This window comes from Aeromonas sp. s4, from assembly GCF_040907855.1.
GTDB classification, from domain to species: domain Bacteria; phylum Pseudomonadota; class Gammaproteobacteria; order Enterobacterales; family Aeromonadaceae; genus Aeromonas; species Aeromonas caviae.
The window spans coordinates 1-57,671 of sequence record NZ_JBFOCP010000002.1 but is presented as its reverse complement, the minus strand read 5'-3'; the positions used below and the strand labels follow the sequence as shown (position 1 = coordinate 57,671).

Annotated in this window: 50 protein-coding genes (1 of these 50 running past the window's edge); 23 read left to right on the top strand and 27 right to left on the bottom strand. The window is 60.6% G+C overall.

The annotated features are described in order from the left end of the window. On the top strand, positions 1 to 83 hold the 3' end of the coding sequence (locus AB5Y89_RS00585; RefSeq protein ID WP_010674529.1) for an oligopeptide/dipeptide ABC transporter ATP-binding protein. 916 nt of this gene lie to the left of the window's left edge; only the last 83 of its 999 coding nucleotides appear in the window; the start codon falls outside the window, past its left edge; it ends in the stop codon at positions 81 to 83. An 82-nt stretch (positions 84 to 165) separates the two neighbouring features. Continuing rightward, positions 166 to 951, top strand: a complete 786-nt coding sequence (locus tag AB5Y89_RS00580) for an ABC transporter ATP-binding protein (RefSeq protein WP_039039015.1) — start codon at positions 166 to 168, stop codon at positions 949 to 951. 138 nt (positions 952 to 1,089) lie between these two features. Here the strand turns inward: AB5Y89_RS00580 and miaE are convergent, their stop codons facing one another. Both miaE and AB5Y89_RS00570 read right to left on the bottom strand, forming a co-directional pair. After that, positions 1,090 to 1,848: a tRNA-(ms[2]io[6]A)-hydroxylase gene (miaE, locus tag AB5Y89_RS00575; RefSeq protein ID WP_042016277.1), complete on the bottom strand. Its 759-nt coding sequence runs from the start codon at positions 1,846 to 1,848 to the stop codon at positions 1,090 to 1,092. A 93-nt stretch (positions 1,849 to 1,941) separates the two neighbouring features. Further along, the gene (locus AB5Y89_RS00570) at positions 1,942 to 2,952 is read right to left on the bottom strand and encodes a LacI family DNA-binding transcriptional regulator (protein ID WP_103243232.1); all 1,011 of its coding nucleotides are present in this window, start codon (positions 2,950 to 2,952) and stop codon (positions 1,942 to 1,944) included. Between the two features lie 253 nt (positions 2,953 to 3,205). Between AB5Y89_RS00570 and ascF the strand changes: the two genes are divergently transcribed. Both ascF and AB5Y89_RS00560 read left to right on the top strand, forming a co-directional pair. Continuing rightward, positions 3,206 to 4,660 carry a PTS cellobiose/arbutin/salicin transporter subunit IIBC gene (gene ascF, locus AB5Y89_RS00565; RefSeq protein ID WP_128296697.1) on the top strand — a complete coding sequence of 485 codons (1,455 nt, stop codon included), beginning with the start codon at positions 3,206 to 3,208 and terminating at the stop codon, positions 4,658 to 4,660. Between the two features lie 31 nt (positions 4,661 to 4,691). Next, a complete protein-coding gene (locus tag AB5Y89_RS00560; protein WP_368222640.1) occupies positions 4,692 to 6,122 on the top strand; it encodes a 6-phospho-beta-glucosidase in 1,431 nt (476 codons plus the stop codon). Between the two features lie 89 nt (positions 6,123 to 6,211). Here the strand turns inward: AB5Y89_RS00560 and purF are convergent, their stop codons facing one another. The 7 genes from purF to lrp form a co-directional block, all read right to left on the bottom strand. Further along, complete coding sequence (gene purF, locus AB5Y89_RS00555) at positions 6,212 to 7,732, bottom strand: amidophosphoribosyltransferase (RefSeq protein WP_010674523.1); 1,521 nt, start codon at positions 7,730 to 7,732, stop codon at positions 6,212 to 6,214. An 18-nt stretch (positions 7,733 to 7,750) separates the two neighbouring features. Continuing rightward, positions 7,751 to 8,242, bottom strand: a complete 492-nt coding sequence (locus AB5Y89_RS00550) for a CvpA family protein (RefSeq protein WP_010674522.1) — start codon at positions 8,240 to 8,242, stop codon at positions 7,751 to 7,753. A gap of 175 nt (positions 8,243 to 8,417) precedes the next feature. Then, entirely contained in the window at positions 8,418 to 9,713 is a 1,296-nt protein-coding gene (serS, locus tag AB5Y89_RS00545; RefSeq protein ID WP_039039009.1) for a serine--tRNA ligase, read from the bottom strand. Positions 9,714 to 9,993: 280 nt separating this feature from the next. Then, positions 9,994 to 11,331 (bottom strand): replication-associated recombination protein A, encoded by a 1,338-nt coding sequence (locus AB5Y89_RS00540; RefSeq protein ID WP_041211365.1) that lies wholly within the window; start codon positions 11,329 to 11,331, stop codon positions 9,994 to 9,996. 67 nt (positions 11,332 to 11,398) lie between these two features. Further along, complete coding sequence (lolA, locus tag AB5Y89_RS00535; RefSeq protein ID WP_041215917.1) at positions 11,399 to 12,007, bottom strand: outer membrane lipoprotein chaperone LolA; 609 nt, start codon at positions 12,005 to 12,007, stop codon at positions 11,399 to 11,401. 77 nt (positions 12,008 to 12,084) lie between these two features. Further along, positions 12,085 to 14,589 carry a DNA translocase FtsK gene (locus AB5Y89_RS00530; protein WP_041211364.1) on the bottom strand — a complete coding sequence of 835 codons (2,505 nt, stop codon included), beginning with the start codon at positions 14,587 to 14,589 and terminating at the stop codon, positions 12,085 to 12,087. Between the two features lie 189 nt (positions 14,590 to 14,778). Then, complete coding sequence (gene lrp, locus AB5Y89_RS00525; RefSeq protein WP_005300047.1) at positions 14,779 to 15,270, bottom strand: leucine-responsive transcriptional regulator Lrp; 492 nt, start codon at positions 15,268 to 15,270, stop codon at positions 14,779 to 14,781. A 150-nt stretch (positions 15,271 to 15,420) separates the two neighbouring features. Between lrp and ald the strand changes: the two genes are divergently transcribed. The 3 genes from ald to AB5Y89_RS00510 all read left to right on the top strand — a co-directional run bounded on the left by ald (position 15,421) and on the right by AB5Y89_RS00510 (position 18,970). After that, positions 15,421 to 16,536 carry an alanine dehydrogenase gene (gene ald / locus AB5Y89_RS00520; RefSeq protein WP_368222639.1) on the top strand — a complete coding sequence of 372 codons (1,116 nt, stop codon included), beginning with the start codon at positions 15,421 to 15,423 and terminating at the stop codon, positions 16,534 to 16,536. Positions 16,537 to 16,719: 183 nt separating this feature from the next. Continuing rightward, positions 16,720 to 17,670, top strand: a complete 951-nt coding sequence (gene trxB, locus AB5Y89_RS00515; protein WP_010674516.1) for a thioredoxin-disulfide reductase — start codon at positions 16,720 to 16,722, stop codon at positions 17,668 to 17,670. 58 nt (positions 17,671 to 17,728) lie between these two features. Then, a complete protein-coding gene (locus AB5Y89_RS00510; RefSeq protein WP_029314438.1) occupies positions 17,729 to 18,970 on the top strand; it encodes a diguanylate cyclase in 1,242 nt (413 codons plus the stop codon). A gap of 83 nt (positions 18,971 to 19,053) precedes the next feature. Here AB5Y89_RS00510 and AB5Y89_RS00505 read toward each other — a convergent pair whose 3' ends face one another. Then, entirely contained in the window at positions 19,054 to 19,524 is a 471-nt protein-coding gene (locus tag AB5Y89_RS00505; RefSeq protein WP_041211363.1) for a glycine zipper 2TM domain-containing protein, read from the bottom strand. Positions 19,525 to 19,541: 17 nt separating this feature from the next. On the opposite strand from AB5Y89_RS00505, the gene aat reads away from it, so the two are divergent. The 3 genes from aat (at position 19,542) to infA (ending at position 21,249) form a co-directional block, all read left to right on the top strand. Then, complete coding sequence (gene aat / locus AB5Y89_RS00500) at positions 19,542 to 20,249, top strand: leucyl/phenylalanyl-tRNA--protein transferase (RefSeq protein ID WP_368222638.1); 708 nt, start codon at positions 19,542 to 19,544, stop codon at positions 20,247 to 20,249. Next, positions 20,246 to 20,962: an arginyltransferase gene (locus tag AB5Y89_RS00495; RefSeq protein ID WP_010674512.1), complete on the top strand. Its 717-nt coding sequence runs from the start codon at positions 20,246 to 20,248 to the stop codon at positions 20,960 to 20,962. The genes aat and AB5Y89_RS00495 overlap by 4 nt, the downstream gene beginning before the upstream one ends. A gap of 68 nt (positions 20,963 to 21,030) precedes the next feature. After that, positions 21,031 to 21,249, top strand: a complete 219-nt coding sequence (gene infA, locus AB5Y89_RS00490; RefSeq protein WP_005300033.1) for a translation initiation factor IF-1 — start codon at positions 21,031 to 21,033, stop codon at positions 21,247 to 21,249. 69 nt (positions 21,250 to 21,318) lie between these two features. Here the strand turns inward: infA and clpA are convergent, their stop codons facing one another. Beyond that, positions 21,319 to 23,571: an ATP-dependent Clp protease ATP-binding subunit ClpA gene (gene clpA / locus AB5Y89_RS00485; protein ID WP_010674511.1), complete on the bottom strand. Its 2,253-nt coding sequence runs from the start codon at positions 23,569 to 23,571 to the stop codon at positions 21,319 to 21,321. 60 nt (positions 23,572 to 23,631) lie between these two features. Continuing rightward, positions 23,632 to 23,949, bottom strand: a complete 318-nt coding sequence (gene clpS, locus AB5Y89_RS00480; RefSeq protein WP_005325410.1) for an ATP-dependent Clp protease adapter ClpS — start codon at positions 23,947 to 23,949, stop codon at positions 23,632 to 23,634. 228 nt (positions 23,950 to 24,177) lie between these two features. Here clpS and cspD point away from each other — a divergent pair, with 228 nt between their 5' ends. After that, the gene (cspD, locus tag AB5Y89_RS00475) at positions 24,178 to 24,396 is read left to right on the top strand and encodes a cold shock-like protein CspD (RefSeq protein ID WP_010674510.1); all 219 of its coding nucleotides are present in this window, start codon (positions 24,178 to 24,180) and stop codon (positions 24,394 to 24,396) included. Between the two features lie 116 nt (positions 24,397 to 24,512). On the opposite strand, the gene asd is transcribed toward cspD, so the two are convergent. Next, positions 24,513 to 25,625 (bottom strand): aspartate-semialdehyde dehydrogenase, encoded by a 1,113-nt coding sequence (gene asd, locus AB5Y89_RS00470; protein ID WP_042016283.1) that lies wholly within the window; start codon positions 25,623 to 25,625, stop codon positions 24,513 to 24,515. Positions 25,626 to 25,964: 339 nt separating this feature from the next. Between asd and sugE the strand changes: the two genes are divergently transcribed. Beyond that, positions 25,965 to 26,279, top strand: a complete 315-nt coding sequence (gene sugE, locus AB5Y89_RS00465) for a quaternary ammonium compound efflux SMR transporter SugE (RefSeq protein WP_041211362.1) — start codon at positions 25,965 to 25,967, stop codon at positions 26,277 to 26,279. A gap of 216 nt (positions 26,280 to 26,495) precedes the next feature. Here sugE and AB5Y89_RS00460 read toward each other — a convergent pair whose 3' ends face one another. Beyond that, the gene (locus AB5Y89_RS00460; RefSeq protein ID WP_368222637.1) at positions 26,496 to 27,179 is read right to left on the bottom strand and encodes a B3/4 domain-containing protein; all 684 of its coding nucleotides are present in this window, start codon (positions 27,177 to 27,179) and stop codon (positions 26,496 to 26,498) included. Between the two features lie 335 nt (positions 27,180 to 27,514). Here AB5Y89_RS00460 and ycaO point away from each other — a divergent pair, with 335 nt between their 5' ends. The 3 genes from ycaO (at position 27,515) to pflB (ending at position 32,828) form a co-directional block, all read left to right on the top strand. Further along, on the top strand, positions 27,515 to 29,275 hold the full coding sequence (gene ycaO, locus AB5Y89_RS00455) for a 30S ribosomal protein S12 methylthiotransferase accessory factor YcaO (protein ID WP_368222636.1): 1,761 nt from the start codon (positions 27,515 to 27,517) through the stop codon (positions 29,273 to 29,275). 380 nt (positions 29,276 to 29,655) lie between these two features. Further along, positions 29,656 to 30,504 carry a formate transporter FocA gene (focA, locus tag AB5Y89_RS00450; protein ID WP_368222635.1) on the top strand — a complete coding sequence of 283 codons (849 nt, stop codon included), beginning with the start codon at positions 29,656 to 29,658 and terminating at the stop codon, positions 30,502 to 30,504. A gap of 41 nt (positions 30,505 to 30,545) precedes the next feature. Continuing rightward, complete coding sequence (gene pflB / locus AB5Y89_RS00445; protein WP_010674504.1) at positions 30,546 to 32,828, top strand: formate C-acetyltransferase; 2,283 nt, start codon at positions 30,546 to 30,548, stop codon at positions 32,826 to 32,828. A gap of 121 nt (positions 32,829 to 32,949) precedes the next feature. Here the strand turns inward: pflB and phnX are convergent, their stop codons facing one another. From phnX to phnW, 3 genes are read right to left on the bottom strand one after another with little or no spacing between them, the layout of a single operon-like run. Beyond that, complete coding sequence (phnX, locus tag AB5Y89_RS00440; RefSeq protein ID WP_368222634.1) at positions 32,950 to 33,789, bottom strand: phosphonoacetaldehyde hydrolase; 840 nt, start codon at positions 33,787 to 33,789, stop codon at positions 32,950 to 32,952. Further along, positions 33,782 to 35,206 carry an aspartate aminotransferase family protein gene (locus AB5Y89_RS00435; protein WP_368222665.1) on the bottom strand — a complete coding sequence of 475 codons (1,425 nt, stop codon included), beginning with the start codon at positions 35,204 to 35,206 and terminating at the stop codon, positions 33,782 to 33,784. Before AB5Y89_RS00435 ends, phnX begins: the two co-directional genes overlap by 8 nt. Continuing rightward, entirely contained in the window at positions 35,206 to 36,345 is a 1,140-nt protein-coding gene (gene phnW / locus AB5Y89_RS00430; protein ID WP_368222633.1) for a 2-aminoethylphosphonate--pyruvate transaminase, read from the bottom strand. Before phnW ends, AB5Y89_RS00435 begins: the two co-directional genes overlap by 1 nt. Before the next feature lie 253 nt (positions 36,346 to 36,598). On the opposite strand from phnW, the gene phnR reads away from it, so the two are divergent. The 5 genes from phnR to AB5Y89_RS00405 all read left to right on the top strand — a co-directional run bounded on the left by phnR (position 36,599) and on the right by AB5Y89_RS00405 (position 42,960). Further along, the gene (gene phnR, locus AB5Y89_RS00425; RefSeq protein WP_029303195.1) at positions 36,599 to 37,306 is read left to right on the top strand and encodes a phosphonate utilization transcriptional regulator PhnR; all 708 of its coding nucleotides are present in this window, start codon (positions 36,599 to 36,601) and stop codon (positions 37,304 to 37,306) included. Positions 37,307 to 37,426: 120 nt separating this feature from the next. Continuing rightward, positions 37,427 to 38,446: a putative 2-aminoethylphosphonate ABC transporter substrate-binding protein gene (locus tag AB5Y89_RS00420; RefSeq protein WP_139737218.1), complete on the top strand. Its 1,020-nt coding sequence runs from the start codon at positions 37,427 to 37,429 to the stop codon at positions 38,444 to 38,446. A gap of 261 nt (positions 38,447 to 38,707) precedes the next feature. After that, complete coding sequence (locus AB5Y89_RS00415) at positions 38,708 to 39,802, top strand: putative 2-aminoethylphosphonate ABC transporter ATP-binding protein (RefSeq protein WP_368222631.1); 1,095 nt, start codon at positions 38,708 to 38,710, stop codon at positions 39,800 to 39,802. Further along, positions 39,799 to 41,535: a putative 2-aminoethylphosphonate ABC transporter permease subunit gene (locus tag AB5Y89_RS00410; RefSeq protein WP_368222629.1), complete on the top strand. Its 1,737-nt coding sequence runs from the start codon at positions 39,799 to 39,801 to the stop codon at positions 41,533 to 41,535. Before AB5Y89_RS00415 ends, AB5Y89_RS00410 begins: the two co-directional genes overlap by 4 nt. 18 nt (positions 41,536 to 41,553) lie before the next feature. Further along, entirely contained in the window at positions 41,554 to 42,960 is a 1,407-nt protein-coding gene (locus tag AB5Y89_RS00405) for an FAD-dependent oxidoreductase (RefSeq protein ID WP_323949867.1), read from the top strand. A 116-nt stretch (positions 42,961 to 43,076) separates the two neighbouring features. Here the strand turns inward: AB5Y89_RS00405 and AB5Y89_RS00400 are convergent, their stop codons facing one another. The 10 genes from AB5Y89_RS00400 to sdhC form a co-directional block, all read right to left on the bottom strand. Then, positions 43,077 to 43,532 (bottom strand): YcgN family cysteine cluster protein, encoded by a 456-nt coding sequence (locus AB5Y89_RS00400; protein ID WP_005300228.1) that lies wholly within the window; start codon positions 43,530 to 43,532, stop codon positions 43,077 to 43,079. 465 nt (positions 43,533 to 43,997) lie between these two features. Further along, a complete protein-coding gene (locus AB5Y89_RS00395; RefSeq protein WP_143248371.1) occupies positions 43,998 to 45,026 on the bottom strand; it encodes a hypothetical protein in 1,029 nt (342 codons plus the stop codon). Between the two features lie 273 nt (positions 45,027 to 45,299). Continuing rightward, entirely contained in the window at positions 45,300 to 46,172 is an 873-nt protein-coding gene (gene sucD / locus AB5Y89_RS00390; protein WP_005300222.1) for a succinate--CoA ligase subunit alpha, read from the bottom strand. After that, complete coding sequence (gene sucC / locus AB5Y89_RS00385; protein WP_005300220.1) at positions 46,172 to 47,338, bottom strand: ADP-forming succinate--CoA ligase subunit beta; 1,167 nt, start codon at positions 47,336 to 47,338, stop codon at positions 46,172 to 46,174. Before sucC ends, sucD begins: the two co-directional genes overlap by 1 nt. Positions 47,339 to 47,444: 106 nt before the next feature. Then, positions 47,445 to 48,638 (bottom strand): 2-oxoglutarate dehydrogenase complex dihydrolipoyllysine-residue succinyltransferase, encoded by a 1,194-nt coding sequence (gene odhB, locus AB5Y89_RS00380; protein ID WP_042863770.1) that lies wholly within the window; start codon positions 48,636 to 48,638, stop codon positions 47,445 to 47,447. Between the two features lie 86 nt (positions 48,639 to 48,724). Further along, positions 48,725 to 51,535: a 2-oxoglutarate dehydrogenase E1 component gene (gene sucA / locus AB5Y89_RS00375; protein WP_052816295.1), complete on the bottom strand. Its 2,811-nt coding sequence runs from the start codon at positions 51,533 to 51,535 to the stop codon at positions 48,725 to 48,727. A gap of 114 nt (positions 51,536 to 51,649) precedes the next feature. After that, a complete protein-coding gene (locus AB5Y89_RS00370; protein ID WP_010674497.1) occupies positions 51,650 to 52,366 on the bottom strand; it encodes a succinate dehydrogenase iron-sulfur subunit in 717 nt (238 codons plus the stop codon). 17 nt (positions 52,367 to 52,383) lie between these two features. Beyond that, complete coding sequence (gene sdhA, locus AB5Y89_RS00365; protein WP_045524725.1) at positions 52,384 to 54,150, bottom strand: succinate dehydrogenase flavoprotein subunit; 1,767 nt, start codon at positions 54,148 to 54,150, stop codon at positions 52,384 to 52,386. Position 54,151: 1 nt separating this feature from the next. Next, entirely contained in the window at positions 54,152 to 54,496 is a 345-nt protein-coding gene (sdhD, locus tag AB5Y89_RS00360) for a succinate dehydrogenase, hydrophobic membrane anchor protein (protein WP_010674495.1), read from the bottom strand. Then, the gene (gene sdhC / locus AB5Y89_RS00355) at positions 54,490 to 54,879 is read right to left on the bottom strand and encodes a succinate dehydrogenase cytochrome b556 subunit (RefSeq protein ID WP_029314418.1); all 390 of its coding nucleotides are present in this window, start codon (positions 54,877 to 54,879) and stop codon (positions 54,490 to 54,492) included. The genes sdhD and sdhC overlap by 7 nt, the downstream gene beginning before the upstream one ends. Positions 54,880 to 55,302: 423 nt before the next feature. Here sdhC and AB5Y89_RS00350 point away from each other — a divergent pair, with 423 nt between their 5' ends. The 3 genes from AB5Y89_RS00350 (at position 55,303) to AB5Y89_RS00340 (ending at position 57,619) form a co-directional block, all read left to right on the top strand. Beyond that, positions 55,303 to 56,589, top strand: coding sequence for a citrate synthase (locus tag AB5Y89_RS00350; protein WP_010674492.1), 1,287 nt, complete (start codon positions 55,303 to 55,305; stop codon positions 56,587 to 56,589). Positions 56,590 to 56,682: 93 nt separating this feature from the next. After that, positions 56,683 to 56,997, top strand: coding sequence for a DUF4377 domain-containing protein (locus AB5Y89_RS00345; protein WP_045524724.1), 315 nt, complete (start codon positions 56,683 to 56,685; stop codon positions 56,995 to 56,997). Positions 56,998 to 57,094: 97 nt separating this feature from the next. Further along, the gene (locus AB5Y89_RS00340; protein WP_160837940.1) at positions 57,095 to 57,619 is read left to right on the top strand and encodes a GNAT family N-acetyltransferase; all 525 of its coding nucleotides are present in this window, start codon (positions 57,095 to 57,097) and stop codon (positions 57,617 to 57,619) included. The last annotated feature ends 52 nt before the right edge of the window (positions 57,620 to 57,671 follow it).

Here is a 57,671-nt window from a genome sequence, read left to right as displayed (position 1 = left end):
TGCAGACACCGCTGATGAGCAAGGTCAAGGGGCATCAGTTCAGTTGCCACTTCCCGCTCAACATGGAAGAACCGAAGAAATGAACCGGCACCAGACCCTGATCCGGGGCACCTGCCCGCCCCGTCAGCCCCTCTATCCGGCGAGCACACCCAAGGAGACCACGTCGTGACCGAACCTTCCCTGTTGCAGGTCAGGGGCCTGTGCAAGACCTACCAGAACCGCACCGGCCTGTTCAGGCGCCGCGCGGTGGAGGCAATAAAGCCCCTCTCGTTCGATCTCGAGGTGGGCCAGACCCTGGCCATCGTCGGGGAGGCGGGCTCGGGCAAGAGCACCCTGGCCCGCATTCTGGCGGGCATGATTGAACCGAGTGGCGGGGAGATCGCCATCGAGGGGCAACCCATGGTCCACGGCGATTACCAGACCCGCTGCAAGCTGCTGCGGATGATCTTCCAGGACCCCAACACCTCCCTTAACCGGAAAATCCGGGTCGGCCAGATCCTGGAGACCCCCCTTCGCCTCAACACGGCCCTGAGCGAGGAGGAGCGCCGGGAGAAGGTGATCCAGACCCTGCGCATGGTGGGCATGCTGCCCGACCACGCCCTCTTCTATCCCCAGATGCTCTCCGCCGGCCAGCAGCAGCGGGTGGGGCTGGCACGGGCGCTCATCCTCAATCCCAAGATAGTGGTGGCGGACGAGGCACTCTCGACCCTGGATATTTCGGTACGCTCCCAGATCATCAACCTGCTGCTGGAGATGCAGGAGACCATGGGGCTGAGCTATGTGCTGGTGGCCAACGATCTGGGGATCGTGAGCCACATCAGCGACGAGGTGCTGGTGATGCACGAAGGCCGTGTGGTGGAGCGCGGCAAGACCTTGCGGGTCTTCGCCGATCCCCAGCACGACGTCACCCGCCGCCTCATTCAGAACTACAACAACGAATACCGCCGCTGATCCCGCGGCGCGTTTCCCCTTGCGCCAGACATAAAAAAACCCGGCCTGATGTCTCATCAGTCGCCGGGGGATTGCGCTCAAAAAGTGATTGCGTCGCTCGTAGTAGGAACAGGGGAATGGTAGGCAGCCCCCATCACCTCAACAACTGTCAGATCTGACAGGCAGTCCGCTATGGAACCGGAATTGCGGATCCGGCGAACAGATGAGCTCGGCCTCCAGGCGACCGAAGAAGGCCACCCGCTCGCTGATGTCTTCGTCTGCGAACGTCTGTGCCAGGGCCAGGTAGTCCTGATAGTGACGCGCCTCCGAGCGCAGCAGGGAGACATAGAAGCGGCCAAGCTCCTCGTCCAGATGAGGGGCCAGCCTGGCAAAACGCTCGCAGGATCGCGCTTCGATATAGGCACCGATGATCATCTTGTCCACCACGGCCGCCGGCTCGTAGGTGCGCACATGGGTCAGCAGGCTGCGGGCATAGCGGGAGGCGGTGACGGGACCATAGGGGATGCCCCGTGCGGCCATGATCTCCAGCACCTGCTCGAAGTGGTGCAGCTCCTCCTGGATGAGGCGCACCATGGGGAACAGCAGGGGATTGCGCTCCAGCTCGGCAAACACGCTCCTGTCTGATTCGCCCATGGTGCGCTTGCCGAGGATCTCCGCCTTCTCCGGCAAGGCATCGAGCTCCCGGTAGAAAGTCAGCTTGGGCAGCAGGTGACGCTTCTCCTTGGGCAGGCAGTAGCGGCGCACCAGGCTGTGGGCGGTGAGTGCCGCCTTGTTCTCGCAGTTGGCGTGATCGATAAGCAGGGTCGGCAACTGGGCGGGATCCCGCGCCATTTCCACCCACTCATCCGGGGTCTCGCAATGCAGGAACTGGCGAACGGGGGCTAACAGGTCATCCATCTGAACTCTCATCTGTTGATACGACACGCGGCGCCTGGCGCCGGGGGGCCTATGCTAACGGATCCCGCCCGGCCTGCCCACCGCCATCATGGCTCAGCCCGTCAGACGCCTGAGGGAGTCGCGGCGGATCAGGGTGCCGCTGAAGGCGGGCAGTGCGTCCCGGCTCCCCTCCTCCACCATGGTGATCAGGCGGTTGATGGTCTCCTGGATCATCCCGTTCACCGGCATCTTGACGCTCGACAGCGCGGGAATGACGTAAGGGGCCAGGGGGATGTCGTCAAACCCCACCACCGAGACCTCGTCAGGCACCATCACACCGGCTTCGTGCAGCCGTTTGATGGCCCCGATCGCCATGTCATCGTTGCTGGCCACCAGGGCGCTGAAGCGAGCGCCTCGCGCCAGCAGGGCCGAGACGGCGGCCGCGCCACAGGCGGGGGTCCATTTGCCGGGGGCGATCAAGGTCTCCTGCACGGGGATGCCGTGCCGGATCAGCGCCTGCCGGTAGCCGGCCAGGCGCTCGGCGCCGGTGGGGGAATCCGCAGAGCCTGCAATGAAGGCGATCTCCCTGTGCCCCATGGCCACCAGCTTGTCCACCACCGCCTCCGCCGCCGCCTGCTGATCCGCATAGACGCAGTGGGCCGGATGGCGGCTCAGACGCCGGTTGAGCACCATGATGGGCTGCTCATGCTGCTCGATGATCTCGTCCATCTCCTCCACCCCAAGAAAACGTGGATAGATGATGACGCCATCGCAACGGGAATCGAGCAGATACTGGATGGCCTGGCGCTCCTCGTCGGCGCTGTGCTTGCCGTCCGCCAGTATGAGCTGGCGCCCGCGATCCTCGGTCATCCGCGCCACCTGGGAGAGCAGCTCGCCGAAGTAGACGCCGTGGTAGAGGGTGTTGGTGACCACCAGTCCCAGGGTCCGGGTATGCCTGGTCGCCAGCTGCCTCGCCACCAGGTTGGGGCGATAGCCGCACTCCTCGATGGCCTGCTGCACCCGGTCCCGGGTCTCCTGGCTGGTGTAACCATTGCCCGACAACACCCGGGAGACCGTCGCCTTCGACACCCCTGCCCGCCTTGCCACCTCCAGCATCGTCGTCATTGTGTTCTCCCTTGCTCGTAACGGGGCGCAGTGTACTGCACCGCCCCCGGCTTGTCGTCGCACGAATGGTGTGCTGGCCCGGGTTCAGTGATCCCATTCACGGATCCGGACGCTCGCTGCACAAGGTGCTTGTCTCCCGCGCTCAGGCCGCGCACTCTATGTGGAACCGGTTCCACATTCAGTTTCATGCGCGTTCCCGCCCTTCGCGGCGGCGGGGGCGAGCAGGCCCACTTGGTTAAAAGGATCTACCTCGATGTCAAAAAACTATGCGGCTCTGGCCGGTACCGTCATCACCGCACTCGGCGGCGCCGACAACGTCGTCGCCGTGACCCACTGCATGACGCGGCTGCGCTTTGTGCTCGGCGATCCCGCCCGGGTCAATGGCCCTGCCCTCAAGGCCATCACGGGCGTGCTCGGGGTGGTGCAGGCGGACAACCAGTGTCAGGTGATCATCGGCAACACCGTCTCCCACGCCTATCGCGAGGTGCTGGCCCTGCTGCCCCAGGGCGGCGGGCAGACTCCGCTTGCGGAGGCTTCCGCTGGCTGGAGCCTGCGCCGCATGGGCGCTGCCATCCTCGACGCCCTGATTGGCACCATGTCCCCCCTCATCCCGGCCATCATCGGCGGCTCCATGCTCAAGCTGCTGGCCATGGTGCTGGAGATGACCGGCGTGCTGGAGAAAGGCTCCTCGACCCTCACCATCCTCACGGTAGCCGGGGATGGGGCCTTCTTCTTCCTGCCCCTGATGGTGGCCGCCTCCGCCGCCGTCAAGTTCAAGACCAACATGTCCCTGGCCATCGCCATCGCCGGGGTGCTGGTACACCCCAGCTTCATCGAGCTGATGGCCAGAGCCGCCGAAGGGGAGCAGGTGACCTTCGCCCTGGTCCCGGTGACCGCGGTCAAATACACCTACACCGTCATTCCGGCGCTGGTGATGACCTGGTGCCTCTCCTACATCGAGGGCTGGGTCGACCGCATCACCCCGGCGGTCACCAAGAACTTCCTCAAACCCATGCTGATCGTGCTGATCGCGGCGCCGCTGGCCATCCTCTTCATCGGCCCCGTCGGCATCTGGATTGGCACCGCCATCTCCGGCCTGGTCTACACGGTCCACGACTACCTGGGCTGGCTGTCGGTGGCCATCATGGGGGCGCTCTGGCCCCTGCTGGTGATGACCGGCATGCACCGCGTTTTCACCCCGACCATCATCCAGACCATCGCCGAGACCGGCAAGGAAGGCATGGTGATGCCCTCCGAAATCGGCGCCAATCTCTCTCTTGGCGGCTCGTCCCTGGCAGTGGCCTGGCGCACCCGAAACCCGGAACTGCGCCAGACGGCGCTCGCGGCGGCCGCCTCCGCCATCATGGCGGGGATCTCCGAACCCGCGCTCTACGGTGTGGCCCTGCGCCTCAAGCGTCCGCTCATCGCGAGCCTCATCAGCGGCTTTGTCTGCGGCGCCGTCGCCGGCATGGCGGGGCTCGCCAGCCACTCCATGGCCGCCCCCGGGCTCTTTACCAGCGTGCAGTTCTTCGATCCGGCCAACCCCATGACCATCGCCTGGGTGTTCGGCGTGATGGCCCTCTCGGTGGTGCTCTCCTTCGTGCTGACCCTGGTGATGGGGTTCGAGGACATCCCGGTCGAGAGCCCGGCCCCCCGCGCCGAGCCCGTGCAACCCGTCGCCACCAGCCAGGCGCAGGCCGGGCTGTGACACCCCATTCAGACATGACAAGAGGTAACCAATGTCGTTAACAAGATTTCCCGAGGGCTTTCTCTGGGGCGGTGCCCTGGCCGCCAATCAGGCGGAGGGCGGCTATCTCGAGGGGGGCAAGGGGCTGACCACGGTGGACATGATCCCCCATGGCCCGCGCCGCATGGCGGTCAAACTCGGCCAGGAGAAGCGCATCACCCTGCAAGATGACGAGTTCTACCCAAGCCACGGGGCCATCGACTTCTATCACCGCTATCGGGAGGACATCGCCCTGATGGCCGAGATGGGCTTCACCGTGTTTCGCACCTCCATCGCCTGGGCCCGTCTCTACCCCAGGGGGGACGAGCGCGAGCCCAATGCCGAGGGCATCGCCTTCTACCGTGCGGTGTTCGAGGAGTGCAGAAAGTACAACATCGAGCCCCTGGTGACCCTGTGCCACTTCGATGTGCCCATGCACCTGGTGACCGAGTACGGCTCCTGGCGCAACCGCCAGATGGTGGAGTTTTTCACCCGCTACGCCCGCACCTGCTTCGAGCAGTTCGACGGCCTGGTGAAGTACTGGCTCACCTTCAACGAGATCAACATCCTGCTGCACAGCCCCTTCTCCGGGGCGGGGCTGGTGTTCGAGCAAGGGGAGCACCAGGATCAGGTGAAGTATCAGGCTGCCCACCACGAGCTGGTGGCCAGCGCCCTGGCGACCCGGATCGCCCACGAGGTGAACCCGGCCAACCAGGTGGGCTGCATGCTGGCGGGGGGCAACTTCTACCCCTACTCCTGCAAGCCCGCCGACGTCTGGACCGCCCTCCAGAAAGATCGGGAGAACCTCCTCTTCATCGACGTACAGGCCAGGGGCGCCTATCCGGCCTATGCGCAGAGGGTGTTTCGTGACAAGGGGGTCACCCTGGTGAAGGGGCCGGAAGATGACGAGATCCTCAGGCACACCGTGGATTTCGTCTCCTTCAGCTACTACGCCTCCCGCTGCGCCGCCGCCGACATGAATGCGGGCAACACCAGCGAGGCCAACGTGGTCAAGTCCCTGCGCAATCCCCATATCGAGGTGAGCGAGTGGGGTTGGGGCATCGACCCCCTGGGCCTTCGCATCACCCTCAACACCTTGCACGATCGCTACCAGAAGCCCCTCTTCCTGGTGGAAAACGGCTTGGGTGCAGTGGACGAAGTGAACGAGCAAGGGGAGATAGAGGACGACTACCGCATCGCCTACCTGCGCGCCCACATCGAGGCCATGGGGGACGCCATCGAGGACGGCGTGCCCCTGATGGGGTACACCAGCTGGGGCTGCATCGATCTCGTCTCCGCCTCCACCGGCGAGATGAGCAAGCGCTATGGCTTCGTCCACGTGGACCGGGACGACGCCGGCCATGGCACCCTGACCCGCCGGCGCAAGAAGTCGTTCTGGTGGTACAAGAAGGTGATCGCGAGCAACGGGGAGGATCTGGCCTGAGCCCCCCTCAGTTTCGCCGCAAGGCGCATCCATGCAACAGGGGGGCCGAGGCCCCCCTGTTGTTCATCACGCTGGCAATCTGAAAACGTTTAACTGCCTTCGTTGAAGATCTCGAGGTTGCTGGTCCCTTCCTGCCACTCGCGCACGGCCTTGTTGTCGTCGCTGCGCAGGGCATTGAGGTGGTCCAGATAACCCTGATCCACGTCGGAGGTCACATAGTGACCGTTGAAGACCGAGGTCTCGAAGTGGCGCAGCTCGGGGTTGATCTCCCGCACCGCCTCTTCCAGATCTTCCAGATCCTGGAAGATGAGGCCGTCGGCACCGATAAGCTTGCACACCTCTTCCACTTCACGGCCATGGGCAATGAGCTCGTTGGCGGTGGGCATATCGATGCCGTAGACGTTGGGGAAGCGAATTTCCGGCGCGGCCGAGGCGAAGTAGACCTTGGCGGCCCCCGCTTCACGGGCCATCTGGATGATCTGCTCGGAGGTGGTGCCCCGCACGATGGAGTCGTCCACCAGCAACACCTTCTTGCCCTTGAATTCGGAGCTGATGGCGTTGAGCTTGCGGCGCACCGACTTCTTGCGCTGGGTCTGGCCCGGCATGATGAAGGTACGGCCGATGTAGCGGTTCTTCACGAAGCCCTGACGGTACGGCAGGCCCAGGGTGTGGGCGATTTCCAGCGCCACGTCGCAGGAGGTCTCGGGGATGGGGATGACCACGTCCACGTCGAGATCGTCCCACTCCCGTGCGATCTTCTGGCCCAGCTTACGACCCATGTTGAGGCGGGCGGCATAGACGGAGACCTTGTCGATGAAGGAGTCGGGACGGGCGAAGTAGACGTATTCGAAGATGCAGGGGTTCATCTGCGGGTTCTCCGCACACTGCTCGGAGAAGAGCTGGCCCTGCTCGGTGATGTAAATGGCCTCGCCCGGGGCGACGTCACGCACCGTCTCGAAGCCGATGGCGTCGAGGGCCACGCTCTCGGAGGCGAGCATGTACTCCACCTGCCCCTGCTCGTCGACCCGGCGACCCAGGATCAGCGGGCGAATGCCGTTGGGGTCGCGGAACCCGATGAGGCCGTGGCCGATCACCAGAGAGACCACGGCATAGGCACCGCGGATCTGCTGGTGCACCTTGCGCACCGCCGAGAAGATATCTTCCGGGCGCAGCGCCATCTTGTCGCACAAGTCCAGCTCGTGGGCCAGCACGTTCAACAGCACTTCGGAGTCCGAGGTGGTGTTGATGTGGCGGCGGGCCACCTTGAACTGCTGCTCCTTGAGCTCCTTGGCGTTGGTGAGGTTGCCGTTGTGGGCCAGCACCATGCCGTAGGGGGAGTTCACGTAAAACGGCTGCGCCTCTGCCGCACTGGAGCTGCCTGCTGTGGGATAACGGACGTGTCCGATGCCGATATTCCCTTTCAGGCGCTGCATGTGGCGCACTTCAAACACATCCTTCACCAGACCGTTGGCCTTGCGTTGCCGGAAGTTTCCACTGTCAATGGTCACGATCCCGGCGGCATCCTGTCCCCTGTGCTGCAACACCGTCAAGGCGTCGTAGAGGGCCTGATTGACGGGGGTGGTGCCAACTATACCGACAATACCGCACATGTCTTTGCTACCTCGAAGTCACTGTACCTGTTGAAGAAAACTGGACGAGTTCATCATGAACCCGAAAAACCACTGGATCACCGGCTTGAACTCCGGCACCAGCCTGGACGCCACCCACCAGTCGCTCTGGGAGAGGCTGGTGAAGGTATCCATGAAAAACAGCAGGGCGCTGACGATCAGCACCCCGCGAATGGCGCCAAAACAGACCCCGAGCACCCTGTCGGTGCCGGAAAGCCCGGTCTTTTCCACCAGCAGGCCCACCACGTAGTTCACCACGCTCCCCAGGATCAGGGTCGCCACGAACAGGGCGGCGATGGCCAGACCGTTGCGAACCATGGCATCGGAGAAAGAGGTGAAATAGACGGCGAGATCGGGATAGAAATGGCTGGCAATGAAAAAGGCGACGAACCAGGTGACCAGAGACATGGCCTCCTTGAGAAAGCCGCGCACCAGGCTGATGAGGGCGGAGAAACCGACGATGCCGATGATGGCGTAATCAATCCAGACCATAGAAAAAGATGTCCTGCGAAATTGCGGCGCAGTCTAACAAAAACGATTGCGCAATGCTTGATAAAATTGTGTTACAGGCCCGAAGGGAGCTATCCCTTCCCCTTGCGGCGGGTTTCCCGGGCCCAGAATGCACAACGCCATGGCATGCCATGGCGTTGTCGTCTGCAACGAGCGCTTACCCGATGTGGGTCAGGCCGCCCATGTAGGATTGCAGCGCAGCCGGGATGGCGATGCGGCCATCTGCCTGCTGGTAGTTCTCGAGCACGGCCACCAGGGTACGACCCACCGCCAGACCGGAACCATTCAGGGTGTGAATGAGCTGCGGCTTGCCGTCGATGCGCACGCGAGCCTGCATGCGGCGCGCCTGGAAGTCGGTGCAGTTGGAGACGGAGGAGATCTCGCGATAGGTGTTCTGGGCCGGCAGCCACACTTCCAGATCGTAGGTCTTGGCGGCGCAGAAGCCCATGTCACCGGTGGAAAGTGCCATCACGCGATACGGCAGCTCCAGCAACTGCAGCACCTTCTCGGCGTGACCCACCATCTCTTCCAGGGCATCCCAGGATTTTTCCGGGTGCACCAGTTGCACCATCTCGACCTTGTCGAACTGGTGCATACGGATGAGGCCACGGGTATCACGACCGTAGGAGCCCGCTTCGGAGCGGAAGCAGGGGCTGTGGGCGGTCATCTTGATGGGCAGCTCCTGCTCGTCGAAGATCTCGTCACGGGCCATGTTGGTGAGCGGCACTTCGGAGGTCGGGATGAGGGAGAACTTGCGCACCTTGCCTTCGTCTTCCCCTTCCCCTTCGATACCGGTATTGAAGAGATCCTGGGAGAACTTGGGCAGCTGGCCGGTGCCGTACAGGCTGTCCGGGTTGACCAGATAGGGCACGTAGCACTCGGTGTAGCCGTGCTGCAGGGTGTGCAGGTCCAGCATGAACTGGGCCAGGGCGCGGTGCAGACGGGCAATCTGGCCCTTCATGACCACGAAACGGGCGCCGGAGAGCTTGACGCCGTTCTTGAAGTCGACCCCCTTGGCCGCCTCACCCAGATCGATGTGATCGCGTACCGGGAAATCGAACTCACGCGGGGTACCCCAGCGGCGGACCTCCACGTTGTCGTTCTCGTCACGGCCCACCGGGGTGGTCTCGCTCGGCAGGTTGGGGATGGCGTCGGCGATCCCCTTGAGCTGGGCCAGCAGGGCCTCCAGCTCGACCTTGCTGGTCTCGAGCTCGTCGTTGATCTTGGTCACCTCGGCCTTGAGGGGGGCAACATCTTCACCACGACGGGCAGCCTCACCGATGGACTTGGAGCGGGCGTTGCGCTCGGCCTGCAGCTCCTGGGTGCGGGACTGCAGATCCTTGCGTTTCTCTTCCAGAACATTGACCGCCGCTACGTCCAAAACGTAGCCACGTGTCGCCAGACGAGCGGCAGCTTCGGTGATGTCGCTGCGCAGATATTTGGGATCCAGCATGGTTTACCTACTTTTTTTAATGGGATCTGGGCCCGGGTCATCGTGACCGGGTTGGGAAACAGATCCGGAAGTTAACATCGGTTGGCGCACCCCTTTGCCTTCGGAATCGGGCCTTCGAAATCAAGAAGATGGTGCAAGGCCAAGACAACCGGGGTCAGACGGGCAGTGTAGCAGACCGCCCCCCCGCCCGAACAGGGACTATTGCGCCCGTTTTTGCCGGGCCCCCCTCCCCTGATAACCCTGCCGTGCGCTTTCCGGGCAAGGGGCTTGAAGGTCTTTCCTATCGCTTGCGCGGACTCTGCTTGTCCAGCTCATGCAGATAGTCGAGCTTCTGGGCTATCTGCTTCTCAAGCCCCCGCTCGGTGGGCTGATAGTACTGCTTGCCGGCAAGCTCCGGGGGGAAGTACTGCTCGCCGGCGGCATAGGCCCCCGGCTCGTCGTGGGCGTAGCGATACTCGGCGCCGTAGCCCAGCTCGCTCATGAGCTTGGTAGGGGCATTGCGAAGGTGCGGCGGCACCTCGAAGTCCGGCAGGTTCTTGGCGTCATGAAGCGCCGCCTTCCAGGCGGTGTAGACCGCATTGCTCTTGGGGGCGCAGGCGAGGTAGACGATGGCCTGGGCGATGGCCCGCTCCCCTTCCGCCGGGCCGATGCGATGGAAGCAGTCCCAGGCCGAGAGCGCCACCTGCATGGCACGGGGATCGGCGTTGCCCACGTCTTCCGAGGCAATGGCCAGCAAGCGGCGGGCGATGTAGAGGGGATCGCAGCCGGCGCTCACCATGCGGGCATACCAGTAGAGGGCCGCATCCGGCGCCGAGCCGCGAATGGACTTGTGCACCGCCGAGATGAGGTCGTAGAAGTGATCGCCGCCCTTGTCGAAACGGGCCACGTGCTCTCCCACCACGGCGGCGAGCAGGGTACTGTCGATCACCCGCGCCCCTGAGCTGTCGGCCTCGGCCATGTCGGCCAGGAGCTCCAGATAGTTCAGAGACTTGCGCCCGTCCCCGTCCACGGCTTTCGCCAGCGCCTCCTTGGCCCCGGGGGCAAAGCGCAGGCTAGGGTCATTGAGACCGCGCGGGTCCTGCATCGCCTGATCGATCATGGCGAGGATGTCCTGCTCCTCCAGCCTCTTGAGCAGATAGACCCGGGCCCGGGAGAGCAGCGCATTGTTGAGCTCGAACGAGGGGTTCTCGGTGGTGGCGCCGATGAAGGTGATGGTGCCGTCTTCGATGTGGGGCAGGAAGACATCCTGCTGGCTCTTGTTGAAGCGGTGGACTTCATCCACGAACAGGATGGTGCGCACCCCGCGCCAGCCGTTCTCCTTCGCCTTGTCGAGGGCCGCGCGGATCTCCTTGATGCCGGAGGTGACCGCCGAGAGCCGCTCCACCTCCGCCTGGCAGTAGTGGGCAACCAGTTCTGCCAGCGTGGTCTTGCCGGTGCCGGGGGGCCCCCAGAGGATCATGGAGTGGCAGTGCCCCGCCAGGATCGCTTTTCGCAGGGGCTTGTCCGGCCCCAGGATATGCTGCTGGCCGATGTACTGCTCGAGGGTTTGCGGCCGCATCCGGGCCGCAAGCGGACGAAAGTCCGAGGAGAAATCCAGGGATAAATTGCTCATCTGCATTGACCTTGCATCTGATCGGTCATAAACAACACCCGGTCAGACGATAACGCCGGTAACGGCTGGCTCATCAGCGCTGGTCGTCCAGCTCGACCCCCTTCGGGATCTTGAAGACAAATTCGTTGCCCTTGAGCACCGGCTTGCGATCAAAACCACTTAAGACGAACTCGCTCCACTGGCCCTGGGCCTCTTTCACGTCGAAGCGACTGATGTTGTTCTGACGGTCGAAGGTGATGCGAAAGGAGGCGATCAGCTCGTCCTTGTTGCGGCTGGTGACGGTATAGACATCCCCTTCCTGGGTCACGTCATAGTTCTTCCAGAGGCTGTTGTCGTTGCCCGCGATGAGCACGAAGGGGGTGTTGAGCACCGCATCCTTCATCTTGAGGGCGGTGACCTGCTCGACGAAGGGATCGTACACCCACACATCCTTGCCATCGGCCACGATCAGACTCTCGTCCGGGGAGGTAGTGTGCCAGTTGAAGCGGTTGGGTCGCTGCACCAGCAGGGAGCCGCTCGCCTTTTGCAGCTCCTTGCCCTTGCTGTCATAAACGGTCTGGGCAAACGTCGCGGAGAAGACATTGACGGAGGAGAGCTTCTCCTTGAGATCGCTGGCCGCATCGGCCCATACCTGGCTGCTGGCAACCAGCAGAATGGAACCCATCAACAGTTGTTTTTTCATCAGGCTCTTCATAGGGAGGTTCTCGATAAAAGGCCACGCCCGCAGAGGGCATGGCCAGAATGATACAGGAGTTAGGCTTAGTCACGAACCGGCGGCGGAGCCAGCACGTCGCGCTGGCCGTTGCCACCCGGGGCGCTGACGATGCCCTGGTTTTCCATCTGCTCGATGAGACGGGCCGCCCGGTTGTAACCGATCTTGAACTTGCGCTGGACGCTGGAGGTGGAGCCACGGCGGGATTCCACCACGAAGGCCACCGCCTCGTCGAACAGGGGATCGAGCTCTTCATCGCCGCCCCCGCCGAAGTCGCCACCGCCGCCCTCGCCGTCCGACTCGCCGGAGAGGATCTCGTCGATGTAATCCGGCTCGCCACGCAGTTTCCAGTCCGCCACCACCTTGTGTACCTCGTGGTCATCGACGAAGGCACCGTGGACACGGGTGGGGTTGGAGGTGCCGGCAGGCATGTAGAGCATGTCACCCATGCCGAGCAGGGATTCGGCGCCCCCCTGGTCCAGGATGGTGCGCGAATCGATCTTGCTCGACACCTGGAAGGAGATACGGGTCGGGATGTTGGCCTTGATGAGGCCGGTAATGACATCCACCGACGGACGCTGGGTCGCGAGGATAAGGTGAATACCAGCCGCCCGCGCCTTCTGGGCGATACGGGCGATAAGCTCCTCCACCTTCTTGCCGACGATCATCATCATGTCGGCGAACTCGTCCACCACCACCACGATGTGGGGCAGTTTTTCCAGCTCCGGCGGCATCTGATCCATGGAGTCGCCCGGACGCCACAGGGGGTCGACCAGGGGATCCCCCGCCTCGATGGCGGCCAGCACCTTGTCGTTGTACCCCTTGAGGTTGCGCACCCCGACCGCGGACATCAGCTTGTAACGACGCTCCATCTCGCCTACGCACCAGCGCAGGGCGTTGGCGGCATCCTTCATGTCGGTGACCACCTCGGTCAGCAGATGCGGAATGCCTTCATAGACCGAGAGCTCCAGCATCTTGGGGTCGATCATGATGAAGCGCAGATCCTCGGGGGAGGATTTGTAGAGCATGGAGATGATCATGGTGTTCACCCCCACCGACTTGCCCGAGCCCGTGGTACCGGCCACCAGCAGGTGAGGCATCTTGGCGAGGTTCACCACCACGGGTTCCCCCGCGATGTCCTGACCCAGCCCCATGGTGAGCGGATTGCGGCTGGCCGCGAACGCCTCGCAGTCGAGGGTTTCCCGCAGGTAGACGGTCTGGCGTACCCGGTTGGGCAGCTCGATCCCGACGAACGTCTTGCCCGGGATCACTTCCACCACCCGCACGCTGCTGGCAGAGAGAGAACGGGCGAGATCCCGGGAAAGATTGGTGATCTTGCTCGCCTTCATGCCCGGCGCCAGGTCCAGTTCGAAGCGGGTAATGACGGGACCGGGATAGACGCCCACCACCTTGGCCTGCACGTTGTAATCGGCGAGCTTCGCCTCCACCAGCCGGCCCATGCGCTCCAGCTCGTCCTTGCTCATCATCTGGGTCTTGGCGGGCGGTCTGTCCAGCAGATCGATGCTTGGCAAAGGGGCCAGACCGGGCTGGGGACGTCGCTTGGCTTTCACCGGCGCAGCGGCAACGGGAGCATCGGGTTCGTCATCCCCCTCCGCCCAGGGCAAGTCGAGGTCATCTTCTTCCTGGCGCACGGCGGGACGCGGACGGCCATTGGCCACACGCTTGCCCTTGGCGGCAGGCGCCGGAGCCTCGTCCTCTTCGTCGTCAAACTGCGGATCGAACTGGAAGGTGTCTTCGTCAAGCTCCGGCAGCCATTCGTCAGCTTTTGTCTTTTGAGCGCGATTCTTCGCCTTGGGGTTGCGTGTCCAGCTGCCGTGGGGGTCTTCGTCATCCTCTTCCTGATCGAAGCTGCCTACGCCCCCTTCCAGCAGGGGATCCGGCCCCTCATAGCGGGGCTGGCGCCAGCCACCGGTGAGCCAGCGGCCCAGGGTGGTGGGGAAATGGTAGATGGCGCTGACAGAGCCGGTGCAGGCGGCACCGATGCGCTCGACAATGGTGAGCCAGGACCAGCCGGTAAAGAGGGTGATGCCGGTCGCCACGAAGCAGAGCAGCATCAGGTTGGCCCCCACGCCGCCAAACAGCGGCACCACGGCGGAGGCGATCACATCCCCCACCAGGCCGCCGGCGGAAAAGTTCTGCAAGTCGTTGAAGTTCATGCTGGCGATGGCGGACATGCCGAGCACCGTCAGCACGAAGCCGATGATCCGTACCGACAGGGTGAGGTAATCCACTTCCAGCAGCTTGCTCGGGCGCCAGAACAGGCTCCAGCCAAGCAGCACCACCAGAGGGGGCACTAGATAGGAGAAGGCCCCGAAGGTAAACATGGTGATGTCGGCGAGCCAGGCACCGGCGCTGCCCGCGAGGTTCTTCACCTCCCCTTGCCAGGAGGTTTGCGACCAGCCGGGATCGGCGGGATGGTAGGTCAGCAGGGCAAGCAAAAGATAGGCAGCCATCAGGGTGATGGCGATCAAGACGGCCTCGAAGATCCGTTGTGTACCTGATAAAGGAGTAAACAGCTTTTTATCGGCCAAACTCCGGCTCCTTTGTGAAAACATGAATGCGGGGATAGGGGGCCTAGTATCCCTGAAAAGCCCACCGATTGTCAGCCAGTGCCTGAGGGCGGGCCTGAAACTCTCTATAAGAAGAAACGAGCGGACCGGCCGCTCGTTTCTGACTATCGTGACTCGTCATGGAACTTGCAAGTCACAGCACAACCCCGCTTATCGGGTGCTGATCACCAGACGACTGCTCTGTTTGACCTCTTCCATCACCACGTAGGTGCGGGTGTCGTTGACGCCCGGCAGACGCAGCAGGGTTTCACCCAGCAGGCGGCGGTAAGCGGACATGTCGCTGACGCGGGTCTTGAGCAGATAGTCGAAATCACCGGACACCAGATGGCACTCCTGGATCTCTTCGAGCACCTGAACAGCCTTGTTGAACTGCTCGAACACATCGGGGGCGCCACGATTGAGGGTAATTTCCACGAACACCAGCAGAGACGCGTCCAGATAATGAGGGTTCAGAATGGCGGCATATCCTTCGATATACCCTTGTCGCTCCAGGCGACGAACCCGTTCCAGACACGGTGTGGGACTCAGGCCAACTCGTTTGGACAACTCAACGTTCGAAATCCTGCCATCCTTTTGCAGTTCATTCAGAATGTTGCGGTCAATCCTGTCCAAATCCTTTAGCCGACTCTTAGCTTCCATCATTTAATTCCATCCTTTGGCTATTTTTTGGTAAGAATCACCAGTCATTTTATAATAATGGTCACAAATCCTGTCAATACCTGAATATACTAGGCGCAAATGTCGCTTAACATCTAGGCAACATAAACCACCAATCGATAGACGAGGGATAGCATGATTATCGGTGTACCTAAGGAAATAAAAAACCATGAATATCGCGTAGGCATGGTTCCGGCCAGTGTACGTGAACTGACAGCACGAAACCATACTGTTTTCGTCCAAAGCGGCGCAGGAAATGGCATTGGGTTCAGTGACGCAGATTATCTGGCTGCCGGAGCCGAGATCCTGGCCTCCGCTGCCGAAGTTTTCGCCAAGGCGGAGATGATCGTCAAGGTCAAGGAACCCCAGGCAGTGGAACGGGCCATGCTGCGTCCCGGCCAGACCCTCTTTACCTATCTGCATCTGGCGCCGGACCTGGCCCAAACCCAGGATCTCATCGACAGTGGTGCCGTCTGCATCGCCTATGAAACCGTCACAGACGGTCGTGGCGGTCTGCCCCTGCTGGCCCCCATGTCGGAAGTGGCCGGACGCATGTCTATTCAGGCCGGTGCCCAGGCACTGGAGAAATCCCGTGGCGGCAGCGGCGTGCTGCTCGGTGGTGTGCCCGGCGTGGAACCGGCCAAGGTGGTGATCATCGGTGGTGGTGTGGTGGGCTCCAACGCAGCCCGCATGGCCGTCGGCCTGCGTGCCGACGTCACCATCCTCGACAACAACGTCGATACCCTGCGCCGTCTCGACAGCGAGTTCCAGGGGGCTGCCAAGGTGGTCTACTCAAACCGCGAGACCCTGGAGCGCCATCTGCTGGCGGCGGACCTGGTCATCGGCGGCGTGCTGGTGCCTGGCGCCACTGCGCCAAAACTTGTCAGCCGTGACCACATTGCTCGCATGAAACCCGGTGCGGCCATCGTAGACGTGGCCATCGACCAGGGCGGCTGTGTCGAGACCTCCCATGCCACCACCCATGAAGATCCCACCTTCATCGTCGACGATGTGGTGCACTACTGCGTGGCAAACATGCCGGGGGCCGTGGCACGGACCTCCACCGTGGCCCTGAACAACGCCACCCTCCCCTTCATCATCAAGCTGGCCGAACAGGGCTATCGCAACGCTCTGCTCGCCGATCCCCACCTGTTGCACGGCCTGAACGTGATGGCGGGCAAAATCACCTGCAAGGAGGTTGCCGTGGCCCACAACCTGGCTTACACGGATCCCCTGACCCTGCTGAACTGATCGCGTCCCTGCAAAGGAAGGTAGATGAGTGAAAATCCGCCCGCGATGGGCGGTTTTTTTATGCCTGCCATCCCCGGCTCACCCCTCTTGTTGGCGATTGCCCCAATCGATGCGCTGGCCTTTGACCACGGATCACGAATTACCTACAATCGCGCAAACTCATCACGTCTCGGAAATCACATCATGAGCCAAGTCACTCACAGCAAACTGCTGATCCTGGGATCCGGTCCGGCAGGTTACACTGCGGCCGTCTATGCCGCTCGCGCCAACCTCAATCCCCTGCTCATCACCGGCATGCAGCAAGGTGGTCAGCTGACCACCACCACCGAAGTGGAAAACTGGCCAGGGGACGCGGAAGGGCTGACCGGCCCGGCCCTGATGGAGCGCATGAAAGAGCATGCAGAGAAGTTCGATACCCGCATCCTCTTTGATCACATCAATGAAGTGACGCTGACCGAGCGTCCCTTCCGCCTCAAGGGCGACAACGGGGAATACACCTGCGATGCGCTGATCCTCGCCACCGGCGCCTCCGCCAAATACCTGGGTCTGCCCTCCGAAGAGGCCTTCAAGGGCCGCGGCGTCTCCGCCTGCGCCACCTGTGACGGCTTCTTCTACCGCAACCAGGAAGTCGCCGTGGTCGGCGGCGGCAACACCGCCGTGGAAGAGGCACTCTATCTGGCCAACATCGCCAAGAAGGTGCACCTCATCCATCGCCGCGACGAGTTCCGCGCCGAGAAGATCCTGATCAAGCGCCTCAACGACAAGGTCGAGAGCGGCAATATCGTCCTGCACACCCATCAGACCCTGGACGAAGTACTGGGTGACGACATGGGCGTCACCGGCGTGCGCCTGCGCAGCACCCGGGATGACACCACCTCCGAGCTGCCGCTGATGGGGGTCTTCATCGCCATCGGTCACCAGCCCAACACCCAGATCTTTGAAGGGCAGCTGGCGATGGAAAACGGCTATCTGAAGGTACGTGGCGGGCTGGAAGGGTTCGCAACCCAGACCAGCATCCCGGGCGTGTTCGCCGCCGGCGACGTGGCCGATCACGTCTACCGCCAGGCGATCACCTCCGCAGGGACCGGCTGCATGGCCGCCCTCGATGCAGAGCGATATCTGGACGCACAATAATCGGAAGGATATAAAGGGCATGCCAGTTGGCATGCCCTTTTTTATTGCAAGGAGCAGGATGAAACGAAAAATAATGATAGTGGAAGACAGCCTGACGGTACGCCGCATGCTGACCCAGGCCATTGCGCAGCAGACCGGGCTGGAAATCGACGCCTTCGATACCCTTGAAGGGGCTCGCGATTGCCATGGGGAAGATTATGTGGTCGCCCTGGTGGATCTCACCCTGCCGGACGCCCCCGGCGGAGAGGCTGTCAATGTGCTGAGGGAGCGTGGGCTGCCGGTGGTGATCCTGACGGCCGACATCAGCGAAGAGAAGCGGGAAGCCTGGCTGGAGGCCGGGGTGCTGGACTATGTGATGAAGGATTCACGTCACTCCCTGCAATATGCCGTCGGTCTGGTGCACCGCCTCTACCTCAACCAGGCCATCGAAGTCTTGGTGGTCGACGATTCACGCACCTCCCGTCACCGCACCGCGGCCCAGTTGCGCAAGCAGTTGTTGCAGGTGCACGAGGCCAATTCAGCACGCGATGCGCTGGCGCAGCTCGAGCAGCACCCCGCCATTCGCCTGATGCTGGTGGACTACTACATGCCGGAGATCGATGGCATCAGCCTGGTGCGAATGCTGCGCGAGCGCTACAGCAAGCAGCAGCTCGCCATCATCGGCATCTCGGTATCGGACAAACACGGCCTCTCGGCACGCTACCTCAAGCAAGGGGCGAATGATTTTCTCAATCAGCCCTTTGAACCCGAGGAGCTGCAGTGCCGGGTCAGCCACAACCTGGAGGCCCTTGAGCAGTTCAACAACATCCAGGAATCGGCCAACCGAGACTACCTGACCGGACTTTACAACAGACGCTACTGGTTCAACGAGGGTCAAAAGTGGTTCGAGGAGCATCAGCGCCATCAGGCGCAGCTCTCCCTGTGCGTGCTCGATGTGGATCACTTCAAGCAGGTCAATGATCACTGGGGGCATGCCATCGGCGATCAGCTGCTCTGTCATCTGGCCAGGCTGCTCACCCAGTTCTTCCCGGATGCCATGATAGCCCGATTCGGTGGTGAAGAATTTGCCCTGATGGTGCCCCACTGCCCCGTTCCCGTGCTGCTCAAGCGACTGGAAGGGCTTCGTCTGCAAATGCGCCAGCAACCGCTGTCCCGGGAGATATCGCTCTTTGTACGCGCCAGTTTCGGCGTCATCAATGTCGGGCGGCTCTCCATGGACGAGGCGCTGAGCGAGGCAGATCGCCAGTTGTATCAGGCAAAGAATACCGGGCGAGACAAGATAGTCTGTCAGGACGTCTGAGCAAGCATCAGCAGAGGCACTCCGTGTAGTACCGCCCGGCGCCCCTTGTGTGGCGGCCGCCGGGTCAATCCCTTCTTCACCGTTCAATAGGTCTTGTCGACCCGCACCCCATCGCTGAAATAGAGGATGCGCACCTTGTCGCCCTGCGCAAAGACCATGGCCGGATCGTAATCTTGGATCACGTTGATGAGCCCGTTCTGCTCGTTGCGGATCAGCAGCTCCACCAGCTTGTTCTCCACCACGCTGCCCCCTGACTGAAACTGCTGCACCGCCGCCGCTCCCGCCAGTGCCCCGACCGCAGTGGCAATCTCCCGCCCGTGCCCACCGCCAAACTGGTTGCCGAGCAGCCCGCCAAGCACGGCCCCTCCCAGAGTTTTCCAGCCGGAATGCTCTGATTCCACCATCTGGCGCTGGGTGATGTTGCGCACCGCATCCACCTGGCCGAAGACCACCTGCTCCACCGGACGCGCCGTGTTGCGTTCATACACCGCACTCCAGGCCGGTGCCGTGACAAAGCCAAGCAAGCTGGATACTATCAGGATAATGGCCTTCATCTATGAACCTCTGCCTTATGTCTCGCTATCTTACCGAACTGGATGATGAGCTGTGCTGGTTTCCCTCCCCCAGCCATGCGCTGGAAGAGCCCAACGGGCTGCTCGCGATTGGGGGAGATCTCTCCCCCGCTCGATTGCTGGCAGCTTACCACAGCGGGATCTTTCCATGGAATGAACCCCATCAGCCACTGCTGTGGTGGTCACCGGATCCCAGGGGAGTCATCGTGCCCGAGGAACTCCACATCGGCCGCAGCCTGCAGAAGTGTTTGCGCCGCACCCCCTTCGAGATTTACATCAATCGCGCCTTTGATGACGTCATTGCAGCCTGCGCCGCCCCCCGTCGCACCGCCAGCGGCACCTGGATAAGTGCCCCCATGATCGACGCCTATCGGCGCCTTCATCGCCTCGGTCATGCCCACTCCATCGAGATCTGGCAGGATGATCAGTTGCAGGCAGGTCTCTATGGCCTCTCCCTGGGCCGACTCTTTTGTGGTGAATCCATGTTCAGCCGCATCGACAATGGCGCCAAACTGGCCATGGTGGCCCTCTGTCGCAACTTTGCAGGGCACGGCGGTGCCCTCATCGACTGCCAGATGCAAAACGACTTTCTGGCCACACTGGGCGTTCAGGAGTGGCCAAGGCAGCGCTTTCTGACCACCCTGGCCACCCTGACCCGGCAACCGTTGCAAGAGGGATGCTGGCAACCGAGGAGAATCAGCCTATGAGTGAAGAAGTGATCCTCAAGGTCGGGCTGACCCCCAGGCACCCGTGCAGCTACCTCGGTCACGAGCAGGAGCAGTTGCTGGTCCTGATGGACCATGAACTGCTCAACGCCGCCGGGTACGAACGGCTGCTGACGGCAGGATTCCGGCGCAGTGGCAACGACATCTATCGTCCTCACTGCCCCGCCTGCAGCGCCTGTCAATCCTTGCGCATACACAGTGAACGCTTCACCCCGAGCCGTGGGCAGAAACGCATCCGCCAGTTGAACCGGGATCTCGAGCTCGTACTGAGCTATGACGACAAGCCCGAGTATTACCAGCTCTATGAACGCTATATCCGTGAGCGTCATCGGGATGGCAGCATGTATCCACCGAGCCGGACCCAATACAAGGGGTTCCTGCACTGCGACTGGATGCCCCCCCTCTATCTGGAGATGCGCAAGGAGGGACGCCTCATCGGCGTGGCCACCACGGACCTGCTTCCCCACTCTCTGAGCGCCATGTACACCTTCTTCGACCCCGACTATGCCGACCGGTCGCTCGGCACCTTCGCCATCCTGAGCCAGTTGGAACTGGCCAGACGTACCGGTCGTCAGTGGCTCTATCTGGGGTATCTGGTGGAGGAGTGCCGCAAGATGAATTACAAGCGCCAATACCTGCCCCATGAGCTGCTGGTACAGGGCGAATGGAAAAAAATCGACACCAAGCCCGAGTAAACTTTACACATAGCCTTAAATCCGGCATGATCCAGCGGTTTTTTGTTGTGGCTTATCAAGAGGATTCAATGGCTAAAGAAGACAGTATTGAGATGCAGGGTACCATTCTCGAAACCTTGCCCAATACCATGTTCCGTGTGGAACTGGAAAATGGTCACGTGGTTATCGCTCATATTTCCGGCAAGATGCGCAAAAACTACATCCGTATCCTGACTGGGGACAAAGTAACGGTGGCTCTGACTCCGTACGATCTCTCCAAGGGACGTATTGTTTTCCGCTCTCGCTAAGCCAGGAATTCAGCAAAAAACCCCAGCCTCTCGGTTGGGGTTTTTTGTCATTTCCGGCCTTGCTCACAGTCAGTGAGAGACAGCTTCAACGTTGACCTGAAAATCAAAGCTGAGGCTGTTGTTCACCAGCTCGACCTTCACAATGCCGCCATCGACCAGGGAACCGAACAGGATCTCGTTGGCCAGGGGCTTCTTGAGGTGCTCCTGAATGACCCGGCCCATGGGTCTTGCTCCCATTGCCCTGTCATACCCTTTCTCTGCCAACCAGTGGCGCGCCTCTTCAGACACCTCCAGTGAAACGCCCTTGGCATCCAGCTGAACCTGCAGCTCGACGATGAACTTGTCGACCACCTGATGGATCACTCCCATGTCGAGATGGTTGAACCAGATGGTGTGATCGAGCCGGTTGCGGAACTCCGGACTGAACGTCTTGTTGATCACCGCCATGGCATCGTGGCTCATGTCCTGCTGCTGGAAGCCGATGGACTTGCGCTGGGTTTCCTGAACCCCTGCGTTGGTGGTCATCACCAGGATCACATTGCGAAAATCTGCCTTGCGCCCGTTGTTGTCCGTCAGGGTACCGTTGTCCATCACCTGCAGCAGCAGGTTGAAGACATCCGGGTGCGCCTTCTCGATCTCGTCAAGCAGCACGACGGAGTGCGGATGCTTGAGGACGGAGTCGGTCAACAGCCCTCCCTGCTCGAATCCCACGTAACCGGGAGGAGCCCCGATCAACCGGGACACGGTATGGCGTTCCATGTATTCCGACATGTCAAATCGCAATACCTCGACCCCGAGCGCCTTGCCAAGTTGCTGGGTCACTTCGGTCTTGCCCACCCCGGTCGGGCCAGCAAACAGGAAACAGCCCACAGGTCGGCGTTCGTTGCCAAGACCTGAACGTGACAACCGAATGGCATCGGTCAGCACCTCGATGGCCTTGTCCTGCCCGAACACCACCATCTTGAGATTGCGCTCCAGATTCTTCAGCACCTCCTTGTCGGAGGAGGAGACAGATTTCTCGGGAATACGAGCAATCTTGGCAACAATGGCCTCGATTTCCGGCACATTGATCACCTTCTTGCGCTTGCTGACGGGCAAGAGGCGTTGCCCTGCACCCGCTTCGTCGATGACGTCGATGGCCTTGTCAGGCAGATGGCGATCATTGATGTACTTGGCGGAAAGCTCCACCGCCGCCCGGATCGCCTTGACGGTGTAACGCACGCCATGGTGAGACTCATAACGGCTCTTGAGTCCCATCAGAATGCGAGTGGTGTCGTCTACTGTGGGTTCGACGATGTCGATCTTCTGGAAGCGACGAGCCAGAGCCCTGTCCTTCTCGAAGATCTGGGCATATTCTTGGTAGGTGGTGGAGCCCACGCAGCGCAGCAAACCATTGGAGAGCAGCGGCTTGATGAGGTTGGCCGCATCCAGCTGGCCACCGGAAGCCGCACCAGCGCCAATGATGGTGTGGATCTCGTCGATGAAGAGGATGGCCCCCTCCTGACGTTCGATCTGCTTGAGCAGCACCTTGAGGCGCTTCTCGAAGTCACCACGATACTTGGTGCCCGCCAGCAGAGAGCCCATGTCCAGGGAGTAGATGGTGCTACCCGCAATCACCTCGGGCACATCCCCCTTGACGATACGGTAGGCAAGCCCTTCGGCGATGGCGGTCTTGCCCACCCCGGCTTCCCCGACTAGCAAGGGGTTGTTCTTGCGACGGCGGCACAATACCTGAATGGTGCGATTGAGCTCCTGATCACGGCCGATGAGCGGGTCGATACGCCCCTCCAGCACCAGCTGGTTGAGGTTGGTGGCAAAGCTTTCTATCTGGGCAGAGGATACCTCGTCATCAGATTCCGCATTGTTACCACCACTCTCGGGCTTGTTGTCCTTGCGCACACCGTGGGACAGGAAGTTCACCACATCCAGGCGGCTTATTTCGGCTTTTTTCAGGAAATAGGCGGCCTGGGACTCTTGTTCGCTGAAGATGGCGACCAGGACATTGGCACCGCTCACCTCGGTATTGCCGGACGACTGGACATGGAAGACGGCACGTTGCAGCACGCGCTGGAAGCCCAGCGTCGGCTGGGTTTCCCTGTCTTCGTCGTCACGGGGGATGAGCGGGGTCGTTTGATTGATGAAGGCGCGGATCTCTTTGCGCATCTGTTCCACATCCGCACCACATGAACTCAGCGCCTCATGGGCTGAGCTGTTATCCAGCAGGGCCAACAACAGGTGCTCGACGGTCATGAATTCGTGGCGCTCGTCACGGGCCAGCTTGAAAGCCTCGTTCAGCGTCTTTTCTAGATCTTTGTTCAACATAGGCACCTCCCCTCAGTACAGCAACAATGCGGTGTCGTTATCGCCATCAAGTCATCAGATTCAAGCCTTTTCCATGGTACATAGCAGTGGATGTTCGTTGTTACGTGAATAGGTGTTGACCTGGACCACTTTGGTCTCGGCAATCTCGGCGGTAAATGTGCCGCAGACCCCCTTACCACTATAATGCACGCTCAGCATCACCTGAGTGGCCTTCTCCAGATCCATACCAAAGAACCTTTGCAGCACCTCCACCACGAACTCCATCGGTGTGTAGTCGTCGTTGTTCAGGACGACCTTGTACATGGGTGGCGGTTGCAGCTTCGTTTTCTCTGCCTCTGCAATCTCCTCATTAGCAAAGAGTTCTTTCTGCTTGCTCATAGTTGCGCTTTGGTACCTCTAGATTACTACCGTGTCGCTCAAGATTGTCAATAGACTTGTTAACCAGATCACATCGGTTGTTAACAACTTCTTGACTCGCTTAAAAGTTGGACTAGATTGGTTACTTGCTAATCGGCGCCCGTCTGCTACGGGGTCATGCCCTAGTTATATAAGGCTGGCGCAGGTTACTCAACGACTTCAGGGTAATCAATAAAAGGATGTAGATGTATGGCAACCGGAACAGTCAAGTGGTTCAACAACGCAAAAGGATTTGGGTTTATCTGTCCGGAAGGCGGTGGTGAAGACATCTTCGCTCACTACTCCACGATTCAAATGGAAGGTTACAAGACCTTGAAAGCAGGTCAGGCAGTCAACTTTGAACTGCAGCAGGGGCCGAAAGGAAATCATGCCTCTGTCATCGTGCCAAACGAAGCACAGAACATCTAAGAGTCAAACTGGATAAATTAAAAAGCGGCATCCCAAGGGATGCCGCTTTTTTACGGACAGACACGAAGAGGGGAACAAGAAAGGCAAGGCCTTCCCTGTTCCCTGCTGCCGCTACCTCAGCGGGCCAGCAGGATGTTGAGCATGCGGCGCAGCGGCTCGGCGGCGCCCCACAGCAGTTGGTCACCCACGGTAAAGGCGGCCAAGTACTCCGGGCCCATGTTGAGCTTGCGCAGACGACCCACCGGGATGCTGAGGGTGCCAGTAACGGCAGCCGGGGTCAGCTCGCGGGCGGTGATGTCGCGATCGTTGGGGATCACCTTGACCCAGTCGTTGTGGGCGGCCAGCAGGGCTTCGATCTCGGCCAAGGGCACATCTTTTTTCAGCTTGATGGTGAAGGCCTGGCTGTGGCAGCGCAGGGCGCCGATGCGCACGCACAGACCATCCACCGGAATGGCGGCGTTTTCGATACCCAGGATCTTGTTGGTCTCGGCCTGGCCCTTCCACTCTTCACGGCTCTGGCCGTTGTCGAGCTTGGTGTCGATCCAGGGGATGAGGCCACCGGCCAGCGGCACACCGAAGTTGTCCACCGGCAGGGTGCCGGAGCGGGTCTTCTCGGTGATCTTGCGCTCGATGTCGAGGATCGCGGAGGCGGGATCCGCCAGCTCCACCGCCACTTCATCCCGCAGCATGCCCATCTGGGTGACCAGCTCGCGCATGTGGCGGGCACCACCACCGGAGGCCGCCTGATAGGTGGCCACGCTCACCCACTCCACCAGATCGGCCTTGAACAGGCCACCCAGGGCCAGCAGCATCAGGCTGACGGTGCAGTTGCCGCCAACGAAGGTCTTGATGCCGTTGTTCAGGGCATCCTCGATGACGTCGCCGTTGACCGGATCCAGGATGATGACAGCGTCCTTCTCCATGCGCAGGGAGGAGGCGGCGTCAATCCAGTAGCCCTGCCAGCCGGCGGCTTTCAGACGCGGATAAACATCCTTGGTGTAGTCGCCGCCCTGGGCGGTGATGATGACGTCCTGTGCGGCCAGCGCCTCGAGATCGAAGGCGTCCTGCAAGGTGCCGGCATCGACACCAAAATTGGGGGCGGCCTCACCGGCCTGGGAGGTGGTGAAGAAGGTGGGTTGAATGCGGGCAAAATCCTTCTCTTCCTGCATCCGGCTCATCAAGACCGAACCCACCATGCCACGCCAACCGACCAAACCTACTTTTTTCATAATGTCCTACCCTGGATAGCTGCTTATAGAAATCGTGTGTGGTACCCGTGACCCTTGCCTTGGCGCCAGCCGTTTACAAGGGATTCACAATATATGAGTTGCAAAAAATGCGTCTGTCCACATTACGGATTGTGACGGCGGGCGCAAGTCGAATTGCGCAATATTCTGTGCCATTCGCTGCAATATCCGTCGGCCTGGCCGACCTGCGGGCAGCCGGTTGGCATCCTGCCTCCAGTTGGGGCATCATTGAGACCGACCGGCAGCCCCGCTGCCCCTCGGGGACGGCCCCGAGGCCTCCTGATACGCAGGGACGACCCTGCTTCCTGCGGAATCTGCTTTATGTCCTGGTTGCTATTGCTGTTGGCAGGCCTGTTCGAGGTCGCCTGGGCCATTGGCCTCAAATACACCGACGGTTTCAGCCGTCCCCTCCCCACCCTGCTGACCCTGATCGCCATGGCCGTGAGCGTGCTGCTGCTCGCCATGGCGGTCAAACAGCTGCCCCTTGGCACCGCCTATGCGGTCTGGACCGGCATAGGTGCGGTCGGCACAGTGCTGATGGGGATCTGGCTGTTCAACGAACCTGCCACCCTCGCCCGGGTGCTCTGCCTGCTGCTGATCATCGGCGGGATCCTGGGTCTGAAATTCATCGGTTAGGCGCGCTGAAAGGGCCGGGTACACCGGCCCCGACGTGGCAAGCTCCAGGGGGCGATGTCAGCCCGGCGTGTTGCTGTGTTCCTCTGCTTGCTGATGTGTTCGCAGGCGGTGGGGAAAGGCGGGCGGCACAGACGTGGCATGGCGAGCAAGATCTGTCCTATGACCGCCCGGGCGAGCATGGGGTGCCTCCTTTTATCTTTTCGTCTGCTCCTTCAATCACTCCACCAACGTCTGCTCGATGCGGGCCCCAGGCATCATCTGCGTGAGACCGGCAATCAGCCTGTCGCCGGCCTCCCACAAGGCCGTGCGCGGCATCGGCGGCAGACACTCCAGAATGAACCACATCCGGGGGGAAGAGAGGCTCAGGCGAGTGCGGATCCCCTGGCGCCAGTTCCAGCGGCGACAGGTGACGCCGAGATCGTCCCGCCACACCACCTCTCCGGGAGCTGGTGCCTCCTGGATTGGCAGCCCTTCTCTGAGGGTGTCAAAGCATTCGCAGCCATCGGCAATCACCAGGCGCGGCGTCCCCACATAGGCCGCCAGATCCTCCCCGCCCACGGGAATGGCATACTCGATGCTGATGGCGTTGTAGAGATCCACCACGGGATCGATGGCGGGCAAGACGCCATCGCGCAGCACCCGCTTGCGCAGTGCCTGGGCCGAGCAGGGCGTGCGGGCAGGCTTGGCGCCAAACCCCTTGAACACCTGATCCCAGGCGGCCAGATGTTCAAGGGCCCAGGGGGCCTCGTCGGTGCCAAGGGCCGCACATGCCCGGGCCAGGGCACGCTCCCCCACCAGGGTGTCAATCACGGGGGCGGCTTCCACCACGATGCTGAGGGCACAAAAGCCCGGCGCCAACCTGGCTATCTCGGGGTCGATACGGGGGATCATCGGGAACATTCAGCACTCCTGGTCAAGGCTCATCAAGACGGGGGGGCGGAACGGGCACGGGCTTTCCCCTCTTTTCCTTCCCCCGCCAACGGTTGACGTCATGATGAAGGGCACAGGGTCATAATAAAATTTACTTTATCTTAATTATGTTAAGTAAAACTGATGACCCAACCCTCTTTCCCATGAAAAATCACCGCCCCGCAGCGCACCGCCCGGCCCCACTACCACACCCCGCCCATCCAATGCAGACCTGGGCAAGCCCACACCATTGCCCTGGCCGCTTTCCCCGTCACTCATGCTATTATCTGCGTCCAAACATGAGCCCATAAAATCAGGACATTGTGATGACCGACCACACTTTTATTCCCGGCAAGGACGCAGCGCTGGAAGATTCCATCGAACGCTTCCAGACCAAGCTGCAAGCCCTGGGGTTTGATATCGAAGAGGCCTCCTGGCTCAACCCCGTGCCCAACGTCTGGTCCGTGCACATCCGGGACAAGGAGTGCGCTCTCTGCTTCACCAACGGCAAGGGTGCCAGCAAGAAGGCGGCGCTCGCCTCCGCCCTTGGCGAGTATTTCGAGCGTCTCTCCACCAACTACTTCTTCGCCGATTTCTACCTGGGCGAGCAGGTCGCCAATGGCGACTTCGTCCACTACCCGAACGAGAAGTGGTTCCCCATCGAGGGGGATCAGCTGCCCGCCGGTCTGCTCGACCCCTTCACCCGCAAGTTCTACAACCCGGACGGGGAAGTGACCGCCGACATGCTGGTGGACCTGCAATCCGGCAACGAGGAACGCGGCATCGTCGCCCTGCCCTTCGAGCGCCAGTCTGATCACCAGACCGTCTACATCCCGATGAACATCGTCGGCAACCTGTATGTTTCCAACGGCATGAGCGCCGGCAACACCCGCACCGAAGCCCGCACCCAGGGGCTGTCGGAGGTGTTCGAGCGCCACGTGAAGAACAAGATCATCGCCGAGGCCATCAGCCTGCCCCAGATCCCGGGCGAGGTCATCGCCCGTTACCCCGGCATCAAGGCGTCCATCGATGCGCTGGAGGCCGAAGGCTTCCCCATCTACAGCTTCGATGCCTCCCTCGGCGGCCGTTATCCGGTCATCTGCGTGGTGCTGCTCAACCCGAGCAACGGCACCTGCTTTGCCTCCTTCGGCGCCCACCCGCGCTTCGAGGTCGCCTTCGAGCGCACCGTCACCGAACTGCTGCAAGGGCGCAGCCTCAAGGATCTGGACGTCTTCGTGCCGCCGTCGTTCGACAACGAGCAGGTGGCGGATCACCACAACCTGGAGACCCACTTCATCGACTCCTCCGGCCTCATCAGCTGGGATCTGTTCAAGGAAGAGTCCGACTTCGAGTTTGCCGACTGGGACTTCCGTGGCACCTCGCAAGAGGAGTTCGACCACCTGATCGGCATCTTCCACGAGCTGGAGCAGCCGGTCTACATCGCCGACTACGAGCACCTGGGTGTCTACGCCTGCCGTATCCTGGTGCCCGGCATGTCCGACATCTATCCGGTGGAAGATCTGCTGCTGGCCAACAACACCATGGGGGCCCACCTGCGGGAGACCATCCTGGCGCTGCCGGCGCTCGAGTGGGACGCAGAGCAGTACATGGCCCTGTTCGACCAGTTGGATGAAGAGGGTCACGACGAGCGGACCCGGGTGCGCGAGCTGCTCGGCATCGCCGCCGCCAAGGGCACTGCCCTGCACACCCTGCGCGTCGGTGAGCTCAAAGCCATGCTGGCGCTGGCCGCTGGCGACCTGGAGAGCGCCCTCGACCTCATTGACTGGACCATGGAGTTCAACCAGTCGGTGTTCCCGGCGGATCGCGCAGCTTACTACCGCGCCCTGCGCGCCTGCGTCGAGCTCTTCCTGGACGAGGATCGCGACCCCGAGCAGTACCGTCCGGTGTTCGCCCGCATGTTCGGGGAAGAGACCCTGGCGCAGGCGTGGGCCAACGCCCGCGGCGAGGCGCGCTTCCACGGTCTGGAAGCCGCCGATCTCTCCCTCTCCCAGTTCCCGCTGCATCAGAAGCTGCTGGCAGCCTATGAGAAGCTGCAGAAGGCCAAACGAGCCCACTCATGGGGCTGATGTGGTAGTATGTGAAGGGGCCCTGATGGCCCCTTTTGCTTTATGGTCGCCAGAGAGGCGATTTGTTATTCAAAGATGAAATAAAAAACAAAAAATACCTCTTAGGGGGTTGCCAAACCGGGGCAGAGAATGCTGGGGAGATGCAAAGATGCCTTGCCAGTACCATTTTTAGGCGATGAAAAATAAATTGTTTAAAATCATTGCATTAAAAAATCAGCATTTATGTTTCAGCTGAAACCTAGTGTAAAGCAACGCTGCCGGAGGACTCAAATTTTTGTAGTAAAATTACATTCACAATCTGCAATTCTTGATCGGAGTCAATTTTGACGATCTGGCCCTTTGTTATGATTTCCACAGGCAAAATATGCAGGTACTGAGAATTGAAAGCAGAATCTCCCTTTGATTGTCTGAAGCCCGAAGCCATCGCCGCCCTGGCCGAAGACATTACCTATGCCAAGGCCACCAAGCCCGCATACAAGGTCATTCCCCTGGCCATCACCGCTGGCGCCTTCATCGCCATTGCCTTCGTCTTCTATATCACCGTCACCACGGGCTCAAGCGGCATGGCCTGGGGCATGTCCAAGCTGGTGGGCGGCATCTGCTTCTCCCTCGGCCTCATCCTCTGCGTCCTGCTCGGCGCCGAACTGTTCACCTCCACTACCCTCACCCTGGTAGCCAAGGCGGCGAACCGCATCAGCTGGGCCCAGCTGCTCAAGAACTGGGGACTGGTCTACTTCGGCAACCTCATCGGCGGTCTCATCATCGTCGGCCTCATCATCATGTCGGCACAATACATGGCAGCGGATGGCCAGTGGGGGCTGAACGCCATGAAAGTGGCCCAGCACAAGATCCACCACACCTTCTTCGAGGCCGTGGCACTTGGCATCCTCTGCAACCTCATGGTGTGTCTCGCCGTGTGGATGGCCTTCGGCGCCCGCAGCGCCACCGACAAGGTGATGGTGATGCTGCTCCCCGTCGCCATGTTCGTCGCTTCCGGCTTCGAGCACAGCATCGCAAACATGTTTATGATCCCGGTCGGCATCGCCATTCACAGCATCGCAGGCCCGGAATTCTGGCAGGCCATCGGCCAGGATCCGGCGACCTTTGCCGACCTGACCGTGTCCAACTTCGTCCTGCACAACCTCATTCCTGTCACCATCGGTAATATCATTGGTGGTGGCGTCATGGTTGGGCTGACTTACTGGTTTATCTTCCGTCGCCATCATTAAGGATGGCGGCAGACACATAAATACCTTGAGAGGTAATGAAAATGGCAGAACTTAACGAACAGTTCCAAAAAGCATGGGAAGGCTTCGCAGCCGGTGAATGGCAGACCTCTGTCAACACCCGTGACTTCATCCAGAAGAACTACACCCCGTATGAAGGTGACGAGTCCTTCCTGGCTGGCGCGACCGAAGCCACCACCAAGCTGTGGGACAAGGTCATGGAAGGCATCAAGATCGAGAACCGCACTCACGCGCCGGTCGATTTTGATACCGACCTGCCCTCCACCATTACCGCTCACGATGCCGGCTATATCGATCAGAGCCTGGAGCAAATCGTTGGTCTGCAGACCGACAAGCCGCTCAAGCGCGCCATCATCGCCAACGGCGGTATCAAGATGGTCAAGACCTCTTGCGAAGTGTACGGTCGCCAGCTTGACCCCATGGTCGAGAAGATCTTCACCGAGTACCGCAAGACTCACAACCAGGGCGTGTTCGACGTCTACACCAAAGACATCCTGAACTGCCGCAAGTCCGGCGTCATCACCGGTCTGCCGGATGCCTACGGCCGTGGCCGTATCATCGGTGACTACCGTCGTGTTGCCCTGTACGGTATCGACTTCCTGATGGCCGACAAACTGGCTCAGTTCAAGTCCCTGCAGGCTGACCTGGAAAACGGTGTCAACCTGGAAGCCACCATCCGTCTGCGCGAAGAGATCTCCGAGCAGCACCGTGCCCTGGCACAGATGAAGGTGATGGCTGCCAAATATGGCTGCGACATCTCCGTACCGGCCAAGACCGCCAAAGAAGCCGTACAGTGGACCTACTTCGCCTACCTGGCGGCGGTCAAGTCCCAGAACGGCGCGGCCATGTCCTTCGGTCGTACCTCCAGCTTCCTGGACATCTACATCGAGCGTGACCTGCAGAAAGGCCTGATCACTGAGCAAGAAGCCCAGGAGCTGATGGACCACATGGTCATGAAGCTGCGTATGGTTCGCTTCCTGCGTACCCCGGAATACGATTCACTGTTCTCCGGCGACCCGATGTGGGCGACCGAGACCCTGGCCGGTATGGGCGTTGACGGCCGTACCCTGGTCACCAAGAACAGCTTCCGTATGCTGAACACCCTGTACACCATGGGCCCGTCCCCTGAGCCGAACCTGACCATCCTGTGGTCCGAGAAGCTGCCGGTCGGTTTCAAGAAGTACTGCGCCAAGGTATCCATCGAGACCTCTTCCGTTCAGTACGAGAACGACGACCTGATGCGTCCGGACTTCAACAACGATGACTACGCCATCGCTTGCTGTGTGTCCCCGATGATCGTCGGCAAACAGATGCAGTTCTTCGGTGCCCGTGCCAACCTGGCCAAGACCATGCTGTATGCAATCAATGGCGGTATGGACGAGAAGCTCAAGATCCAGGTCGGTCCGAAGACCGAAATGGTCACCTCCGAGTACCTCGATTACAACGACGTGATGGACAGACTGGATCACTTCATGGACTGGCTGGCCAAGCAGTACGTGGCCGCCCTGAACATCATCCACTACATGCACGACAAGTACAGCTACGAAGCCTCCCTGATGGCGCTGCACGACCGTGACGTCTATCGCACCATGGCTTGTGGTATCGCCGGTCTGTCCGTAGCCGCTGACTCCCTGTCTGCCATCAAGTACGCCAAGGTCAAGCCGGTACGTGATGCCGATGGCGTCTCCATCGACTTCGAAATCGAAGGCGAGTACCCGCAGTTCGGCAACAACGACGCTCGCGTCGATGACATCGCCTGCGACCTGGTCGAGCGCTTCATGAAGAAGATTCAGAAGCTGAACACCTACCGTGGTGCCGTGGCTACCCAGTCCGTGCTGACCATCACCTCCAACGTGGTGTACGGCAAGAAGACCGGTAACACCCCGGATGGCCGTCGTGCCGGTGCGCCGTTCGGCCCGGGTGCCAACCCGATGCACGGTCGTGACCAGAAGGGTGCCGTTGCTTCCCTGACTTCCGTTGCCAAGCTGCCGTTCGCTTACGCCAAAGATGGTATCTCCTATACCTTCTCCATCGTGCCGAACGCGCTGGGTAAAGACATGGAAGCCCAGAAAGCCAACCTGGCCGGCCTGATGGATGGTTACTTCCACCACGAAGCCAACCTGGAAGGTGGTCAGCACCTGAACGTCAACGTGATGAACCGTGAAATGCTGCTGGACGCCATGGAAAACCCGGAGAAATATCCGCAGTTGACCATCCGCGTATCCGGTTATGCCGTTCGCTTCAACTCCTTGACCAAGGAGCAACAGCAAGACGTCATCACCCGTACCTTCACCGCTTCTCTGTAATAGAGTCTCGGAGAACAAAAACCGGCGCCAAGGCGCCGGTTTTTTTATGCCTGATAGTCAGGGAGCATCGGCCTGAACCTGCCGGCAAGGCCGGCTCTCCCCTCCTCTCATCCCGCCTTGTTCAGGGCCGCTCTCCTGCCGCCAGACGGCGGTTGATATCGGCGATAACCGGGGCGATGTCGGCCAAGGTATCAATCACATAATGCGCCCCCGCCGCCCGCAGTTTGGCCTCGGCCGGTGCGCGCCGGGCGGCTATCTCCGCCTCGTTCATGGCGGAAAACGCTTCCCAGGTGGCGCCAAATTCGTTGCCGGAAACCGACAATCCCACCGTCCACATGCCCGCGTTAAGCCCTTCGCTGATACCCGGCACGGCGTCATCCACCTTGATGCAGCGATGCACCGCACTCACTCCCAGCTCAATCACGTTGGCCAGCGCCATCCAGGGGCCGGGGCGACCACCCGCTTTGAGATCGTCGGTGGCGACCCAGTGATCCGGGCGATAGCCGTGATCGGCCGCAGCAGGTACCAGCGCCTCCATCACCGGACGGGGGTAACCGGAGCAGGAGCCGATTTTCATCCCCTGCCCCCGCAGTGCCTCCAGCACCGGTAGCACACCGGGGATGGGGTCGGCGAAGCGGGTCACCGCGGCAATCTGCAGCGGCATAAAGGTGTGATAAATGTGGTCCACCTCGGCGTGGCTCATGGGGTGGCCAAAGCGGGCCTGCCAACGGGCATCCACCGAGGGCAGACGGCCGAGCGCCGCGATATGATCCCACTTACCCAGCCCCATGGGCTGGCGCGCCTCATCGAGGGTCACGGGGAAGTCATAGGCGCGGGCGAAGGCCTCGACGAAGATGGAGGTGGGGGCGAAGGAGCCGAAATCGACGACGGTGCCGGCCCAGTCGAGGATCAGCGCCTCCACGTCGGTGGTCGGGTCTACAACAATCTGCAAGTCAGTCATGGTGGTGTTCCTGTTTCGGTGAAAGTGCGATCTCGCCGAGGGCGCGATCGAGAATGGAGATGGCGCGTACCAGATCGGCGCGAGCGATATTAAGCGGGGGCGAGAGCTGGATGACGTTGCCCTGAGAGACCTTGAAGCTGAGCCCCAGCTCAAGACAGCGGTAGAGCAGCCGCTCGGCGACCTGGCTGTTGCGGGTGCGACTCTGGTGATCGACCACTAGATCGAGCGCCCAGAGCAAACCGATACCGCGCACCTGCCCGATCAGCGGATGACGTTCGGCCAACTTGCCGAGCTCGGCCGCCATAAAACGGCCATCCTCCTGCGCTTTTGCCAACAATCCCGCTTCGCGGATTGTCTCTATCGTGGCGAGGGCCGCCGCGCAGCCGATGGGGCTCTTCTCGTGGGTGTAGTGACCCAGCGAAATAGCTGCGGCCTGATTGAAACGGTCGCGGGTGATGAGCGCGGCAAATGGCACCACCCCGCCTCCCAACCCTTTGCCCAGGCAGATGATGTCGGGCTCGATGCCGAATTCTTCAAAGCTGAACCAGTGGCCAGTGCGCCCCAGGGCATTGGGGATCTCGTCGACGATCAGCAGCACCTTGTGGCGATCGCAGATCTCCCGCACCCGCTGCCAGTAGGCCTTCGAGGGCACCTGTACATCGGTATTGCGGATCGGCTCGGCGATAAAGGCGCCGATCCCTCCCTCCTTCTCGATGACGTACTCCAGATAATCGGCGTAGTGCAGATCATCCCCCTCCCCGCGATACCAGACGCCGCGATAACGGGTGGGCGGCGGGATGCGCTCTACGCCGGCCATCAATGGGCCCATACCGGCGCGAAAACAGGCCTCGCCGCCGACCGAGATGGCATCGAGGGAGGCGCCATGAAAGGCATCCCACAGGGACACCACCTTGCTGTTGCCGGTTATGAAACGGGCGAGCTTCAGGGCAATCCCCACCACTTCGCTGCCGCCGGGGGCGAACAACACCCGGTTGAGATCGCCGGGGGCCAGTTCGGCCAGGGTGCGGGCGCAGTCGATGGCGACCTGATGGGTGTAGCGCCGGGGCGCAAACGGCAGATCGGCGAGTTGCTGCTGCACCGCGGCCACCACTCTGGGGTGGCCGTGGCCCAGCTGATGGACGCTGTTGCCGTGAAAATCGAGATACTGTTTGCCCGATACACTGGTCAGCCAGCTCCCCTGCGCGCGCTCAATCAGATCCAGACAGGGGGTGGAGAGCGCCTGATGGAGGAAGTAGCGGCTATCCTCCGCCAATCCGGCCTGTACCTCTTCGCTCTGACCTGCCCACCAGCGCGCCCGACCCTCGCCAAGGTTGATATCCCCTTCGCTGTCGGCGCGGCCGCTGCCGTGCAGCTTATGTTCGTGCTGATCGCAACCCTGAGGCGCCATGCTAGTCATCACGCAGCCCCCTGCCAGTAGCAGGCGTTGGTCATGGCGACGAGCAGAGCGCGCACCCGCTCTGGGGTCACGTCGCCGATATTGCCGATACGGAAGCAATCGGCCTGGGAGACCTTGCCCGGATAGATGACAAAGCCCTGCGCCTTGAGCCGCTGGTAGAAGTCGGCGAAGCGGTAATCAGGGTGGGTCGGAGAGTAGAAAGCGGTAATGATGGGGGATTGCCACTGCTCGGGCAGCAGCGGCGCAAAGCCGAGGGCAGACATGCCATCCACCAGCGTGCGCTGATTTTCCCTGTAGCGCCGATGACGGGCTTCAATGCCCCCCTCTTCGTCCAGCTCGCGCAGCGCTTGGGCAAAGGCAAGCACGGTATGGGTGGGCGAGGTAAAGCGCCACTTGCCCCCTTGCTGCTCCATGGTCTGCCACTGGGCATGCAGGTCGAGGGAGACCGAACGGGCATGACCGGCGCAGGCCGTGAGCGCCACGCGGCGAGCGATGACGAAGCCAAAGCCCGGCACCCCCTGAATGCACTTGTTGGCAGAGCTGATGAGAAACTCGATGCCAAGGCGCCCCATGTCGATGGGGATACCGCCAAAGCTGCTCATGGCATCGACGATCAGGCGAATGCCGCGGTGCTGGCAGAGCTGAGCCACCTCGTCGAGCGGGTTGAGCATGCCGGTGGTGGTCTCGCAGTGCACCATGGCCAGATGGGTGATCTCGGGGTGGCGCGCCAGCATCGCCTCGATGGCGGCGGGTTCCGGGCGGGTCGTCTCGCCGCAGTCGAGCTCATGGTGGCGCAGGCCAAGGCAGCGGGCCATCTCCCCCATGCGGGCACCGTAGGCGCCGTTGTTGATGATGAGCAGGCACTCATCGGCGCCTATCGCCGAGCCCAGTACGCTCTCCACCACATAGCTGCCGCTCCCTTGCAGCAGCACGGCGCTGTAGTCGCTTTGATATTCCGGGCCGGCGGCGAGGCGCACCAGCTCGCGGCGGATGGGCTCCACCACACCCTGGTTGTAGTCCGCATCCCAGGTGCAGCTGTCTTGCAGCATGGCGGCGCGTACAGTCGCGGTGGTCGAGAGGGGGCCCGGGGTCAGCAGCAGGTAATCGACGGCGGCGGGGGCCGCAGGAATATGGGTCATGACTTCGCTCCTTTTTGGTATATACCAGAATGAGCGCATTGTGGATAACTGCCCCGCCAAGGTCAAAGGCGTGGCACTACATGCAACAAAAAATTCATTTTCAGCGCCGGGATCGCGATAATCTAGAAAGCCTGAACCACAGACCTAACACTGGTATCTACCAACACATCTTGATGTCGCCGTTTAACCACAGGGCAGATGACCAGCCCTGTCCCAACTCATTGCACAACTTATTGCAAAACCAGGGATTTTCATGAGCAAACCCCAATACCTGCAGATCAAGGATGCCCTCGCCAACCAGATCCTGGCGGGGGGCCTGGCCCCCAACGACAAGCTCCCCTCCGAGCGGCTGCTGGGGGAACTCTATGGCACCACAAGGGTTACCATCCGCGAGGCGCTGGTGCAGTTGGAGGCGAACGGCCTTATCTATCGGGAGGATCGCCGCGGCTGGTTCGTCACCCCGCCGCGTTTCAGTCTCAACCCCAGACGCACCTCCAACTTTCACCAGATAGTGCGGGAGCAAGGGGGCGAGCCGCGCACCGAGCTGCTGGAAAAAAGCCGCCAGGCGGTGCCGCCCGCGTTGATGGCGCAGTTGCAACTCAAGCCGTTTGACAGCCTGTTTCTGCTCAAGCGACTGCGCTACGCCAACGGGCGCGCCATCTGCTACTGCGAGAACCACTGCCTGCCAGAGCGGGTGCCCGGCCTGCTGGAGCTGGATCTCAACGGCAGTCTGACCGAGATCTACCAGGCCCATTACGATCTCCACTACGCCCGCATGCAGGTGCGCTTCTTCCCCACCGCCCTGCCGGACGAAGTGGCCAAGGCGCTCGGGGCCACCGCCGGTCTGCCCGCCCTGCGCCTCGAGCGACTCAACTTCGATCAGCACGGCCGGGTGCTCGATTTCGATCTGGAGTACTGGCGCCACGACAGTCTGGAGATCGAGGTGGATACCCAGGATTAATCATGAACAAATCAGGGACGGCAAAACATCACGGGGCTGTCACGGTCACGTCATAAAGATCCCCTAGCCTCTCTCTCGACCAATCTGGTTTATACCAAACCAATTTAACTGGAGAAGAGGATGAAACAGGGAACCCATCTGCTGGCCGCCGCCGTACTGGCTGCCATGACCGCCCCGGCACTGGCCGCGACCGACCTCACCGTCTACACCGCCTTCGAACCGGAGCAGCTCAACGAGCTGAAAACCGCGTTCGAGCGCCAGCATCCGGATATCAACATCAAGTGGGTGCGTGACTCCACCGGCGTGGTCACCGCCCGCTTGCTGGCAGAAAAAGCCCAGCCCAAAGCGGATGTGGTATGGGGACTGGCGGCGACCAGCCTGATGCAGCTCGATCAGCAGCAGATGCTCAATGCCTATGCACCGAAAGGGCTGGACAAGCTCGACAGCCGCTTTCGCGACAGCAAGGCCGAGCCGCACTGGATCGGTCTGGACGCCTTCTTCAGCGCCATCTGCTTCAACAAGGTAGAGGCGGAAAAGCAGGGGATCCCGGCGCCCACCAGCTGGGCCGACCTCACCAAGCCCATCTACAAGGGCAAGGTGATCATGCCCAACCCCAGCTCCTCCGGCACCGGTTACCTGAGCGTCGCTGGCTGGCTGCAGACCATGGGTGAGAAGCAGGGCTGGCAATTCATGAACGGTCTGCACCAGAACATCGACCGTTACACCCACTCGGGCTCCGCCCCCTGCAAGCTGGCCGCCAGCGGCGAGACGGTGATCGGCATCTCCTTCGACTTCCCGGCCACCAGCCTCAAGGCCAAGGGGGCCCCCATTGAGGTGGTGTTCCCGAAAGAGGGGTCGGGCTGGGATATGGAAGCCGCCGCCATCATCAAGGGCACCCCCAAGCTGGAAGCCGCCAAACAGCTGCTCGACTTTGCCGCCACCGAACAGGCCAACGCCCTCTACAACAAGTCGTTCGCAGTGGTCGCCATCCCCGATGTAGCCCAACCGAGAGCGGGCTATCCGGCTGATATCAAAGGCCAGATGATCGACAACGACTTTAGCTGGGCAGCCCGCGAGCGTAACGCCATCCTGGCCCAGTGGAGTGCCAGCTTCGACGGCAAGACCGAAGCCAAGCAGTAAGCGTGAAGGGCTGCGGTTTGTTCACGCCCCACACACAACCACCAATGAACTGCCAGTCGAAGGCCAACAGGTGTTGGCCTTTTTAACTTCCCGAGTTTGTATTGCCTTCAATTAGCGACGCCTCACCCATCCGCACGGTGCCAAGCCACTTGCTGGTGACCCTTCGTCATCTGACTGTCATCAAGCTGTCATCCCTCGATCACCTGACCGTCACACTTCACCCGCAAGCTGGTATATACCAAATCAGTAGCGAGTCGAACCATGACCCAGCCCTATCTGGACATTCAACATCTCAACAAGCAGTTCGGTGCTTTTCAGGCCCTCAAGGGGATCTCTCTGACCATTGAGCCGGGAGAGTTTATCTGCTTTCTCGGCCCCTCCGGCTGCGGCAAGACCACCCTGCTCAGAGCCATCGCCGGGCTGGATCTGCCGGACAGCGGCGAGATCTGGCAAGGGGGGCGCAATATCTCCCGGCTGCCGCCCCAGCAGCGCGACTTTGGCATCGTGTTTCAGTCCTATGCCCTCTTCCCCAACCTGACGGTGGCCCAGAACATCGCCTTCGGCCTTGAGAATCAGGGGCTGGCACGGGATCTCATCAAGGAGCGGGTAGATCACTGGCTGGGGCTGGTGGATCTCACTGCCCAGTCCCACAAATACCCAAGCCAGATCTCCGGCGGCCAACAGCAGCGGGTGGCGCTGGCCCGGGCGCTGGCCCTCTCCCCCGGCCTGTTGCTGCTGGACGAACCGCTCAGCGCGCTGGATGCGCTGGTTCGCACCCACCTTCGTAGCGAGATCCGCGCCCTGCAGCAGCGCCTTGGCATTACCACCATCATGGTGACCCACGATCAGGAAGAGGCGCTGACCATGGCCGATCGCATCGTGGTGATGGAGGGCGGCCGCATCGTGCAGGTGGGCACCCCGCAGGCGATCTACCACCAGCCTGCCAGCCGTTTCGTGGCAAGCTTTGTCGGCACCATGAACTTTCTCGATGCCCTGGTGCTCGGCCCCAATCAGGTGCGCCTCAACGAGCAGCCGCTGCAACTCACCAACCGGGCCGTAGCCGGCAGCAAATTGCAGGTGGCGATCCGCCCCGAGGCGATCACCCTGAGTGCGCCGAGCGAACCGTATCTTGGCCATCATGGCGTTGAAGCAACCATCGATCAGGTGGAGTTTCTCGGCGCCGCCCAGCGCCTTATCTGCACCGCCGACACCTATCTGGGCCCGCAGCAGATCCTGGTGGAGCGCCCGACCCATGAGCTGCCCCGCCACGAACAGGGGGGCTGGCGCAGCGGCATGTGCTGCTCCCTGCACTGGCCCGCCGGGGCGATGCAGCTGTTTGAAGGAGAGCGTCCATGACAGCCCCCCTTGCGACCTCCTCCCTGTTGCCGCCAGCGACAGCCCGGCAAGACGGCCGCTGGCAGCGGCTCTGTCGCGGCTGGAGCCGGGATCAGCTGCTGCAGCTGACCCTGCTGGTGCTCGGTATCGCCCTGCTGGTGGGGGGCCTCTTGCTGCCGCTGCTCACCATGCTGCAAAAGAGTCTGCAGGATGAGAACGGCCTCTGGGTGGGGCTTGCCAACTTCAGCGCCTACTTCGACTCCCCTCATCTGGGGCGCACCATTGGCAACACCCTCTGGCTCGGGGTGCTGATCACCGCGCTGGTGGTGACCATCGCCTTTGGCTACGCCTACGCCCTCACCCGTACCTGCATGCCGGGCAAGGGGCTGTTTCGCCTCATCGGTTTGATCCCGCTCCTGATGCCCTCCCTGTTGCCCGCCATCAGTCTGGTCTACTGGTTTGGCAATCAGGGGGTCGCCAAGGGGCTGCTCGGCGGCGAGAGCATCTACGGCCCCATCGGCATCGTCATTGGTCTGGGCTTCTGGTGCTTCCCCCACGCCCTGATGATCCTTATCACGGCGCTCGGTCAGAGTGATGCCCGCCTCTATGAAGCCTCCCGGGTGCTGGGCAGCAGCGGCTGGCGCACCTTTGTCACCGTCACCCTGCCCACCGCTCGCTACGGTCTTTTGAGCGCCGCCATCGCCGTCTTCACCCTCACCATCTGCGACTTCGGGGTAGCCAAGGTGATTGGCGGCCAGTACAGCGTGCTGGCCACCGACATCTACCGGCAGGTGATCGGGATGCAGAACTTCTCGCTGGGCGCCGTTGCCAGCGTCACCCTGCTGCTGCCGGCACTGTTGAGCTTTGCGCTGGAGCACAGAGTGCGCAGCAAGATGCAGGAGCAGAGCAGCACCAAGGCGGTGCCCTATCAGCCCAAACCACATCGGCTGCGGGATCTGCTGGCGCTCGGCTGGTGCACGCTCTGGGCCCTGCTGTTTCTGGCGCTGGTGGGGATGGCCGTTTACGGCTCGCTGGTACAGTTCTGGCCCTACAACCTCGCTCTGACGCTGGATCACTACGCCTTTGACAGCAACAGCATCTATGGCTGGCAGCCCTTTACCAACACCCTGCAGCTGGGCCTCTATACCGCGCTGATCGGCACCGTGCTGGTGATGGTGCTGGCCTGGGCACAGGAGAAGGGGCGCCACTTCCCATGGCTGCGCCAGCTGCTGCATCTCTTAGCCATGCTGTCGCTGGCGGTACCCGGCATGGTGCTGGGGCTGGGTTACATCTTCTTTTTCAACGGCAATCCGCTCTTTGGCAGCCTCTATGGCACTCTGCCGCTGATGGTGCTCTCCTGCGTCATCCACTACTACACGGTGGGCCATATGACGGCGCTGACCAGCCTCAAGCAACTGCCCAAGGAGCTGGAGCTGGTGGCCATCTCATTGCGCATTCCGCTCTGGAAGGCGTTCTGGCGAGTCACCCTGCCCGCCTCCCTGCCCGCGCTCTTGGAGATCTTTATCTATCTGTTCGTCAACGCCATGACCACCACCTCGGCGGTGATCTTCCTCTATTCGAGCGACAGCGTGCTCGCCTCCATCGCCGTGCTGAACATGGAGGATTCCGGCGATACCGCCGCGGCCGCCGCCATGGCCACCCTGATCCTGCTGGCCGCCGCTACCGTCAAGCTGCTCCAGCTCTTTTTGAGCCGCGCCCTGCTGGATCGCACCCAGCGCTGGCACCACCCATAACCTTGTGGAGGAGTCATGATGTCCACTCTCCCCTTCTGGCTGGCCGAAGCGCTCGCCGCCGAACAACCTGCGGCCCCCACGCCCCTCGTCGGCCACCACGAGGTCGATGTCTGCATCGTCGGTGGCGGCTTTACCGGGCTCTGGAGCGCCATCGCGCTCAAACAGGCCGAGCCACACTTGCGCATCCTGGTGCTGGAGAAAGATCGCTGCGGCAGCGGCGCCTCCGGGCGCAACGGCGGCTGCCTGCTCACCTGGTCGGCCAAATACCTGACCTTAAAGCGCCTCTTTGGCGAGCAGCAGGCCGCCTGGCTGGTGCAAGGATCCGAGCAGGCGGTGCACGAGATTGCCCGCTTCTGCGAACAGCACAATATTGAGGCACAGCTGAGGGTCGAGGGCACCTGTTACACCGCCACCAGCGAGGCGCAGCGCGGCCTGATGGAGCCGGTATTACGTGAGCTACAGCGAGCCGACCTTAACCAGTGGCAGGCAATTGCGGAGGGTGAACTGGCGAGCCAGAGCGGCTCTCACGTTCATCTGGAGGGGCTCTACAGCCCCCACGCGGGCTCGGTGCAACCGGCACTGCTGGTGCGCGGCTTGCTGCGGGTGGCGCGGGAGCTGGGGGTCGAGGTCTATGAAGGCTCCCCCATGCAGCGCCTTGAGGCGGGCCAGCCGGCGCGGGTGCAAACGCCGCAGGGCGAGGTGCGTGCCCGCAAGGTGGTGCTGGCCCTCAACAGCGCCATGACGGCGCACTTTCGCGAGTTTCGCCGCAGTATCGTGCTGGTCTCCTCCGATATGGTGATCACCGAGCCGGCACCACAGGCGCTTGCCGCCCAGCAGCTCAATCACGGCCGCAGCGTGGTGGATGGCCGCACCTTTGTGCACTACTACCGATCCACCGCGCAAGGGCGGCTGATGCTGGGCAAGGGGGGCAACACCTTCGCCTTTGCTAACCGCCATCTGGCCGAGTTCGATGCGCCGAGTCGTTATCTTGCCCCCCTCACCCGCACCCTGCGCCGCTTCTTTCCGGCGCTCAAAGAGGTCCCCATCGCCGCCAGCTGGTGCGGCGCCTCCGACCGCTCGGTGGATGGCCTCCCCTTCTTCGGCCACTGGCGAGGGCAGCCCAATATCGTCTATGGCCTCGGCTATTCCGGCAACGGGGTGGCACAGAGCTGGATGGGTGGCCAGATCCTGGCGGCGTTGGTGAGAGATGAGGTGCGGGAAGAAGACAAGCCGTGGCGCGACTGCGCGCTGGTGAGCGGCCCACGCGGCTACTTCCCGCCAGAGCCGTTTCGCTGGCTGGGCGCCATGGCGGTGCGCAACGCCATCCGGCGCAAGGAGCGGGCAGAGGATGAGAACCGCCCGGTGGCCTGGTATGACAAACAGCTGGCCAAACTTGCCGATGCGGCCGGCAAGGCGGACAAATAGGCGCCTTCACGGCGCTTCGGAAGGAGCCCAGAAGCCGAAGGGGCAGGAGAGTGATGACTCCCCTGCCCCTTTGCAGTTGGTACGGCTCGCGGCTGGCCCGATAGGCGGGCCTGGCGTTAGCTGGCCCAGGTAATGATGTGATCGATCCAGTCGCCGGCATCCACCTCGTGCACCACCTTGCCGCGCACCGACTGGCCGGCCTGGTGCATGGCGCTGCGGCTGCCGGTGATCAGCGGATGCCACTCTGGCAGGCTCTGCCCCTCCGCCAGCAGGCGGTAGGCGCAAGTCGACGGCAGCCAGTCATATTCGGCAATCTTGTCGTGGGTGATCTGCAGGCAGTCCGGCTCTTTTTTAAAGCGGTTGCCGTAGTCGGAGCACTGGCAGGTCTTGGTATTGAGCAGGTTGCAGGCCACGTTGGTGAACACCAGCTCCTCGGTGTCCTCGTCGATCAGCTTGTTCAGGCAGCACTTGCCGCAGCCGTCGCACAGGGACTCCCACTCGGTCATAGTCATCTGCTGCAGGCTCTTCACCTGCCAAAAGGGGGCGTTCTGCACGGGTTCACTCTGCTGCATAAAAATTGGCTCACTCAATACACTGACAAGCGCGTGGTTATACGCCCTATGGCCTGATTTTTCAAGGTTGGCAGAAGAACCTTGCTCGCCTACTCACTAGTAGCTGTCGGTAAAACAAGGGGAGACAAATAGATACAAGACAATAAATTTTGAAATTCTAATGTTCCCATGATGGGTTGAATTGCCCTATTGAGTATGAGTATCAGACTTTCTTGGTCAAGGCATTACTCTATCAATAGCCACATCAAACAATTGCAATGTCAAAAATGGCATTTCACTCGAATAAATTGGAAAGCATCAACAATGTTTTTCAAGCATCCAATTACACTGCGATAATACAACCACAAAAACTGTCAAAATATATTGAAAAAAGTTGTTAAAATGACTCTGTGGTTCACAAACCAAACTATAAAACAACCATATATAATCACACTGCATATGCAGATATGGTCTGTAGGTAATTTACTATTTTCTCTCAATCATTTTTTTAAGCTCATCTAATTTTGTCATGGTTGCATAGAAAGTTTGATATCCATGGTCTTCTATCTTACCTGTTGTATGCCACGTCGGAACATCTTTAATGTTTTTATTTACAGTGTGAAATTGACCTTCATTACTCAGGCTACTTACATAATTGAAAGCTGCTGCCAGTTGTATTTTCTGAGCGCCAGACAAAGTGCTTATTATGTCACTAAATTGAGTGGGCGTTAGCCCTAAACGAGCTTGCACCGTAGCACTAATGCTTCGAGTACTTATATATGCAATTCCTTGTGCCTGCATGACAAATGTTGCTAATTTAGTATCCTTTGGCAAATTCTGATAAATACTGCTGATATCATTTCCCACTAAAAATTGGGATATGCGTAAACCAGACACGATTGTAATTCCACTATTCTGATAGCCACCCTGCCCATCAATTTTCCCATAGGGGTCAGCTTCTACATCGAATCCACCACCGGCTGTGCTGCTCCACTGAAATATAAACGTATTACCATCTGACAACTTTGATAATACTTCCGCCTGTAAAGATTGAAATTCTGACTGAGCAGTAGATGCACTCTCAATCTCCGCTGTGCACTCTTCTTTTCCTGCATTTTTGCAAGTAGCCTTAACAAGCAATTTGGTAACTAAGTCTTGTGATTTTTTCTCTAAATTAGTGAGGCTGTTTTTAATGTCTTTTATTTTTTTACCAGGATTTCCTGTCACGGGGTAGTCATATTCGATGACTTTCGACTTATCTGTACTCAGACATATCATTGAATATGGCACACGATAACTACTCGCAACGCAAGGCATTCCAACAGTATCTATAGGAAGTTGGCCATTTATTGCAAGAAAGCGACTTTGAAATGGAATGTCATTAAAGTAAGATGAAATACCGCCATCATTTTGAGTCGAGCTAGTCAGTTTATCTACTGCACTTAGATTACTAGAACAGCCAGAAATAAGTGCAGAAGAAAAACAAAATAAAAACATACTTTTCGAAGTCATCATATTACCCTCCCCAGCAGTATTGACACTGATATCATTTGCAAGCCATAAGAATATAGTCCGCCATTCAGCATGTGCAAATTTTATTATTATGACTGTATTGTTTACATAATGGTCTTCAATTCATCGCACGCAGAGACCAGCGCCTTCATCGCGCCCCTTTGAGCTGAGATGTGTACTGAATTAAGTTACGCAGGCGAAAAAGCAAACTATCCCCATAAAAAATGCCGCCCCAAAGGGCGGCATTTTGCTATCCGAGATAACAGGCTAAAGAACTTACCAGCCAGTTACTTCACGCAGGGCCTTGCCGATATCGGCCAGGGAGCGCACGGTTTTCACGCCGGCATCTTCCAGGGCGGCAAATTTCTCTGCGGCAGTGCCTTTACCACCGGCGATGATGGCGCCCGCATGCCCCATGCGCTTGCCAGCCGGGGCGGTGACACCCGCGATGTAGGAGACCACCGGCTTGGTGACGTGGGCCTTGATGTAGGCCGCCGCGTCTTCCTCGGCGTTGCCGCCGATCTCGCCGATCATCACGATGGCTTCGGTCTGCGGGTCATTCTGGAACATCTCCAGAATGTCGATGAAGTTGGAACCCGGGATGGGGTCGCCACCGATACCGACGCAGGTGGACTGGCCGAAGCCCTCGTCCGTGGTCTGCTTGACCGCTTCGTAGGTCAGGGTGCCGGAGCGGGAGACGATACCCACCTTGCCTGGCTTGTGGATGTGACCTGGCATGATGCCGATCTTGCACTCACCCGGGGTGATGACGCCCGGGCAGTTCGGGCCGATCATGCGTACGCCGGTTTCCTGCAGCTTCACCTTGACGTCCAGCATGTCCAGGGTCGGGATGCCTTCGGTGATGGTGACGATGAGCTTGATGCCGGCATCGATGGCTTCCAGGATGGCGTCCTTGCAGAACGGGGCCGGTACATAGATGACGGAGGCGGTGGCGCCGGTGGCTTCCACGGCGTCACGGACGGTGTTGAACACCGGCAGGCCCAGGTGAGTGGTGCCACCCTTGCCCGGGGAGACGCCGCCAACCATCTGGGTACCGTAGGCAATCGCCTGTTCGGAGTGGAAGGTACCCTGACCGCCGGTAAAGCCTTGGCAGATCACCTTGGTGTCTTTGTTGATCAGAACGCTCATTATTTGGCCTCCGCTGCTTTTACCACTTGCTGAGCTGCGTCAGTCAGACTCGTTGCGGCGATGATATTGAGGCCGCTGTCGGCCAGTTTACGGGCACCCAGTTCGGCATTGTTGCCTTCCAGACGCACCACCACGGGCACTTTCACCCCCACTTCCTTCACGGCGCCGATGATGCCTTCCGCGATCATGTCGCAGCGCACGATGCCACCGAAGATGTTGACCAGCACGGCTTGTACCTTGCTGTCGGAGAGGATGATCTTGAAGGCCTCGGTCACGCGCTCCTTGGTGGCGCCGCCGCCGACGTCCAGGAAGTTGGCCGGGGAACCGCCGTGCAGGTTGACGATGTCCATGGTGCCCATGGCCAGGCCCGCGCCGTTGACCATGCAGCCGATGTTGCCATCGAGGGCCACATAGTTCAGCTCCCACTGGGCGGCGTGCGCTTCGCGGGGGTCATCCTGGGACGGATCGTGCATCTCGCGCAGTTTGGGCTGACGGTACAGGGCGTTGGCGTCGATGTTGATCTTGCCGTCCAGGCAGTGCAGGTTGCCCTTGTCGGTGATGACCAGGGGGTTGATCTCCAGCAGGGCGAAGTCGCAGTCCAGGAACATCTGGCCCAGGCCCATGAAGATCTTGGTGAACTGCTTGATCTGATCGCCGACCAGACCCAGCTTGAAGGCCAGCTCGCGGGCCTGATAAGGCTGCGGGCCTACCAGGGGATCGATGGCAGCCTTGTGAATGAGTTCCGGGGTTTCGTGGGCGACTTTCTCAATCTCCACGCCACCTTCGGTGGAAGCCATGAAGACCACGCGGCGAGAGCCACGGTCGACCACGGCGCCCAGGTACAGTTCCTTGGCGATGTCGGTGCATGACTCCACCAGGATCTTGGTAACCGGCTGACCATTGGCGTCAGTCTGATAGGTCACCAGGTTCTTGCCGAGCCAGTTCTGGGCAAAGGCGCGGATCTCGTCCTTGCTCTTGGCCAGCTTGACGCCGCCCGCCTTGCCGCGGCCACCGGCGTGGACCTGGCATTTGACGACCCAGGTGTTGCCGCCAATCTTGTCGGCCGCTTCGGCCGCTTCCTGCGGGGTGGCACAGGCATAACCTTCGGAGACCGGCAGGCCATACTCGGCAAACAGCTGTTTTGCCTGATATTCATGCAGATTCATAGATGCTCTATCCGTGTTGTAGGTATTTCCGTCCGGGGCTCGTGTTTCTCAATCCCCTGTGAATGGGGGCCTGGGCGGCCCCTCGTTATCTTTCAGTCACGCTTGCTCAGACATCCAGCAGCAGACGGGTCGGGTCTTCCAGCAGCTCCTTGATGGAGACCAGGAAGCCCACGGACTCGCGGCCGTCGATGATGCGGTGATCGTAGGAGAGCGCCAGGTACATCATCGGCAGGATCTCGACCTTGCCGTCGACGGCCATGGGGCGGTCCTGGATCTTGTGCATACCCAGAATGGCGCTCTGGGGCGGGTTGATGATGGGGGTGGACATCAGGGAGCCGAACACGCCACCGTTGGTGATGGTGAAGTTGCCGCCAGTCAGTTCATCCACGGTCAGCTTGCCGTCACGGCCCTTGCCGGCCAGGTCTTTGATGGCCTTCTCGATGTCCGCCAGGCTCATGTTGTCGCAGTCGCGCAGCACCGGGGTCACCAGACCACGGGGGGTGGAGACGGCGATGCTGACGTCGAAGTAGTTGTGGTAGACGATGTCGTCACCGTCCAGCGCCGCGTTCACTTCCGGGTATCGCTTGAGGGATTCCACCACCGCCTTCACATAGAAGGACATGAAGCCGAGCTTGATGCCGTGCTTCTTCTCGAAGATCTCACCGTACTGCTTGCGCAGCTTCATGATGGGCGCCATGTTGATCTCGTTGAAAGTGGTCAGCATGGCGGTGGTGTTCTTGGCCTCCAGCAGACGCTCGGCGATGCGCTTGCGCAGACGGGTCATGGGCACGCGCTTCTCGGTGCGACCGGCAAGCGGCGCAACCGGTGCGGCAGCCACGGGAGCGGCAGCAGTCGGCGCAGCCACGGGAGCCTTGCCCAGATTCTTGATAAAGGCTTCCACGTCTTCCTTGGTGACACGACCACCCTTGCCGGTGCCGGTCAGCTTGGCGACGTCGATGTCGTGTTCGGCCACCATGCGGCGCACGGAAGGGCTCAGGCCATCGGCAGCGTCATCGGCCACAGCTTCCACCGGCTTTTCGCTGGTCGCTTCACCGGCAACGGGGGCCGGCTTGAGCATGGCGATCAGCTGGCGGGAGAGCACGGTGGCCCCTTCGCTCTGCAGGATGTCGCCCAGTACGCCGGCTTCCGGCGCGGGCACTTCCAGCACGACTTTATCGGTTTCGATGTCAACCAGCACTTCGTCACGGGCAACCAGATCACCCGGTTTCTTGTGCCAGGTCGCGATGGTGGCATCCGCCACTGATTCCGGCAGGTCCGGTACCTTGATCTCGATAGTCATGTAATCAGTTCCTTGTTACTTCTTGGCCAGCAGGCTTGTTCCAGGTCAGAGAGGGTCCCGACACGGGCCCTCTCATCCACAACTCGTTATTCCAGGGTAAGGGCGTCTTCCACCAGGGCTTTTTGCTGCTTGGCGTGGACGGACATGTAACCGACGGCCGGTGAGGCCGAGGCCGGGCGACCGGCATAACGCAGGCGGGCATGGCTTGGCAGCACGCTGTCGTAGTGATGACGGGTGCTGTACCAGGCGCCCTGGTTCTGCGGCTCTTCCTGACACCAGACGAAGTCGGTGACATGGCTGTAATCGGCCAGGATGGCGCGCACTTCCTCTTCCGGGAAGGGGTAGAGCTGCTCGATCCGAACCAGAGCCACGTCCTGCTGCTCCGCCTTGCGACGGGCATCGAGCAGGTCGTAGTAGACCTTGCCGGAGCAGAAGACCACGCGCTTGACGCCTTTGGGATCCAGCGCATCGATCTCGCCGATGGCGTTCTGGAAGGTGCCCTCTGCCAGCTCTTCGAGCTTGCTCACCGCCAGCGGGTGGCGCAGCAGGGATTTGGGCGTCATCACGATGAGCGGACGGCGCATGGGGCGCACTACCTGACGACGCAGCATGTGGAACACCTGCGCCGGGGTAGAGGGCACGCACACCTGCATGTTGTGCTGGGCGCACATCTGCAGGTAACGCTCCAGACGGGCGGAGGAGTGCTCCGGGCCCTGGCCCTCGTAACCGTGGGGCAGCAGCATGGTCAGGCCGCACATCCGGCCCCACTTCTGCTCGCCGGAGGAGAGGAACTGATCCACCACCACCTGGGCGCAGTTGGCGAAGTCACCGAACTGGGCTTCCCAAATGGTGAGACCGGCCGGCTCCGCGCTGGCGTAGCCATATTCAAACGCCAGTACCGCGTTCTCGGTCAGCACGGAGTCGTACACCTCGAACGGGCCTTGGCTCTCGTGCAGGTTGCACAGCGGGGTGTAGGTGCTGGCATCGGTCTGGCTGTGCAGCACGGCGTGGCGATGGAAGAAGGTACCGCGGCCGGAGTCTTCCCCGGTAAAGCGAATGCGGGATCCCTTGTCCACCAGGGTGGCGTAGGCCAGGGTCTCGGCAAAGCCCCAGTCCACCAGCTTCTCACCGGCGGCCATCAGGCGACGGTCTTCGTAGATCTTCTCGACCTGGCGTTGCAGCACATGGGTCGCCGGGTACTGGCTGATACGCTCGCCCAGGGCCTTCAAATGATCCATGGGCACAGTGCTGTCATAGGCCATGGCCCAGTCGTGACCCAGATACGGCGTCCAGTCCACGGAATGCAGCTCCATGGGGCGCCATTCCTTGCTCACCCGCTCGCCCCGATCCAGGGTATCGCGATAGTCGTTGACTAGCGTGGTGGCCAGCTCCGGCGCGATGGCTCCTTCGGCGATCAGCTGATCGGCGTAGATCTTGCGCGGGGTCGGGTGCTGCTTGATCTTCTGATACATCAGGGGCTGGGTCGCGCTCGGCTCGTCAGCCTCGTTGTGGCCGTGACGACGGTAGCAGACCAGCTCGATCACCACGTCGCGCTTGAAGGTGTTGCGGTAATCCAGGGCAATCTGGGTCACCAGCACCACGGCTTCCGGGTCATCCCCGTTGACGTGCAGCACAGGGGCCTGCACCGCCTTGGCGATGTCGGTGCAATATTCGGTGGAGCGCAGGTCACGGATATAGGAGGTGGTGAAGCCCACCTGGTTGTTGATGACGATGCGCACCGTGCCGCCCACGCCATAGGCACGGGTCTGGGACATGTTGAAGGTCTCGGCAACGACCCCCTGCCCCGCGATGGCGGAGTCACCGTGGATGGTGATGGGCAGGACGCTGGAGCCGTCCTTGTCACCGCGGCGGTCCATACGGGCACGCACGGAGCCGATAACCACGGGGTTGACGATCTCGAGGTGCGACGGGTTGAAGGCGAGCGCCAGGTGGACGTTGCCGCCCGGGGTGGCGAAGTCGGAGGAGAAGCCCATGTGGTACTTCACGTCCCCTGTGCCCCAGGATTCGCCGTGCTTGCCGGCGAACTCGTCGAACAGGTCCTGAGCGCGCTTGCCCAGTACGTTGATGAGCACGTTGAGGCGACCGCGGTGGGCCATACCGATGACGGCTTCCTTGCAACCCTGCTCACCGGCGCGGCGAATAAGCTCTTTGAGCATGGGCACCATGGCATCGCCCCCTTCCAGGGAGAAACGCTTGGCCCCCGGGAACTTGGCACCCAGGTATTTTTCCAGCCCTTCGGCGGCGGTCAGGCTCTCGAGGAAGCGGGTCTTCTCTTCGAGGGTATAGTTGCCCTTCCCTTCGATGGATTCCAGCCTGTCTTGCAGCCAGCGCTTCTCCTCGGTGGAGGTGAGGTGCATGTAGTCGGCGCCGATGCTGCCGCAATAGGTTTTCTTCAGCGAGGCATACAGATCGGATAGCACCATGGTCTCGCGACCGATGGCGTAGGAGCCCACATTGAAGGTGGCCTCCATGTCTGCACCTTGCAGATTGTGGAAGGCCGGGTCCAGCTCGGCGACCGGCTCGCGCTGCCACAGACCCAGGGGGTCCAGGTTGGCGTTCTGGTGACCGCGGAAGCGGAAGGCGTTGATCAGTTGCAGTACGCGAACCTGTTTGGCATCCACCTGGGGATCGGAGACGGGAGCGCTGTAACGGGAGGAGTCCTTGGCCAGGCGGCGGAAATAGTCGCGAACCTGGGAGTGGGGTTGTTCTACTGCATGTCCGTTGACCTGGGGCAGCGACTGGAACAGGCTGCGCCATTCGTCGGCAACGGAGTCGGGGTTTTCCAGGAAGGATTCGTACAAATCCTCAATGTAGCTTGCATTCGCACCAGCCAGGTGAGATGACTCCAACCAGGCCTTCATCACGCCGTTATGCATTTCTATCCCTTGTACATCTTGTTCGCTGCACTGCAGCTTGTAGGGTCATAGCCATCCCGGGGCGGGATGGCTATCCAGAGGTCGGGCCCGGCGCAAGGCGCCCTGGCCCCGATACTACACGGCCCGGTTGAGCAACATCGACTTGATCTGACCGATGGCCTTGGTCGGGTTCAAGCCCTTGGGACAGACGTTCACGCAGTTCATGATGCCGTGGCAGCGGAACACGCTGAAGGCGTCATCCAGGTTGCCCAGTCGCTCACTGGCCGCAGTGTCGCGGCTGTCCGCCAGCCAGCGATAGGCGGCGAGCAGGCCGGCCGGACCGATGAACTTGTCCGGGTTCCACCAGAAGGAGGGGCAAGAGGTGGAGCAGCAGGCACAGAGTATGCACTCGTACAGGCCATCCAGCTTGGCGCGCTCTTCGGGGGATTGCAGGTGCTCACGCACGGGCGGCAGTTTTTCGTCGTTGATGAGGAAGGGTTTGACCTTCTCCCACTGGGTGTAGAACTGGGTCATGTCGATCACCAGATCCCGGATCACCGGCAGACCGGGCAAGGGCCGAATGACGACCTTGCTGCCCTTCTTCAAGAGATCCGAGAGCGGCGTGATGCAGGCCAGACCGTTCTTGCCATTCATGTTGAGACCGTCAGATCCACAGACCCCTTCGCGGCAGGAGCGGCGGAAGGCGAGCGTGGGATCCAGCTCCTTGAGCTGGATCAGTGCGTCGAGCACCATCATGTCGGAACCTTCAGGAATATCAAGACGATAATCCTTCATATACGGGACGTTATCAACGTCCGGATTGTATCTGTAGACAGAGAATGTGACGTTCATTGTGCTTGGCTCCGCAATCAGTAAGTCCGGACCTTGGGCGGGAACGCCTCACGGGTCTTGGGTGACATGTTGACAGCGCGACGGGTCATGGACTCGGTGTCCGGATGATAGAGGCTGTGGCACAGCCAGCTCTCATCGTCACGCTCCGGGAAGTCGAAGCGGCTGTGGGCGCCACGACTCTCGGTACGGAAGTTCGCCGCCACCGCGGTGGCATAGGCGGTCTCCATCAGGTTGTCCAGCTCCAGGCACTCGATGCGCTGGGTATTGAACTCCTTGGAGGTGTCGTCCAGACGGGCGTTCTTGAGACGCTCGCGGATGAGTTTCAGCTCGGCCAGCCCTTCTGCCATGGCATCCCCTTCCCGGAACACGGAGAAGTTGTTCTGCATGCAGCGCTGCAGGTCCTTGCGGATCTGGGCCGGGTCTTCCCCGTCACGGTTGTTTTCCCAGCGGTTGAAGCGCTCCAGTGCCTTGGCGATGTCGGCGTCGGTGGCTTCCACGCCGTGCTCCATCGAGCCAAGGGTCTCCACCAGGTGCATGCCGGCAGCACGACCGAACACCACCAGATCCAGCAGGGAGTTGCCGCCCAGACGGTTGGCACCGTGCACGGAGACGCAGGCGATCTCGCCCACCGCGAACAGACCGACCACCGGCACGTCATTGCCATCCTTGTCCTGGGTCAGGCACTGGCCGTTCACGCTGGTCGGCACGCCGCCCATCATGTAGTGGCAGGTCGGGATGATGGGGATGGGCTCTTTGACCGGATCCACGTGGGCGAAGGTGCGAGAGAGCTCGCAGATGCCCGGCAGGCGGGATTCCAGCACCTCTTTGCCCAGATGATCCAGCTTGAGCTTGATGTGCGGGCCCCAGGGACCGTCACAGCCACGGCCTTCGCGGATCTCGATCATGATGGAACGGGCCACCACGTCGCGACCGGCCAGATCCTTGGCGTTTGGCGCATAACGCTCCATGAAGCGCTCGCCGTCCTTGTTCAGCAGGTAGCCGCCTTCACCACGGCAACCCTCGGTCACCAGTACCCCTGCCCCGGCAATACCGGTGGGGTGGAACTGCCAGAACTCCATGTCCTGCACGCCGACCCCGGCGCGCAGCGCCATGCCGACGCCGTCACCGGTGTTGATGTGGGCGTTGGTGGTGGACTGATAGATGCGACCAGCGCCGCCGGTGGCGAGCACGGTGGCCTTGGCCTTGAAGTAGACGACTTCGCCGCTCTCCATGTCGATGGCGGTACAGCCGACGATATGACCATCCTGGTTCTTCACCAGATCCAGGGCATACCACTCGGAGAAGACGGTGGTCTTGTTCTTGACGTTTTGTTGATACAGGGTGTGCAGCAGGGCGTGACCGGTACGGTCGGCTGCCGCCGCAGTGCGGGCAGCCTGCTCGCCGCCGAAGTTCTTGGACTGACCGCCGAACGGACGCTGATAGACGGTACCGTTGTCAAAGCGGGAGAAGGGCAGACCCATGTTCTCCAGTTCATAAACGGCCTCGGGGCCGGTCTTGCACATGTATTCAATGGCTTCCTGATCACCGATATAATCAGAGCCCTTGACGGTGTCATACATGTGCCACTGCCAGTTGTCGTCGTGGGCATTGCCCAGGGCGACCGTGATCCCGCCCTGGGCGGAGACCGTGTGGGAACGGGTCGGGAAAACCTTGGATAACAGGGCGCAGCTCTTGCCGGACTGGGCAATCTGCAGCGCGGCGCGCATACCGGCGCCACCGGCACCGATCACGACCGCATCAAATTCACGAGTTGGAATAGTCACCTTACACACCCCACAGCACGACGAAACCAGTCATCACATAGACAAACAGCACCACCACCAGCACAAACTGCAGCGCACCGCGCAGTCCGACCGGCTTGATATAGTCGGTCAGCACCTGCCACAGACCGATCCAGGCGTGGATCAAGACGCATACGAGCGTCAGCAGGGTGAAGACCTTGGTGAAGGTGTTGGAGAAGAAGCCGGTCCACACCTCGTAGGTGATGTCGTTGAACGCGACAAAGCCAACCAGATAGAGGACGTAGCACGTCATGATGAGGGCGGTGGCGCGGATCAGGATGTAATCATGAACACCGCTGCGCCCGAAAGTTGCAGAATTGGTTACCATACCAGTACCCCCGCCAATACCGCCAAAACCGCGGTGATCACGAAGGCCACACGGGCACTCTGATTACCGGATTCCAGCTCTTCCCAATAGCCCATGTCCATGACCAGGTGCCGCAGACCGCCCACGATGTGGTAAGCCAGCGCGGTCAGGATCCCCCACAGCACGAACTTGACCAGGAAGTTGTCCATGATGGCAACGACCGATTCAAATCCTTCGGGAGAGGCGAGTGAAGTACCAAGCATCCACAGCAAGATGGCCAATGCCACAAAGGTGATGACCCCTGAGACACGATGCAAGATGGAAGCGATGGCGGTGACAGGAAAGCTGATCGTCTGTAGGTCGAGGTTTACAGGTCTCTGTTTGTTTTTCACGGCTTTGCCCACTCAGCTCCATTGAGCACGTTAGTTATTGTTTTCACACGCTTTGAGGGCGAGGAGTGGCATTTGTTAGGTTTTTGTTACCAAAACAACTCAGGAAAGCCAAAAATAACATTTTCGATATCACATCTGGCTTTGCGAAAGCGTTTCAAACACCGACGACCATCACCCACGTGGCGCAGTATATCGGCGGCCTTAACCAATGACAATCAAATAGCTACACAGAAAATCCAAAACCGTAAACCAGATCTCACAACAGCTTTAACAAGTCATTAATGATCATCCAGCAAAATTGACAAAGACATGGTTCTCTGGTTCAAATAAGGCGCTCCAGCCGCCGTGGTACGGGTAAGAACCTTTGCCAGCGTCATAACAGTCGTAATAAAGTAGGGCTGGAACCAAATTATAAAAGAGCAAAGGAGACGTGCTATGGCTGATAAGATAGCCACCCTACATCTGCCCGGAAAAGAGCCGGTTGAACTGCCGATCCTCTCCGGTACCGTTGGACCCGATGTGATCGATGTCAGAAAGCTGGGCACGCAAGGATATTTCACCTTCGACCCCGGCTTCATGGCCACCGGTTCTTGCAAATCTTCCATCACCTACATCGATGGCGACCAGGGTGTCTTGCTGCACCGCGGTTACCCCATCGCCCAGTTGGCCACCCAGGCCAGCTACCTCGAAGTCTGCTACATCCTGCTGTACGGCGAGGCCCCCACCAAGACCCAATATGCGGAATTTGAACGTCTGGTCACCCGCCACACCATGGTGCACGAGCAGATCGCCTTCTTCTTCCGCGGCTTCCGCCGCGACGCCCACCCCATGGCCGTCATGTGCGGCGTGGTCAGCGCGCTGTCCGCCTTCTATCACGACGCCCTCGACATCAACAACGAGGAGCATCGCGAGATCTGTGCCTTCCGTCTGCTTTCCAAGATGCCGACCCTGGCCGCCATGTGTTACAAGTACTCCATCGGCCAGCCCTTCATGCAACCGCGCAACGCCCTCTCCTATGCAGGCAACTTCCTGCACATGATGTTTGGCGTGCCGACCGAAGAGTACAAGGTCAACCCCATCGTCGAGCGCGCCATGGACCGCATCTTCACCCTGCATGCGGATCATGAGCAAAACGCCTCCACCTCCACCGTGCGTCTGGCCGGTTCTTCCGGTGCCAACCCGTTTGCCTGTATCGCTGCGGGGATCGCCTCCCTGTGGGGCCCGGCCCACGGTGGTGCCAACGAAGCCTGCCTCAAGATGCTCGAAGAGATTGGCTCCGTGGATCGCATTCCCGAGTACATCGGCCGCGCCAAAGACAAGAATGATCCGTTCCGTCTGATGGGCTTCGGTCACCGGGTTTACAAGAACCACGATCCCCGTGCCACCGTGATGCGCGAAACCTGCCACGAGGTACTGACCGAGCTGCAGATCAAGGATCCGCTGCTGGACGTTGCCATGGAGCTGGAACGCATCGCGCTGTCCGACCCCTACTTCATCGAGAAGAAGCTCTACCCGAACGTGGACTTCTACTCCGGCATCATCATGAAGGCCATCGGCATCCCCATGTCCATGTTCACCGTGATCTTCGCCATCTCCCGTACCATCGGCTGGATTGCCCACTGGAACGAGATGCACTCGGACCCGGATCAGAAGATCGGCCGTCCCCGTCAGCTCTACACCGGTCAGCCCCTGCGAGAGTTCGTGCCCCTCGACCAGCGCTGAGCCCGATCTGTCATGGTTTGTTACAAAGGCGGTCATTGACCGCCTTTTCTTTTGCAGGTTTAATCGCGCCCTTTTACGCCAAGGACACTCATCATGAAATCTCCCCTGCTCCTCAGCTCTGCCCTCCTGCTCAGCGCCTGCCAGAGCGCCCCGACCACCGAAACCCTCTATATCCAGGACAAGCTGGCAGACTGCGTCGGTGTCGCCCCCATGAAGTGCATGCAGGTGCGCAGTCAGCCAGGCGAGAGCTGGAGCCTCTTCTATCAGCAGATCGAAGGCTTCACCTTCGAGCCGGGCTACCGCTACCAGCTGGAAGTGACCAGGGAGCAACTGGCCGATGTGCCGGCCGATGCCCCTTCCTTGCGCTACCAGCTGGTCAAGATCGTGAGCAAGGAACCGGTTCGCTGACGAGTCGCTGACAGGTAACCCGGTTTCGTTTGTGTGCTCTCTGGGGTATGCTGTCACCCCTTTTTGCCACGGTTTGAGTACGGACCCGACCCGCATCATGATCACGATCCGCACCATCCGCACGCCAGACTGGCCCGCCATCATGGCCATCCAGCACGAGTGTTATCACCAGTTCGAACCAGAGCCCCTCGAGGTGATGCAGAACAAAACCGAGCTGGCCCCCGCCTCCTGCTGGGTGGCCGAGCGTCAGGGCAAGGTGCTGGGTTACCTGCTCTGCCACCCCTGGCGTGCCCACCAGCCCCCGCCCCTCTCGGTGCCGATGAAGGCGCTGGCCGGTCACGACGAGTTCTATCTGCACGATCTCGCTGTCTCGAGCAAGGCACGCGGCCTGGGTGTCGGACAGCGACTGCTGGCAAGGGCACTCGCTTTCGCGAGCCATGCTGGATATCGCCATGCAGGCCTGGTGGCGGTTCAGGATGCCCCCGCCTTCTGGCGCAAGCAGGGGTTTGTGCCCGCCGACACCGGCAAATCGCTGGTGGAGTATGGTGACGGGGCTGTCTATATGCGGTTGCCCCTGGCTGACAGCGGTCCCAAACCGGGAACCATCAGCAGAGTTCAATAAAAAGAGTTCAATAAAAAGAGTTCAATAAAAAGAGTTCAATAAAAAAGGCGCC

Coding starts and splice junctions, on each gene's coding strand:
- AB5Y89_RS00435 (WP_368222665.1), bottom strand. CDS start 35,206: ATGACTAGCATGGCGCCTCAGGGTTGCGATCAGCACGAACATAAGCTG.
- AB5Y89_RS00370 (WP_010674497.1), bottom strand. CDS start 52,366: ATGAACGTCACATTCTCTGTCTACAGATACAATCCGGACGTTGATAAC.
- AB5Y89_RS00405 (WP_323949867.1), top strand. CDS start 41,554: ATGTCCACTCTCCCCTTCTGGCTGGCCGAAGCGCTCGCCGCCGAACAA.
- AB5Y89_RS00550 (WP_010674522.1), bottom strand. CDS start 8,242: ATGGTCTGGATTGATTACGCCATCATCGGCATCGTCGGTTTCTCCGCC.
- AB5Y89_RS00400 (WP_005300228.1), bottom strand. CDS start 43,532: ATGCAGCAGAGTGAACCCGTGCAGAACGCCCCCTTTTGGCAGGTGAAG.
- sdhD (WP_010674495.1), bottom strand. CDS start 54,496: ATGGTAACCAATTCTGCAACTTTCGGGCGCAGCGGTGTTCATGATTAC.
- ycaO (WP_368222636.1), top strand. CDS start 27,515: ATGACCGACCACACTTTTATTCCCGGCAAGGACGCAGCGCTGGAAGAT.
- AB5Y89_RS00395 (WP_143248371.1), bottom strand. CDS start 45,026: ATGATGACTTCGAAAAGTATGTTTTTATTTTGTTTTTCTTCTGCACTT.
- AB5Y89_RS00345 (WP_045524724.1), top strand. CDS start 56,683: ATGAAATCTCCCCTGCTCCTCAGCTCTGCCCTCCTGCTCAGCGCCTGC.
- infA (WP_005300033.1), top strand. CDS start 21,031: ATGGCTAAAGAAGACAGTATTGAGATGCAGGGTACCATTCTCGAAACC.
- clpS (WP_005325410.1), bottom strand. CDS start 23,949: ATGAGCAAGCAGAAAGAACTCTTTGCTAATGAGGAGATTGCAGAGGCA.
- phnR (WP_029303195.1), top strand. CDS start 36,599: ATGAGCAAACCCCAATACCTGCAGATCAAGGATGCCCTCGCCAACCAG.
- purF (WP_010674523.1), bottom strand. CDS start 7,732: ATGTGCGGTATTGTCGGTATAGTTGGCACCACCCCCGTCAATCAGGCC.
- sucA (WP_052816295.1), bottom strand. CDS start 51,535: ATGCATAACGGCGTGATGAAGGCCTGGTTGGAGTCATCTCACCTGGCT.
- AB5Y89_RS00420 (WP_139737218.1), top strand. CDS start 37,427: ATGAAACAGGGAACCCATCTGCTGGCCGCCGCCGTACTGGCTGCCATG.
- lolA (WP_041215917.1), bottom strand. CDS start 12,007: ATGAAAAAACAACTGTTGATGGGTTCCATTCTGCTGGTTGCCAGCAGC.
- AB5Y89_RS00415 (WP_368222631.1), top strand. CDS start 38,708: ATGACCCAGCCCTATCTGGACATTCAACATCTCAACAAGCAGTTCGGT.
- phnW (WP_368222633.1), bottom strand. CDS start 36,345: ATGACCCATATTCCTGCGGCCCCCGCCGCCGTCGATTACCTGCTGCTG.
- ascF (WP_128296697.1), top strand. CDS start 3,206: ATGTCAAAAAACTATGCGGCTCTGGCCGGTACCGTCATCACCGCACTC.
- AB5Y89_RS00350 (WP_010674492.1), top strand. CDS start 55,303: ATGGCTGATAAGATAGCCACCCTACATCTGCCCGGAAAAGAGCCGGTT.
- AB5Y89_RS00495 (WP_010674512.1), top strand. CDS start 20,246: ATGAGTGAAGAAGTGATCCTCAAGGTCGGGCTGACCCCCAGGCACCCG.
- aat (WP_368222638.1), top strand. CDS start 19,542: ATGTCTCGCTATCTTACCGAACTGGATGATGAGCTGTGCTGGTTTCCC.
- pflB (WP_010674504.1), top strand. CDS start 30,546: ATGGCAGAACTTAACGAACAGTTCCAAAAAGCATGGGAAGGCTTCGCA.
- odhB (WP_042863770.1), bottom strand. CDS start 48,638: ATGACTATCGAGATCAAGGTACCGGACCTGCCGGAATCAGTGGCGGAT.
- miaE (WP_042016277.1), bottom strand. CDS start 1,848: ATGGATGACCTGTTAGCCCCCGTTCGCCAGTTCCTGCATTGCGAGACC.
- sugE (WP_041211362.1), top strand. CDS start 25,965: ATGTCCTGGTTGCTATTGCTGTTGGCAGGCCTGTTCGAGGTCGCCTGG.
- serS (WP_039039009.1), bottom strand. CDS start 9,713: ATGCTGGATCCCAAATATCTGCGCAGCGACATCACCGAAGCTGCCGCT.
- trxB (WP_010674516.1), top strand. CDS start 16,720: ATGAGCCAAGTCACTCACAGCAAACTGCTGATCCTGGGATCCGGTCCG.
- sucD (WP_005300222.1), bottom strand. CDS start 46,172: ATGAGCGTTCTGATCAACAAAGACACCAAGGTGATCTGCCAAGGCTTT.
- AB5Y89_RS00570 (WP_103243232.1), bottom strand. CDS start 2,952: ATGACGACGATGCTGGAGGTGGCAAGGCGGGCAGGGGTGTCGAAGGCG.
- AB5Y89_RS00410 (WP_368222629.1), top strand. CDS start 39,799: ATGACAGCCCCCCTTGCGACCTCCTCCCTGTTGCCGCCAGCGACAGCC.
- cspD (WP_010674510.1), top strand. CDS start 24,178: ATGGCAACCGGAACAGTCAAGTGGTTCAACAACGCAAAAGGATTTGGG.
- sucC (WP_005300220.1), bottom strand. CDS start 47,338: ATGAATCTGCATGAATATCAGGCAAAACAGCTGTTTGCCGAGTATGGC.
- AB5Y89_RS00460 (WP_368222637.1), bottom strand. CDS start 27,179: ATGTTCCCGATGATCCCCCGTATCGACCCCGAGATAGCCAGGTTGGCG.
- ald (WP_368222639.1), top strand. CDS start 15,421: ATGATTATCGGTGTACCTAAGGAAATAAAAAACCATGAATATCGCGTA.
- lrp (WP_005300047.1), bottom strand. CDS start 15,270: ATGATGGAAGCTAAGAGTCGGCTAAAGGATTTGGACAGGATTGACCGC.
- phnX (WP_368222634.1), bottom strand. CDS start 33,789: ATGACTGACTTGCAGATTGTTGTAGACCCGACCACCGACGTGGAGGCG.
- AB5Y89_RS00340 (WP_160837940.1), top strand. CDS start 57,095: ATGATCACGATCCGCACCATCCGCACGCCAGACTGGCCCGCCATCATG.
- AB5Y89_RS00560 (WP_368222640.1), top strand. CDS start 4,692: ATGTCGTTAACAAGATTTCCCGAGGGCTTTCTCTGGGGCGGTGCCCTG.
- AB5Y89_RS00540 (WP_041211365.1), bottom strand. CDS start 11,331: ATGCAGATGAGCAATTTATCCCTGGATTTCTCCTCGGACTTTCGTCCG.
- clpA (WP_010674511.1), bottom strand. CDS start 23,571: ATGTTGAACAAAGATCTAGAAAAGACGCTGAACGAGGCTTTCAAGCTG.
- AB5Y89_RS00505 (WP_041211363.1), bottom strand. CDS start 19,524: ATGAAGGCCATTATCCTGATAGTATCCAGCTTGCTTGGCTTTGTCACG.
- asd (WP_042016283.1), bottom strand. CDS start 25,625: ATGAAAAAAGTAGGTTTGGTCGGTTGGCGTGGCATGGTGGGTTCGGTC.
- AB5Y89_RS00510 (WP_029314438.1), top strand. CDS start 17,729: ATGAAACGAAAAATAATGATAGTGGAAGACAGCCTGACGGTACGCCGC.